We start from the raw sequence: 53366 nt of genomic DNA on the forward strand, positions 1-53366 counted from the left end.
GACAAATGACAAATGACAAATGACAAATGACAAATGACAAATGACAAATGACAAATGACAAATGACAAATGACAAATGACAAATGACAAATGACAAATGACAAATGACATTTTATTCTGCAACTAACAGCTTAAAGCGTTCATCGTCGGCAATATCATCAAAATCGAGGTCGGTTGCTGCATCTTCTTTATATCTGGGATTAAGTTCAATCGCTTGTTGTAGAGTTAACAGAGATCGGTCAACTTGTTTTTGCAGTGCGTAACAGGCTGCTTTGTTGTAATAGGCACTAGCGTAATCTGGCTTAATTTCTAAGGCTTGGTTAAAACTAGCGATCGCTTCATCATCGCGTCCTAATCTTACCAATGTATAACCACGTTTATCCCAGATTTTGGGAGAATTTGGTTGGAATTCTAGCGCTTTCTCAAAGGAGATTATTGCCTCTTCGTATTGTTCTAATGCTACTAAGGAAAGACCGCGATTTAACCAAGCAACGGCATCATCGGGTTTGATTTGTGTAGCTTGATCGAATGAGTCAAAGGCTTGCTGATGCTGTTGTAAGTTACCAAAAGCAACGCCGCGATCGCACCAAGCTTGATGATAATCTGGCTGAATCGCAATCGCTCGATCATAGGATGCGATCGCATCTTGATAGCGTTTCAATCTTCCTAGAGTTAGACCCCGTTTTAACCAACTCACAGGTTCATCAGGTTGGATTTTAACTGCTTGGTTGTAAGCTGCGATCGCATCTTCATAGCGCCTTTTAGAAAACAGATCGTCTCCTTGTTTTTCATACTCATCAGCAGTGAATTCTGGTTGTTGCGGCTGTTCCTGTATTTCTTCTTCAACTTCAGAATTTACCACCTCTAGAATGGATTCCGGCGTAATTTCAGATAGTTCTTGAAGAATCAGATCCTTTCTTTCTTCGGCATCCAATTGTAACTCAGAAAGTTGAGAGTCAAATTCAGTTTCTAATCTTTCTAACTTTTCTAAAATGAGAATCTTTTGTTGTTGAGCATTCCATTGTAATTCTGAGAATTGCGAACTAAACTCAGAACCAGATTTTTCTAAATTATCAATGAGTAGCTCTTTGGATTTTTGAGCATCGACTTGTAATTCAGATAATTGAGATTTAAATTCTGACTGCAATACTTCTAAACTTGCAATATTTTTATTTTTTTGTTCTTGAGCATCAACCTGTAATTCAGATAATTGAGATTTAAGTTCCCGCTCAAATATACCTAAACTATCAACGGCAATCTCTTTTTGCTGTTGAGCATCAACCTGTAATTCGGATAACTTTACTACAAATTCTGACTGTAATTTTGTTAAGCTTTCAAAAATTATATCTTTTTGTTGTTGAGCATCAGACTGCCATCTTGAAAATTGAGATGTGTACTCAGACTTTGATATTTCTAAATCAGCAACAGCTAGTTCTTGCTGTTGTTGCACACCTAAGTTTAACTTAGACAGTTCTTCTGCCATTACAGATGCTAATTTTCCTAAATTCTCCAGTGCTATATCTTTTTGTTGTTGAGCATCAAACTCTAACTTAGATAGTCCCGAAGCAAATTTTGACTCCAAAATTTTTATATTTTCTTGAGATTTTTTTAGTTCCGTTTCTAATCTACTTAATACCTGCGCTTTAGCTAAATCTAGATCGGATATCAGAATAGATACATTTTCTTGTTCATTTTTAATTTTTTGTTGTAAAGCAGCCGTTTCCTGTTCTAATTCATAATTTATTTTTTTCGCTTCTTGAATAATATTTTCAGCTTCTTGTTTAACGGTGGTTAACTGATTTTGTAATTGTTCCATTCCCTGGACTTGTTGCATTGCCCTATCAACAATTTCCCGAATGATCGCCCGTCGCAACAGCCATAACAAAGCAATGACTGCGACTGGAAAGAGACTTAGTATAACTAGCCAAACATCGAGTAAAATAGTTGTGCGGCTAAAAGTGCTTTTTAAATCAGATTGGACTTGCTGTAGAATTCGTTTTTCTGCTCGTAGTCGTGCTAATTCTTCCCGTTCTGAATTCGATAACACCGGAGTCGGAGTTAATGCTGGGTTGGGTGATGGTGCAGATTGTCCACTGGCGATTCCAATGGATAACAATAAGGGTAAAAATACAATAGTACTTTTTCCAATTAAAGCGAAAATAGTTTGATTTTTGCTCTGCATAACAACCATCTGAGTCTGTTGATCAATTTTTGAAGCGGCGTGCCTCTTTCCAATCTATAACAGAATTAAGTAGTTAAATGTTGTAAAAGCAGTGTAAAATTCTGAGCAATCCTTAACTAATCCGTTTCCTCGTCCTTAGTGTACGTACAACTTTAGTAGTAGAGTGCAGTTAAGTTTGTGACAATTTTTTTGAGGTACTATTATAACATTACTAAATTGTGAGTACTGCTAAAGATGGTGAAAGTCAAGCGGTAAAAATAATAATTTATCAATTAGTGGAAGAGAAAATGCGAAAGCATCGACGCTTTCTTAGACCATCAACCAAAGAAGGTTTAGACTTTGTTTTTACAGATAACAGGGCGTTTAAACTGGAAGTTATACCTGTATGGCAAGTGTCAGATGTGGTTACTTCGCACTAACATTAGATCATCTCCGGTAAGCAGATTACTTGTCCTCAAATTAACTTAACAAAGGTGGTAGAAAATGGGTCGCATAAATCCTTACACACTGCAATTGCAGATTACCCGAATGTTTGAGCAAGGGCAATCATTTTTTGCCACAACCAAAGTACAGGAATGGTTGAAAGAACATAAGCACAATCCAGAAGACTATGACATTATTTTCCATAAAAAACCTGCACCTCCTGGTTCCAAAGAAGTGATGGTTGTGGAAATTGAATTACGCCGCAAAGATGGACAACCTGTAGATCCGTGGTTGCAGGAACAAGCAAATCTCCATGCCTGATCGCAACTATAGCAGTCCTAAATTAGATGTGAAAACTTCTTTTTCTTTTCTTGGTATTTTGCAGAAAAAGTGGTTTGTTCATTTTCACAACTTAGATAGGATTGCTATGTGTAAAGGCTACGCCCAAACTAAAAACAGGCGTTGCAGAACAGAGGGATGAATTTAGGCAGGCAGGGGAGGCAGGGGGTGCTTCGGGAGCAGGGGGGAGATTTTATAACTTGCGAAATCATCCTGCAATTATGCAACGGCAAAAACATAAGCTACTGTAAATGTTGAAATAAGTTTACACAAATTTTATATATACGTGACAATTTTAAGGATTTAACAAAGATCATCTTTTATTAGTTATTTCTTAACCTATATACATTGGTGAAAAGTTTATTTAAGTGAAATTACAGAATTATTCATTTTTTAGCTTCGGAGCATTTTCTGATGAAATTAGCTAAAGACATTAGCATTGCTGCTTTTGCTGCTGCGATCGCGGTTGCTGCTGTTATTAAACCGACACAAGCTGCCTTGGTTAATTATGATTTCACCGTAAATGCCACATCTGGCGATCGCCCTGGTCAGTATTTCGGCTCTTTTCGATATGATGACTCGACCTTAAGCAGGTTAGGCGAGGAAACTCTAGGCGTTAACAATGGATTATCTATTTTGTTTAACTACTTGGGTACTCAGTATACAGAGACAAGTGATTTTGATTACCCATCATCTCCTGTAGTCAGTTTTACAAATGGCAACCTGTCAGGATTGAGCTATTTGGTTGAAGATCAATTTTTTATTGGTAACAATCCAGGTAATCCTAATACAGGGGGAACAAAATTTTATCGCATTTTGAGTGCTGACTTATTGTCTACAACAGAAGTGGGTACAGTAACTTACTCTAAGAGTACGCCCGTACCAGAACCGATGACTCTTGGTGGTATAGCGATCGCAAGTGCTATGGCGTTGGGGATGAAACCCAAGAAAAAACTATCTGGAGTAACAAATTAATAGTCCTACTTTGAAAATTAATGTAGAGACGTTATTATCTAACGTCTCTACACAGATAGTCTTAAGTAAAACTACCAGTAGGATTTTTACGTTTGATGCCAATTACAGATGGTTTGGGAACACTTCTAGGTTGACCCTTTCCACCGTCAGTAGTTGGGATGTTACTTGGCCAACTACTGCCACGAGGCACAGTGCGAGCCTGATTGAATGTAATACCATTCAAATCCAGTAATTCAATCTCACGACTCAGGATTGTGCCATCATTAATTGGGCTATCTTCGCCGGGATGCTGTACCGAAATAATCAGTGTATCTCCCACAAAAGTTGGTCCTGTCATTTCACAGCGCACTGGTCCTTGAGCAAAGGGTATTACCTCTCCCCCATGAGTCCCAGTAGTCGGAATGTAGAATAGCCAGTTATTACCGAAAACTCCTGTGAAGTTGGAGACATTACCACTGGCTGTATGGTCGATGGTAGTTACAGTACCGGCAGCACCGACATTAAAACCATTGTGAGTGGTAGTAGACATATCTGTTACCCCCCAAATATTGGCCTTATTGTCGAAGACTAGGTTATCGACGTTGGCAAAACCAGCACCAGAAATCGATCCGGCTTCTCCACCTTGGGCAAATCTCTGCCAACGGAAGGTTAAACCTGTACCATCGGCACTATCTTCAATAATCTTGTACAATCCCCCGGATTGCTGTGTTGCGTTGACGTTTGTATTCAACTTGGCAACCTGGAAAATGCGCGAATCTGGATAACCGTCGCCTCCTGGTGCACCGTCAGTATAGGCAATGAATACTTCTTTGGTGGTCGGATGCACTTCTATATCTTCTGGACGTGCTGTCGGAGTTCCGCCAGCCAAATTCGCTGCTAAAAAAGCATCACTAAGAATAGCACCTTGGGAAGTGTAGAAGTCAGATAACTTCTTACCTTGATAAGCAGGTAGTCTCTCTGCTTCGTTGGTGCGATCGACTGCGAGGGAACCGCCATCTGTAGTTTCACCTGCAATACCATTACGTTTTGGTAGCGGTAAAAGACCATTTCTTTGAGCCGAACCCAAAGCAGCAAACTCCACAGAAGATATTAACGATGGCGAAATTGGATTGGTAGGAGTGGTTAAACGTAACGGTATCCATTGACCCGTACCATTTGGATTATAACGGGCGACATACAATGTACCACTTTCCCATAAACTGCTGTTGGCTTTACTGGTTGGTGAAGAAATAATACCTGCACTGATAAATTTCCAGGTGTGTCCCCCACGTCTATCATCACCCATGTAGGCGATTAATGGTTTCCTAGCTTCGGCACGGATGGCAACGTTTTCATGACGGAAACGACCTAATGAAGTGTGCTTGCGAGGGCGGAAATTTGGATTAACAGGGTCAATTTCGACAATCCAACCGTATTTTTCACCAACTAAACCGAAGGTCTTACCAGTAGTACCATCGATGTAACCTGTTTGAGTACCATTAGGGTTGACTGGTTCTGTAACACCAACAAAACCTCCTGCACTTCCTTGAAAGTTCTCTTCACCACTTAAAATAGTTCCCCAAGGAGTTGTACCGCCAGAACAGTTATAACTAGTGCCAATAATTTTGTTACCTAATCCATCAGAGGAGAGGTTAAATACTTGGGTTGCAGCCGGGCCAGTGGCGATGAGATAGTTTTGATCGCCTTTTTGGTAGCTGCGACTTCCCCAAGAAGTGACATTTTTATATTCATCACTCCTTTGGCTATTAATTCCCAACCCAGAAAGACCATGAAGGCGACGATTTCTGGCATCACCTTTAACCACTGCATAACGGCTACTAGAATTACGTCGGGAGATGCGGACGATCGATCCGCCTAAGTTATATAGAACTTCGCCGTCAAATTCAATACCTCTGGTAGTAGGTAAAGCCCAGCCAATCACTGATTCAAAGGTGGTAGGCAATCCTTTAACATCAGCAGGAGCTTCTGGTGCTAGATCAGAAAATGGAAAACTGACGTATTCGTGATTAACCCACAAATAGCCGACATCGTTGCTTCTACCCAGAGGAATGAAACCCGTATAATCGTTGTTGTAACCGAAATATTCATCTTTGTTAGGAAAGACGCGATCGCCCCAGCTGATAATTACGTAACGTTCATATTCTGGTGGCACTACCAGATCGTCAACTACGTTGTAGCTATTTAATTTCGTATTTGCAGATGGATTGATTACCTGTCCCTGACCGATTCCCGTTGGCAAGAAACTTTTCTGCTGTTTATAAACGGGTAAGGAATGGGGTAAGCGCACTGGTGTAAAGCTCAGTGGCTTGTTGGTTGCTCCGGCAATACTGGAAACACCATCTATAATTGTGTCTCCTAAGACAGCCGCACCAGTACTGCCAGCAAAAAATACTAAAATTTGTCTGCGACTTAATTTAGACATCAAACTTTCCTCTGTTGTGACATCAAGAATTTTGTAAAAGCAAATCTTGATTACTGGTAGAAAAAGCCATCAATTATTTACGTGAAATGCCATATATTTTGAATAGTCAGTAACCTGTTACTAACAAAAGGTTGTTTGCTGTTTAGGTCAGCTAACTAGACAAAAAATTTTCAGTTTGTCATATAATCTAATGACCAAAAATTAACGCTAGGTTATATCTTGATTAATGAGGATTTATTTTGTAGTTGATTAAAGCCTTTTTTCGCTACTAAATCTCAAAGTAAGAAGTTATACCAATTAAAAAATGTCGGCGATAGATACCCCACCCGCGCTGACTGCACTCTCACCGATGCTTTAGCGAGAGGTTTTATACTTCTGTTGCATTCTTTTGCTGTTTTTCTCAACGAAAATCAGTTAAGGAACAGTGTCAGCGCCTCATCTGTCCTATCCTGGAGATGTGTAAATAGTGTTGTGGGTGAGACTGTGTTTTTCAGTGTTGTGATACCGACTTATAATCGCCAACCGATTTTAGAAAAGTGCCTCCGCGCCTTGGAGGTGCAGGAGTTGAGTCAGCCAACGGTTACTGATTACGAGATTGTCTTGGTAGATGATGGTTCTACTGATGGCACATTGGAGTGGTTAGCAGCACACAAAGAAGAGTTTCCTCATGTGCGCTGGTTTGAGCAAGATCATGCTGGCCCAGCTGCGGCTCGGAATTTGGGGGTAGAACAGGCGCAGGGAGACACAATTATCTTTATTGATAGCGATTTAGTAGTGCTGAAGAATTTCTTGCAAGCTCATGCTGAAGCACTAGTAAAGGGGAAAGAGAAATTGGGGAGCGATCGCTTTTTCACTTACGGTGCAGTTATTAATACTTGTAATTTCAACAATCCAACGGCTGAACCCTACAAAGTTACAGATTTTTCAGCAGCTTTTTTTGCTACTGGAAATGTAGCAATTCCCAAACATTGGTTAGATAAAGCCGGACTTTTTGATACTAGTTTTCAACTCTATGGCTGGGAAGATTTAGAATTAGGTGTGCGGCTAAAAAAACTAGGTTTGACACTAATTAAATGTCCAGAAGCCGTAGGATATCACTGGCATCCAGCATTTAATTTAGAACAAATTCCCCGATTAATTGACCAAGAAATTCAACGCGGACGTATGGGAGTTTTGTTTTATCAAAAGCATCCTACATGGGAAGTGCGAATGATGATTCAAATGACTTGGCTGCATCGTTTACTTTGGGGAATTTTGTCACTAAATGGTACGTTAAATGAACGAACAATGGCTCCATTATTGCAATGGCTAATTAACTTAGGTAAACCGCAATTGGCTTTAGAAATTGCCCGAATTTTCCTCAATTGGTACAACGTGAAGGGTGTTTATGAAGCCTATGCTGAAATGCAGCAAGTATCGTGATTAAAAATTGATTCCTGCTTATCGAAAATAGGATTGCGATCGTTCTACCTCTAGGCAAATCTCAGCACAGTAATCGAGTCTGGAATGATCGCGATGTGGACTGTATAAGGTATAGGGTACTCATGATAACCTAAACATTAACCACAATAACAGAAATTCGTAGCAGGATAGAGAGTCACAGATGGCTAAGGTAGCATTGTTAATTGGGGTTGGCGAATATGGAAATGGTCTTTCTTCCTTAACAGCGCCTCCCAAAGATGTGGAGGCGATACACGAAGTTTTAGAAAATCCAGCAATCGGCGGTTTTGATCAAGTGATACCGCTGATTAATCCTGAGCGACAGGCTATGGAAGAAGCAATTCATACATTGTTTATAAATCGTAAAAGAGATGATCTCCTGCTACTTTTTTTCTCTGGTCATGGAGTGAAAGATGATAGTGGCAATCTTTATTTGGCTGCTCATAATACCCGCAAAGAACAAGAAGCACTCGTTCAACCTACAGCAGTAGCAGCGAGTTATGTACAAAATATTATGAGCAATAGCTGCTCGAAGCGACAAGTAGTGATTCTGGATTGTTGCTTCAGTGGCGCTTTTGCCCAAGGAATGACTGCCAAAGATGATGGTTCTGTGCCTGTCAAGCAACAATTAGGTGGAGAAGGACGAGCTGTTCTCACATCTAGTACGTCAACTCAGTATTCTTTTGAGAGTCAGCGTTTTGACCTCTCAGTTTATACGCATTTTTTAGTTGAAGGTATTAAAACTGGAATAGCAGATAAAGATCAAGATGGAGCAGTTTCTATTGATGAGTTGCACGAATATGCTAGCGAAAAAGTACAAGAAACTGCTCCTGGCAAAATGAAGCCTGAAATCTATCCAATTAGAGAAGGCAGTAAGATACTACTGGCTAAAGTGCGAGTTGAAGATCCAAAGCTGAAATATCGCCAAGATGTTGAGGATCGCCTCAAAGACAGTAATATTCCTCCTATTGCCCGCAAATTGCTAGACCTCAAACGAGATAGTTTGCAACTAACTCCTGAAGAAGCTGCTGTTATTGAAACAGAAGTTCTCAAACCGTATCGAGAGTACGAGGCAAAATTGCAGCAATACGAGCAGGTGTTATCTGAAGCAATTCAAGCTGAAAATCCTATAAGTAAGTACACTCGCAACCAGTTAAAAGACTATCAAAAATTTTGGGGGCTTAAAGATGAGGATGTAGCATTGATTGAAGCGCGAATTACTCCAAACAGAGAATCGATTAATAGTAATGAAAATGCATTTTCAACAGAGGCATTTAGTTTTAAAGGAAATAATATTGATATCCCTAACAGCGTTATTTCTGATATTCAAGACAAACCAAAGATACAATCAACTTCTACAGAACCTCTAATTGATGACTTTAGCGCTACCTTAACAACAGACTGTAGTCAACTACAAGACTTATTAGTAGCAGGTAAGTGGAAGGAAGCAGATCAGAAAACTAGGGCTATTATGCTTAAGTTATCTGGTCGTGAACAGGAAGGCAAGCTCCAAGCAGAAGATTGTAGACAATTATCGTGTGAAAGTCTAAGTGAAATTGACCAACTTTGGGTGAAATACAGTAACGGACGTTTTGGTTTTAGTGTGCAACAGCGTATTTGGGGAAGTCTTGGAGGAAGTAAAAGTTCGGGATACGACACTTTTAAGAGTTTTGGCGATCGCGTCGGCTGGTCTATAGAAGGAAACTGGAGAAGTCAGGATAATCTAATCTTCAGCTTAAACGCTGCTGATGGACATCTCCCATATTGCAGAGAATGGTTGAACTGGGGTTATTCTAATACGGTAGTGCATCGATTTTCTGCACTCATATCAAGACTTGAGGAGTGCGGGATTAAACCTGCTATTGTTAGTACTGAACCTAATCTCAAGCTAGAAAGTCTAAATGCTACTATTATTTCTCCACAACAATTAAACTACCCTCAACTCTCTGTATCACAGCCTCAATCAAATTTTGCAAAAGTTTCTCAGCATAAAAATAAATTATATGTAGTGGGAGCATTTCTGTTATTTGGCTTCATGGGATATTCAATATATCAATCTTTAGAGAATCTAGAGAAACCATCTATATCTAAACTCAATAAACAACTATTTGCTAAGAATTGGCGTGATGCAGATCAAACCACTTCTGATCTCATACGCCAGTTTTCTGGAACACAAGCAGGCTATATTACAAGTATAAACAGCAACAATATTAAATGCGGATATTTAACAGAGATAAATAACCTTTGGGAACAGTCCAGCCGTAACTTCGGTTTTCAGAAGCAACGGAATATTTGGGAAAAAGTCAAACCTAACCAAAGTGAATTTGAAAAGAAGATCGACTGGTATCGAAAAACGAATAGTGACCTCATATTTAACGAGACAGCACCTGTGGGGCATCTACCCTCTGCTGGAAAGATGTTCAAGAGTAAAGAAGATTATACAAACAAACTTGAAGAATGTTTCAAAGCACAAAAATAGAGGATTTTTATAATTTTCACTATAAACAATTTTCTATAAAGCTTGACCTAAACGATGGATAGCATTACTACATTCCCCAATTCTATCTGGACTCCTAACTAAATTTTTAGGAAAGATAGGTGTATTTAGTCGCTGTTTATCATCAAGACAAGATAAATTAAGTCAAAATTGCTCCACCCATTAAACGCTCATATCGATACTTCAACTCTTCTTTCATTAAATACCAACGCTCTAAAGTAACATCCATTTCTATTATTTTCTCGGCTGCTTGTCGCGCTAAAAGTAAAACTTCTTCATCGTCAACCAAACTCGCTAAGGTAAAATCTGGCACTCCCGATTGACGAGTTCCCAGTACTTGCCCGGGCCCACGAAAACGCATATCCATTTCTGAGATGAAAAAGCCATCCTGAGATTGTTCCAATACCTTCAACCGTTGTTGAGCATCAGGACTTCTAGAACTGCTCATCAATAGACAATAAGACTGAGCCGCACCCCGACCAACGCGCCCCCGCAGTTGATGCAGTTGTGATAAGCCAAATCGCTCTGCATTTTCAATGAGCATTACTGTAGCATTAGGTACGTCTACACCTACCTCAACAACTGTAGTAGAAACCAAAATTTGCGTTTGGTTTTCACGGAATTTGGTTATTGCTTCATCCTTTTCGGCTGAACTCATGCGACCGTGTAGCAACCCAACTTGAAAGTCGGGAAAAACACTTTCTTGTAACTTTTGATGCTCGTCAACAGCCGATCGCAAGTCTAATTTTTCTGATTCTTCCACCAAAGGCAAAACCACATAAACTTGTCTACCTTGGACAATTTCTCGGCGGATCAGGTCGTAAGCATGGTTGCGTTGCTGACCAGATAATACTGTTGTCTGAATCTTTTGTCGTCCCGGTGGTAACTCATCAATTTGGCTGACATCTAAATCCCCGTGTATCGTCAGTGCTAAGGTTCGGGGAATCGGGGTAGCTGTCATAGTTAACACATGAGGTTGATTGCCTTTTTGCTGCAAACGTGCCCTTTGTTCTACCCCAAAGCGATGCTGTTCATCTATGACTACTAACCCTAATTGTTGGAAGTTTACAGGGTCTTGAATCAACGCATGGGTTCCTACTAACAGAGGTAATTCACCAGTTCCTAGCTGAGAATGTATTTGTCTTCGTTTCGCAGCTTTAGTAGAACCTGTCAGTAATTCCACTGGTAAATGCAGTAGATTAAACCAGCTAACTAACTTGCGATAATGTTGTTCTGCCAAAACTTCTGTAGGAGCCATCAGCGCCGCTTGGTAGCCAGATTGAATTGCTGCAAGGATAGCCAGCACGGCGACGACTGTTTTACCAGAACCGACATCACCTTGCACCAAACGATTCATTGGCACAGGTTTTTGTAAATCGTTGAGAATGTCGTTGAGAACTCGTTGCTGGGCGCCAGTGAGTTGAAAAGGCAGTATTTCGTGAAATTTCTCTACAAGTTGACCGCGTGGGACAAGAATGGCGCTGGTTTGAATCGCCCTTGCTTGCTGTTGACGTTGCAGTAACCCAAGTTGTAAGTAGAAAAATTCGTCAAAAACTAGGCGACGACGGGCAACTTGTAGGACGGCGCTATCGCTGGGAAAATGGATGTTAGCGATCGCATCTTTCAATTCCATCAAACCATATTTCTGCCGCAAACCACTTGGCAAAGGATCTTTCAGGTTAGCCGCAGCAGGCAAAGCAGCAATTACCGCCTGTCGCACTGTATTCGCCACCACGCCTTCAGTTAGTCCATAAATTGGTACTACCCGCCCAATATTTAACGACTCAATCGTATCTCCTGGACTTGCTAAAACCTCTAGTTCTGGATTATCTAATGTCAAGCCGTATTTACTTTCTTTCACCAATCCACAGGCTGCCAGAATGCTACCTACTGGATAACGGCGTTTTAAACTTTCTTGCCAAGCGCGACTGCTAAAGCGCGTACCTGCGTAAAAACGCCCAATTTTGATTTGACCGCTGTTATCTTTTACTACCAATTCTAAAATTGATAATTTCTGATTTTTAGGACTAGTAAAGCAGTTGCAACGCTTTACAGTTGCCACTATTGTCACCGTCTCACCCGCTTGTAACTCGCGGATATTCACCTGACGCGCATAATCAATATGGTCACGAGGATAGTAGAAAAGCAAGTCACGGACGGTATGTAAACCAAGCCGTGCCAAATTATCAGCTTTTTTAAAACCTATTTCTGGTAAATCACTGAGCTTTTGCTCAATTTTCGGTGCAAGTCTCCGACTCACCTCAGTCACAATTGGAGATTTTGGATTTTGAACTTTGGATTGATAAGTTTTCCCTTGCTCCCCTGCTCCCCTGCTCCCCTGCTTACCCTGTTCCCCCTGCTCCTCTTGCTGTAGTTGGGAAAGATACCTACGAGTCTCTGCTACTAAATGCTGCCTTTCTTCCAGTGCTAGATGTGGATAACTAGCAAATTGCACCGCTAGTCCTTGCCAACGACGGCGTTCAATTTGGGGTAAGCCTGTTGGGAATTTGCCCAAAGTTAAGCTGAGAAATTCACTGAAACGGTATTCTCTGCCCATCAAGTCTGTAAAGCCACGTTCAGCTTCTATTGCCAAGGCTTTGTGCAATCGTATCCAATCTGGTTTTTCATTAGTCATTGGTCATTGGTCATTAGTCATTGGTCATTGGTTATTGGTCATTAGTCATTGGTCATTGGTTATTAGTCATTATTAAAAGTACAAAGGACAATTGACAATTGACAATTGACAAATGACAAAGGACAAAGGACAAATGACTAATCCTCAAACCAACTAGCGCGCCATGCAGCTTCCGCTTCAGCGATCGCCTTTTCTTTATATCTTTTTTTATACTCTCGTCCTAGTTTGTTTAGCTGAACTAAAATACTGCGGATTCGCTTGCGATCGGAGGAAAGTGTCACATCAGCAAATTCAATTTCTCCTAGCCGCAGGTTAATAGCCATAATTTGAGTCAGTCCAGAATCTTCTGACTGTTGCTCATTTTCAATTTCAATTACTAAGTTTAATAAATTGGGTGGCCCTGGCATGACTTCAGCAGATGCTTCTGATGCTGCCGCCGCTGCTGCTAAAATCGGTTCTGGTAATTTTTTCGGTAATACTCCAGCTTTTTGTAACAAAAGATTAGCATCATGCGAAAGTTTTTTCAGTATATCTTGCGCAACCTCTTCTAATTTCTGTTGCCATTTTGCCAGTTCTATAGGATCGGAGGTGTTGGCAGTGAGATACTGAGAATTAGAAGTGTCAAGAAATAGTGAAGATGAAGAGGGTGTTACTTCCTCATCCACCTCATGTATTTCATCTCCTTCATCCATCTCATCTCCCTCATCTTCCCCTGATTCTTCAGTTGTAAGATAAATGAGCAATTGTTCAGCTGCGAGTTCACCCAACTTGCGGACGGCTTGTTGCAATTGTTGGCGCTGATTCAATGACAAATGCAAAAAGTTTTCGGGATATCCTTGGGTACAGAGGTGGTAACTTGCGAGAATCAACTGTTTGCGTACAGCTAGCCCCAAGGTGTTTAGATAACTAGCATAAGCACTTTGTAGTTCGATTGCGATCGCCCGGATCGCTTCTTGGAGTGCTGCAATATCCTGCTCAATTCGCTCGATTGCTCTTGCCATATTTTTTCGCTCTTGCCCATCTGAACCATTACATAGTACAAATGTACAAATTTATTTTAGGATAACTTTTCAGAGAATTTTAGATTTTAAATTAAATGCGATATTTCACGTCTTTTACTAAATAAAAGACAGGCCAAGCAAATAACCTGACCTGTTTTTTAAAGAGTCATTAGTCATTTGTCTTTTGTCCTTGGTAAAGACTAATGACTAATGACCAACGACTAATATTACTTAGTGCCCATTTGTGCAGCTACTTCATCAGCAAAGCTGATTTCTTGCTTTTCAATGCCTTCGCCCAGTATATAACGGACAAAGCGAGTCACTTGAATCTCTTCACCTAATTGAGCCTTGACTTGTTTTATCAAGTCTTCTACGGAAATACTCTGATCGCGAATGTAAGGCTGATCGAGCAAAGTCAATTCTTTCAGGCGTTTTTCAATCCGTCCCTGAACAATCTTTTCTTTGATGTTTTCAGGCTTGTTCGCCAAATCATCCTTGCCCATTTCAATGTCTTTTTCCTTTTGAGCAATTTCGGCGGGGATTTGGTCTACGCTCACATACTCAACATTGGGACAAGCCGCAACTTGCATTGCAGTGTTCCGTGCTAAGGTTTGGAACTCTGAATTAGCAGCCACTGACTCAGTTTGGGAACCCAGTTCTACTAATACACCAACTCGACCGCCAGTGTGAATGTAGCTGTCTACTACACCTTGTGTGCCTTCTGCTATTGCAAAATTAACAAAGCGGCGCACTTGGATGTTTTCACCAAGGGTGGCAATGGTTTGCTTGATAAATTCTTCTACTGTCGCACTTTCATTATCAATATAGGGTTGAGCCAGCAAAGACTCAACACTATCAGCTGTCGCTGCTTGCTTTGCTAGATTCTTAACTAAAGCTTTAAAAGCCTCGTTACGAGCAACAAAGTCGGTTTGGCAGTTGACTTCTATGAGTACACCCACTCGACCTTCAGGCTGAATGTAAGTGTCTACTAGACCTTCTGCCGCAATGCGATCGCTTTTTCCCCCCGCCTTAGAGATGCCCTTTTTCCGTAGCCAGTCTATGGCTTCTTCTATATTGCCATTAGTCTCTATCAGCGCTTTTTTGCAGTCCATCATGCCAGCACCAGTTTTTTGGCGTAGCTCTTGGACGAGTTTTGCAGATATTTCCGCCATGTTGCCTCAATTCCTAACTTGACCTCGAGTTGTAATCACTCACCTAATTTAGTACTGAGTACTGAGTTTTGTTAGCGTTAGCTCGGCGTTTAGCCCGTGCTGAGTTTTGAGTGTTCAGTTATCAATTTTATTCTTCATTGACAAATCACAACTTACAACTTCAAAAATCAAGACTCAGCACTATTCAATTTGCTGAGTCTTTCTATCTTACTCAGGACTTAGCACTCTTCTACTCAGCACTATTCTTCTGTTTCCTCGTCGGGAAGTACGGCATCAGTATATTCGCTTTCTTCGTAGTCATCGTCATACTCACTACCGTCGTAATCTTCGTAATCATCTTCAACATCCAGCTGACCATGACGACCTTCATAAATGGCATCTGCCAATTTTCCGACTATCAGTTTAATTGACCTAATAGCATCGTCGTTTGCTGGGATGGGGATATCTACTACATCGGGGTCACAGTTTGTATCCAACATGGACACAATGGGAATATTCAGCTTTTGGCATTCTTGAACTGCGTTATATTCCCGGCGTTGGTCTACGATTACCACGATATCGGGCACTTTCCGCATTGTTTTAATGCCGCCCAAGTATTTCTGAAGCTTCGTCATTTCCCGACGTAGCATAGATGCTTCTTTTTTCGGCAATAAATCTAGTGCGCCGGTTTCTTCACGGCGTTCTAAATCTTTTAGACGGTCAACCCGTGTTTTGATGGTTGCCCAGTTGGTTAACATTCCGCCCAACCAGCGTTGGTTAATGTAGTGGGAACCACAACGGCTAGCTTCTTGGGCAATAATTCCAGCTGCTTGACGCTTAGTACCGACAAAAAGAAATTTCTTCCCTTGTTCTGCGTGCGATCGCATGTAGTTGTAAGCATTATCCATCAACTGGGCAGTTTGCACCAAGTCGATAATATGCACGCCATTGCGGGAAGTATAAATGTAAGGAGACATTTTTGGGTTCCAACGCCGGGTCTGATGCCCAAAGTGAACCCCTGACTCCATCATTTGAGCCAATGAAACTACTGGCATATAATTTTCAACTCCGATTCGGGTTAAACCTCCATCCAAGTGTATTTCCCAATCGGGAAACACCCGAATTCTTAGATGTGCGAGATTAGTTAACCATACTAGGTTAACATATTCTGAAGAGTTGCAGTTGCTTGACCGAGCGAGGTCAAGAAAATAGCGCTGCCTACTCAACAATTGGGCAGCACTATTAATGAAAATCTTGCTGTTTTAAAGGTCTACTAGCGGTCTTCTCGATCTTCGGGTTTAGGTTTTTGTCGCCGTTGCTCGATCTGATCGTCGATGGTTTCTCTCATTTTGCGATCGGCAGCGTCCATCGCAGAATACTTAAAGCGGTTGATTATGCCACTGAACAAGTTGCCAAAAAATCTTTCAATTTCTTGCATAATTTTATACCTCACTATTTAAAGGTAAATTCTTATCGATCTTGGACTTTCTAGTGGAAGTAGGAAATAAAACGCTAACCTGTGCTTGAAGTATCTGTTAATCTCTTAGCGTCTCTGGGTGCTTAAAGGGCTGGCGGTTTATTTATCCTTTTATTCAGTTTTACTTGGAAATGACTGTATAAAACAGTCTTCTCAATAAAATCAGTATTGTTGAGACTTACTAGATTGAAACGCGCTAGAGATTCATCTATTGTATTCTGTCTCAGGTAATAAATGTGGCAAACACACAGGTAACAAATTGTCTACTTAACATTTAGCCAATATATAACCAAAAATCTGGAAAATGATCTTAAAAGGCTTGATTTTCTATTGTAAATGATGGCTGAAAAACTCAGATGTAGCAAATTGTAAACCCAGACAGGATAAAGTTTTTTAAACCGTCTTGCAGAAAACTACACATATATCGGTTTTATACATGGTCTAAAATATTACTTGTTTCTTGCTGATAACGCTTGGGAGTTATGTGTAGCATTCGTTGAAATACAGATGTCATGTGACTTTGGTTAGCAAATCCTGCTTCTACGGCTACCTGTACCAGCGATCGCTTTTGGCTTTGTAACAGTTGTTGGGCAAGTTCCAGCCGACACCGGAGAATATATTGATAAGGTGACAGTCCAGTTGTTACCTTAAATGCTCGTGCGAAATGGTAGGGACTGAATCCTACTGCAGCAGCAATTTGTTTGAGGTTAAGTTCCTGGGATAAATGCGCTCTGATGTATTCCAAGGCAGACTTTAACAAATTTGGGTCTAAAAACTCTGGTGGACGTTTGAGCCGTCCAGATAGGTTTGAACGTCGGTAAATGATTTGTGCCAACACCGCTGTTGCAACTGATTCTAAGTAAAATGCACCACCAGTTTGTCCATTATAAAAAAACTCTTGCATAGCGATCGCAGCACTCAAACCCCAATGAGTCTTAGGAATTTGCCCTGGCTGTAATTCAATTGTCTGTCCCTCTGCTTCCACTTTGACTATGCGTTCTAGAAAAGATTGGGAATATCCAAACACCACAAAACAAGAAGCATCTTCCACTGAAGTATAAGTACTGCCTTGAGGCACAATATCAAAACCTCCTGGTAGCGCTTGATAAGGTTGCAGGCGATCGGCATTGAAGGCCGCAATCCCACGAGTTTGCCCAAAACTTGTTACCACAAGGTTAAGTGGTGAGCGAATATTGACTTCTAAATGTCCTGGCGGAATGATTGCTACCATCAACTCTGGTGTTTCTAACCAGTGTCCCCACTGGGGTAGAGCTTCTAGTGGGGACTGATCGAGGGGAATTTTCCGTTCTGGGGGATTGAACAAAAACTCTTTTAGCAGATTCATGAGCAGAGGCAATCAAGTATTAACAGCAATTTAAATGCTTCAACTCTATTGTCTCAAAAAGCAGATTTGGATATTTCGCAAGAATTGAAAAGACAGTAACAATTGCAGCCAAGTATTTTCAAAGTTATACCAATTTGAAAAAAGAATGCGACAAATAGACCATTTGTAGAGACGCGATTCATCGCGTCTTCACCCAAGGATGTGTTGCAATCATTAATTGAATTGGTATTAGGATTTTGATTTGAGTGATTGTCAATGCCTGTTATGATTCCTATTTCAACCTTCTTTATCGGCTGTCATGGGCTACTTGCTTTGGGTTTATCTTATCGAGTAGCAATGGAACGCACCCGTACTCGGATTTGGCATGGTGCATCTTCATCTGAGGTTGCCTCACAGCCCAATTACTTAGATCATCCGAATGCTTGGGCAGAGTTTGTGGAAAAAATAACCCAACAGTCTAATATCACAAAAAACATCGAAGATGGGGTGTTGCAGCGTACTATCCGAGCACATGGTAACTTTACAGAATACGTACCCCTTAGCCTCATGTTCCTAATTGCCTTAGAGTGGATGCAGGCAGGGAATGAACTATTGTGGATGCTAGGTACTCTATTGACACTAGCTCGGATTGCCCATGCCTGGGGATTAATACAGACTTATGGTCCATCACTAGGCAGGGCGATCGGTTTTTTCGGAACTTGGCTAGTTTATATCGTTGGCAGTCTAGCTTGTCTTTACTACAGCGTGCAGCAATTTTTATAGTCCAGCAACGACCCCAATTCAAAAATTATAATGCTTAAAGCAATTGATACTGATCTTTGGGTTGCTGAACAAACCCTAAAATATTTTGGCTTGGAAGTAGGGACGAGGAAGGCAATGTTTCGCACGGGCGTAGCTATAATAACTTCTGGAATTACACCTTGCGGGTTACTCAATAGTATCGGGGTCTAAATTGAGCGATCGCAACCTTGCCTTTAACTGTTCTATCTGCAATTCTGCCTGTTCAGCTCGTTGGCGTTCCTGTTCAGCTCGTTGGCGTTCTTGTTCAGCTCGTTGGCGTTCTTGTTCTACTAGTTCTTCTGCTTGCTGTCTTGCTAAAACTTCCTGCCTTAAAGCTTCTACCAGTTCATCAGGTATCAGTAATTTTTCCCCTGTATCCTCTCGGTAAAACCCAATTAGCCTTCCCTCAACCACCAAACGCAGTTGTAAGGGTTCACTGCGTCCATCTTGTATAGGTTCGTAGATTTCTCCCCGCAGGCGATAGCCACGTAACTGTTGTTCTACCCACTCGCCTTTCGGGTCAAATAGCCAGTATTCCTTGACGCCTAGCTGCTCATAAAGGGTCTTTTTGAAGATTTCGTCTTGTCCTTTAGTACCAAAGGATGTCATTTCAAAAATAACTGTCGGTACTTGACCCTCTTCCCAAACTTTATAATTATCTCGACCGCCAGGTGCAACATCAAAAATCACCATCACATCTGGGGCTACCCGCAACTTGGGAAAGCCTTGTGCATAGTAAAGAAATTGATTTCCCAACACTGTTGCCTGACGATTTGCCAGATACTGTTTCAGGACTTCTAAGGTAGTTAGTAAAGCATAAAGGTGGTCGTAGGTTTCTGCCACTGGTTGACCATCAGCACTAGGGTAGAAGATTTCTGATTCGACACTAACAGGTAAAGTAGCCGTCACGTCGCTTTGCTCCGAATTCAAAATTCAAAATTCAAAATTAAGAATTTCCATAAATAAATTAACTTACTTTGTATCCTTTTATGTTTTGATCGTGGTTGTAAAATCAGTGCTACAAGATTATTTTAGAGCAAATTCTAATTCCCCTAATTTGGGATTTGGAAGCTTTGCAAAATGTAACTGGATAACTCACAAAATCCATCGCCTTCGGCAGCTGCGGTCATATAAGCAGGCTGATATTGCAATTTATCCGCATATTCCAGCACGTTAGCCACGCCTACAGAAACAGGAAAATAACGGCGATCGAATAAACTTTCATCATTGGGACTATCGCCAACAGTGACAATTTGTTCTGGTGAATACGGGGGTAAATATTCGCGCAATACTTGCAACAATCCCACAGCTTTGTCTTGCTCTTGGGGTTTAATGTGACACTGCACGTTGCTATAGGTAAATCCCCAACCCATTTGTTGGCAAAGATGATCTAAGGTTTGTAGTTCGTTTTCACGCAAACCAGCTACATCAAAAGTCCAGTCGGTGATGCGAAAGCGATTATCAGTAGATTCTTGGATTTGGGGAAATTTAGTTTGTAAATTCTCAAAAGTCATAGCTAAGTGCTGGCGATGTTGAACTAAATCGGGAATAGGTGTTAAAACTATTGGTTTCTGATTTCCAGGTGGAAAGTACAAACCGCCATTTTCTGCCATTGCACCTGCGACTGGCATCAAACTACTCAATCCACTTACCCACCCAGCCGAACGTCCGGTGACAATTAGCACTTTAATGTCAGCTGCGGCTAAGTCCTCTAAAGCTTGTAACAGTGTGGGAGTAAATTTTCCTCGTTTAGTCAAGGTGCCATCCATATCTGTGGCTATCAGACGAATATTGCTAAAGCTTGTAAATGAAACCTCAGATAGGGGAGAGAGGCTCAAATGTCTGGACATATAAGGTTTGTAACAGGCTGTAAAAAATATTAATCATACAGCAAGATGACCTTGAAGATTTGGGCATCCTAAACATCAGGAGTCAAGTTTTTCAGTTTCCCACCATGTCCACTTCAATGTTTCTTGCCCAATCCTCTGGGAAAAAGGCTACTAAAAAGGCATCCCAGGAAGTGCCAGCAAGTAATCCTCAAATACCACCATTATTGTTGGTAACTTCTGGAGGACTGGCTTTAGTGGTGATTGCTTTGATTGTGTATATTAAACTCCAGAAGGATAAGCTGGAGAAAAAACTTAAGTTTGAGCAATTCCGCGCGCGAGAATTAGAGAAAAAGTTTAAGCTGGCGCTGGAAACAATTCGCAAAATGGAAACTAATCCCGATTTGGTGAACTCACGGGACTTTAACCTCGATTATCTGCGGATGCGGATGTCAGAGGAGGTGTTTCACTTTGCAATTCTTAATCAAATAAAGATTCAAATCAAAGAAAAAATTTCTCAAGCCCTGCGTCCAAGTCAAGCCCAACAAGGATCGGTTGGAATTGCTAATAGTGCTGGACGGCAAGTAGATGAAATTTTTGATGTCGAGTATGAAACTGGTAGTCCAGGGAATTCTGCCAAACGAGTGCTGTTTCGGATTCAAATCAAGTTAATGAAGTTACCGACGCAAGCAACTTCTGCGACTATTAGTCAAATTATTGATTGTATAGAAACTTACCTTAGCCCGATAGAAGACGAAGATAGTTGGCAACCAATAATTCAAGGTCGGATTGCTACTATGCATTGGGATCAAAAGGCTAAACCTACGCCTTTACTAGTGCTAGAACAATCGAATGAAGGCGTGAATGTAACTTTTCGTACTAGTCGCCAACCAAATACTCCAACTCCACCAAAGTCACCTGGAGTTAAAAAATCAGGCTCGGCTAGACAATAAATTATGGTTGTCATTGGTCAATGACAAAGGACAAAGGACAAAGGACAAAGGACAAATGACAAAGGACAAATGACAAAGGACAAATGACTAAAATCATGACTGAATAACTGTATTGGGGGAATTACGGGTTAAAAGACCATCTTCCATTTCGACGATGCGATCGGCTATGTCTAAAATACGGTTGTCGTGTGTCACTAATAAGATAGTAGTTCCTTGATTTTTGGCTAGACTCTGCATTATTTCCACGACATCGCGTCCTGATTGTTTATCTAATGCTGCTGTTGGTTCGTCTGCTAGTACCAAGGGGGGACGATTCACCAAGGCGCGGGCGATCGCAATTCTTTGTTTTTGTCCACCAGAAAGATTATCTGGGTAGTAATCAACTCGTTCTTCTAGACCTACAGACCCCAGCATAGCTTTTGATTTAGCCATTGCTTCTGCTTGAGAAATATTATCGTTCAATTCTACCGCCATTTGCACATTTTGCTTGGCTGTCAAGAACCCTAGCAAATTGTGAGCTTGGAAAATATAACCAATGTTGCGTCGCATCTGCACTAATTTGTTTTGACTGACGCCAATAAGTTCTTCACCTAAAAATTTTAAACTTCCCTCTTGTACAGACCGTAAACCACCAATTAAGCTCAGTAATGTTGTTTTCCCTGAACCTGATGGCCCCGTCATAATCACAATCTCACCTGGATAAATGTCTAGGTTGATATTAAATAATATCTGTTTCCTCAGTGCGCCTTTGCCATAGAAGTGATTAAGATTTTTAATGGCGATTACAGGTTCTTTTTCCATCATGCTTTTGTTAGTTACAAATTATTATTTCCAAATTTTAACTGTAGTGACTGTTAAAAATTAAATTTGCTAGTTATGAGCATAAGTCAAATTTATTATTAATATCTTTTAACTAATATGATATTAATTAAAAGATATCTGCTGGATCGGCAGAGCGCAATTTTCTAACTGCGATCGCACCAGAAATAATACACATTAGCATAGTCAAAATCAATACCATTACCGCTCGTTCAAAACTCATAAAAACTGGCAAAAGTGTTGCATTTCTGGCGCTGCTATACATAAATAAGGCAAAAACTATTCCAGGAAAATAGCCTAGAACTGCTAATAATAAAGCTTCTTGAAGAATTACTGTCAATAAATAGTTTTGTGTGTAACCTATCGCCTTGAGAGTAGCGTACTCGGCTAAGTGATCTGCAACTTCTGTGTAAAGAATTTGATAAACAATCACAGTACCCACAATGAAACCCATGACAGTCCCTAATGTGAAAATAAAGCCAATAGCTGTACTATTCGCCCAGTAACTCCGCTCAAAATCAATAAATTCTTGTTTAGTTAAAACATTCACTTCATTAGGTAAATACTTTCGCAATTCTTGGGCAACAACATTAGCGTCGGCTCCCGGTTTTAATCTAATTAACCCAATATCAATTAATCCTTTTTGGCGATTGCTGAATATTCGCAGAAAGTTGAGATCGCTTGTAATTAAATTACCATCTGCACCAAATGATGCACCTAACGTAAATAGTCCTTCTACTTTAACTCGCCGCCTTCGTACTTCTGCCGTTACAGGCTTTCCTTGGTCATAATTAGCAGCGATCGGCCCATACTCTACCCTAGAAGAACGGTCAAAGAGAACTACATCAGGTAGTTTAAGTTTATCTAAATTTTCCTGAACTCCAGGTAAATTAACTAAGTTAGTTTCTGGGTTCATTCCAAAAATTAGAATACTCCGAGGACGGCCTGTTACAGGATTTTTCCAAATTGTAAAGTCTAAATAGATCGGATGTACAGATTGAACTGCGGGTAATTCTAAGGCTTTATATAATCGTCGCTGAGAAAAGCTTCTCATCGCCAATATAGCGTTAGATTGACTATTAATTAAAACAATATCGCCTTGCAAACTGTTATGAAATCGAACGTTACTATAATACAGAGCATCTCGAAAGCCAAGCTGCATAAACATTAAAATATCGGCAAAAGCAATTCCTGCTAACGCCACAGCTAGACGAGTTTTTTCCCTTGTCAGTTGTAGCCATGACAGAGGTATTTTTTGATTCATTTTATAGGCATCCAAGCACAGTTAAGATAATTTGTAATTAAGAACATTTTCAATCCAAAATATCAAATTATAAATTGGTATTGCTGCTCATGTATAACTTAATTAGTTATTAATATCCACAAGAACTTTGGCGTAAGTTAAACCAGAAACTTTTTGGCTATCTTCTGGAGATAGAGCAATTTTCACTTCTACAACTCTGGCATCTACATCTGCGGCTGGATCTGTATTCAGCACATCTTTTTTACCAATTTTTCTGCCAATTTCAGTGACAGTTCCTTTTAATTCACCGTTAAATGCGCCGTTATCACTGGTGATAGTAGCATTTTGACCAAGACGCACTTTACCAATGCTGTCTTCGGCGACTTCAGCAATTACAAACATTTGATTGGTTTGGCCAATTTCAGCAATGCCATTTGCGCCGATCGCTTCACCCGATTTGGTATAAACTTTTAAAATCTCTCCAGCGATTGGTGCTTGAACGTAGCTCAATCTCAGTTCTGCTTCGGCTTTTCTGACATTTGCGATCGCATTACTAACTTGGGCTTGCGCTACTTGCACATCGGTAGGACTAACATCTAAAATTCTGCTTAGTTTGGCCTTTTCTTCATCGATTTGTCTTTGCAAAGTTGCGACAGTTTTATCGCGGTTAACTTTGGCTTCGATTAACTGCTGTTGCAAAGTTGCTAAATTTTGTATTTGGGTAGCTCTAGCCTCAGCAAGTTGCTGTCGTAGAGTTGCCAATGTCTGTCTTAGGGTAGCTTGGCTTTCAGCTACCTGCTGATTAGCAGTTATTGCACTCAAGCGTCTTCTGTCTCGTTCTTGCTGAGAAATAGCACCTTCTTTGTATAAATAATCATAGCGTCCGGCATCGACTTGAGCATTGCGCTGTTCGGCTTGAATACGTGCAACCGTTGCTCTAAGAGCATCTCTTTGCCCACTAAGTTCAGCTTCTAGGCGATTCACGGTTGCTTGTTGGACAAGTTTATCACCGCTTAACTGAGCTGCAACCCTTGCGATCGTTGCTTGCGCTGCATTCCTTTCGCCAATTAACTGCGCTTGTAGGCGAGCAATAACTGCTCTTTGAGCTTGAATATCCCTTGGAGAACCAGCCTTGACTTGCGCTAAATTCGCACGCGCTTCTTGGACTTTCGCTTTTGCCTCTTGTAGTCCGGCTATTTGGGTATCGCGGTTGTCCAAAATTGCCACAATTTGACCTTGCCTTACCCGTTCACCCTCTCTCACCAGAAGTTGCTGAATTCGTGATGATGGTGCTAATCCTGATGATGGGGCGGATAATTTAACAACTTCGCCTCGCGGTTCCAAACGCCCTACAGCACTAATGCTATTGGTAGATGGCATTACGGGTGCGGATGTAGTTAGTTTTCTTAACTGCTCGATTTTAGCCGTACCTAGTATGCCAGCGGCGATTACTACTGGCACGGCTACAGCGATACCCCACCAAATCTTAGGTTGTTCATGATTTAGTGTCTGTTCACTTGGTTTCGGCTTTTCAGTCACCCTTGACATAGTATGTTGCCCATTTACCTGAATTGTGCTGATGGAAGTAAAAATAAAAGGGTTTTTAATCAACAGCCAGCTGTTAGGACAAACAACAGTGGTTTCAAGCTGGGTATGGCTTAAAAATCCATTGTGTGATGAACGTTCAACACTATGGCTTAACAAAATGGTGTTTTCTATAGCCGCTCATTATGTATGCAATACACTTTGACCTTTCTCCAAACGGCTTTGAGGCTTACTAAGGGGCGGGGTTAGGTCTGTATTGAAACTGAGAAACGCTATAGTAGCTGGCTATTCAATAACTCTGAGTATTATTGAGACATGAGTGCAATCGGAGTTAGCAGAATTCACAAGCAGTATGAATCTAGATATAAAGACGCGATATATCACGTCTCTACACAAAATCCTAAATTGGTATGATGCGGTACTTTACTGCTACATTCACTACAGCTATAGTTAGTCACAAAATTGAAAAGAAACATCAAAAATAGACTGTTGCCTTTGTTAGACACAATCTTGCTACAAAAGTTAGTCTTCCTTAAATGAATCAACGATTAACTAACTAAAAAATGTCTGTCAACTTGAACATTCCTAACATCAGAGTTTCCTTAACTTTCTGGTCAATGAGTTAGCTGTCTCTAGTTGTTTGCACCTACCAAGACAACAAACCATTTTGTGATATTCGCTTCAAAGACCTTGCTATTCTCCCTGTTGCTGTTTTGGAACTCCATAAAACTCTCGTTGAATGAATTCTACATTTATCCGTTAGCTGAAAACGTAACAGAACCTACAGATGGGGGAGATGAGGGTGATGGAGAAGATGATTAAGTTGGCAGGTCGAATAAAACTGTGGTCATATAATTTTCTGCCCAAGCTGGACCAAAGGCTTTTTCTAGTACGCGGCGGGTTTTATCGTTTTGCTGCTGTTTGGTGCAGTAGTTGTGTTGTCCGGCGAGATTTTGGGTGACTTGTTCAACTGAAACAGGATGTGAGGCGATCGCTTGGATGCAATGAATGTCTAAAAATTCTCGCACCCGCGAGAGAAACATTGTTTCTTCTTCAGGGGAACTGGGGCGGACAAAGATGCAGAAATCCGAAAAAATATTTCCCCATTCTGGTAATTCGCGGGGTTGGGAAAAGTTAAGCACTGTTAGCTGTGTCAGTGCCGAAGTATAAGATTCTGGTAAGGTGCGTTCTACTTGGATAGGAGAAAGGTCTGCGATCGCTGCACTAATTTGACCTCTACCCCCAACTAAATCACAACCAAACATCGGCAGGTTGTATTCTGGACGGGGAAACATGACGCAGTGCAAAATATCCAGCATATTGCCGATTTTTGCCAGTTCCAAGTGCATTTTCCGAAACTGGGGCGTTTGATAGCAACGGTTTTCAATCGTCAGTTTTTCGCCTTCTAATCTACCTTCCACATACCCCAACTCATTAGGCAAATGGTAAGGGGATAAATCTAGGTGCTGATGCCAAGCTGCCTCAATACAATCAGCTAGCTGACGAATTAGGGGATGTTGTTGCTCGCGCAGCGAGGGCATAGAAGTAAATGACATATTCTAGTTTGGGAATGCGATCTAGTGGCCAGTCTACAACCTGTCGTGCCATACCTGTTGTGGTCTGCAATATAAGCAAACACTTACACCCAGCCAACGTAAATTTATAAGACAGATACTTTTCACGAGGATTATTTATTTTGTAGTCTAGGTTACAGAAATAATTTGAGATTAGCCCATTTGTGAAGGCTAATAGAAAGCTATGAAACTAGATTCTTATAAACCGGATTTTGCTGTACATACAAGAAAGCACAATAATCTGGAAGGCTTACAGAGGTTCAAAGCTTCTACTTGGGTAAACCTTTTGCAACTTCCCAACCCTTTTAGTTTTGACGAAGCACTTTTATTGTGTCCGGTTTCAGCAGATGAGTGGTTAGCCTGGATTCCAGATCATGGAGAGGCAATACTCAATATCAGGCAATTTAGTTATTAGTCATTTGTCATTTGTCATTTGTCATTTGTCATTTGTCATTGGTTAATAACTTTAGACAAATGACTATTGTTGCCAGAAATCAGTGACATCATATCCCAATTCACTTAACATCTGCCGCAGCAGAGGTAAACTCAGTCCAATTACATTGCTGTGGCAGCCTTCAATTTTTTCTACAAAGAAACTACCAAAACCCTCAATGGCAAAAGCACCAGCACACTTGAGCGGTTCACCTGTGGCAACGTAAGCTTTAATTGCCTTCTCGCTCATTTGAGCAAAGTAAACTCTTGTAACTTGTGACTTGACTAAAGTACGGTTTTGCTGATGGTCAATTAAGGCGTGACCTGTGTACAAGTCGCCAAAGTTACCTTGCATTATCTGCCAACGAGCGATCGCTTCAGAGAAGTCTGCTGGTTTGCCGTAAATTTCACCATTGATGGACAAAACTGAATCACAACCTATAATCAAAGCTGATTGAAACTGTGGGGCTACAGTTTCCGCTTTATACTGAGCAAGAGTTTTGACCAATTCTGCTGGTTCACTTAGTTCAATTTGTGACTCATCAAAGTCACTAGGTTGAACTATTGGTTCAATACCAACAGTTTGCAGCAAGCGGCGTCGGGCTGGAGAAGCTGAAGCAAGTACAAAAGGTGGAATTTTCATGAGATTTTAGAAAAATTATTAATTGGGCATTGGGCATTGGGCATTGTAATTAAGTTTCTTTCTTATTCCCCATTCCCAATTCCCCATTGCCCCTAATCCCCAGAGGGGGCCCCGAGTTCCCCATTCCCTACTCCCTAATTAATAAACAGAAAAAGAATTAACAACCTCATCAATCATTCGTTTAACTTTTTGCCAGCGTTTTTCAGGAATTGAGGCGTTGAAGGTAAAAAGTTTACCACGGCTAACAGCAACGCTGGTGATGTTGTGTCGTTCCTGTTGATTGGGGAGTTTAACCTCATACTCTAAAAGGTAGTATGTTTTACCGTCTACTTCTCGCTGGGCGGCATTGACTAATTCAGCCGAACGACCAGAGTCAGGAGGTGCGAGAGCCGCTTTTCCTAATTTATATCCTACTTCTGTTGGGGTTCCCAATTCTGACAAAGTTTTGCCTTCAGGAACTGGGCTAATCACAACCGAAACATTTTCAGACACCTCAATCAAATCGTGGAAAACCACATCTGGTCCATCGGCAATTTTAACTGGCAGCCAGCCGTTAGGATATAAAAACTGATAGCCATCACCACTGTCTACAAAGCTTTTAAGTCCAGCCGCAGCCGCTACATCTGAATTACTCAGACTGAAGCTCAACACCAATAGCAAAATTAATACAATTCGTTTCCACATTTCTACAGATTCCTTTGGGCTGGAGATAACACAAGGCTTGCATCATTTCTCGTCTTTATTCTCCCACCAACCGGGACGCTTCGGATAATGTATTAGATGGTGAAGTATAAATGCTTATGTTCCCTAACGTCTAATTTTGAAGAAGAATTCAGTAGTCAGAATCAAGACGCTTCTCAACCAGAAGCGTCTCCAACAGGAGAAGGAGAAGGCTTTACGCTACGCTATTCGTCAGTGTAGAATTCCCAACTGAATCCTGGCTCACCTTAACTGCGCTTCGCGGATCGCCTGACTCCTGAATTCTGTTTGAAAAAAAAGGAGAGGCAGATAATTCTACCTCTCCTATACAGGGACAAACAAATGACTTGAACTATCCCATGATTAATTCCAACTAACTAGACTTAGTATCTGTTGGGTTTGTGAACAAGAAAGCTGAGAACTTGGCACTGTTTGATGTTATCAAAACCCACAACACGGATATAGCTGTTGTTAAATTGAGAACGGCATCCTTGAACTTCGCTCAATACTTCTTGAGTAGATTTAGCACCGAACAAAGGCAACTTCCACATTGTCCAATATAATTCTGTTGGCTCAGAAGTTTCGTTAAACTCGATCGCAGGAATGTAACCTTGATTCAAGATGTACTGGACTTGTTTAGAGATTTGAGCATCAGACAGAGGGGGAAGATAAGAAAGGGTTTCGTAACGACGCTCTTTTGGTAAAGTTTGCATAGCTTTTGATAATGGGTTGCGATTTTTACTAGTAGATTGACCGAACTAATTGGATAAGTTATCCAAATCCCGATCTGAAGGTGAAGGTGTTTGCTGTTCTGGTTGCAGACTGGGGTTAGATGTGTCTATTAGTGTGATGCGTTCTAAATGCTGGCGACGCTGCTCCATGTTGGCTTGCTGAATGCCAGTGCGAACCATTTCCGGTAAAAATTCTGCAATTTCTTCGGCGATGTGTTCTCTGACAGTCATGATTCGCAAAGCCAAATCTGGTTTTTCTCGCAACAGTTGCTCAATGAATGACTCACCATTTTGAATTTTGCCAGACGAAAAGTTATGCAACCAAAGTTCTAATGGCGGATTAGTTTCACCTAGCTGTGCCAATACTGTCCTTAGAGCCTGATAAGTCAGATAGCTTTGGAGAGTTTTGGCTGTGTCCTTCGCAATTTGCTTAAGATTCATGCTTGACCCCAGCCCTGAAGAGTTATGAGTTATGAGTTACGAGTTATGAATTAATGCAAATCCTAACTCTTGTACAGACGCGATGAATCGCGTCTCTACTTCTAACTCTTAACTCTTAACTGTTAACCTAGATCAGACGGTATCCATTGCTTCAAACTCGAACTTGATTTCTTTCCACAGTTCGCAAGCAGCAGCCAGTTCAGGAGACCACTTGGCAGCTTCACGGATGATATCGTTACCTTCACGAGCCAAGTTGCGGCCTTCGTTACGAGCTTGAACAACGGCTTCTAAGGCAACGCGGTTAGCAGTTGCACCAGGAGCGTTACCCCAAGGGTGTCCCAGAGTACCACCACCGAACTGTAGTACGGAGTCATCACCAAAAATTTCTACTAGCGCGGGCATGTGCCATACGTGGATACCACCAGAAGCAACTGCCATTACACCAGGTAGAGAAGCCCAGTCTTGGGTAAAGTAAATACCGCGAGACTTGTCTTGCTCAATGTAGTTTTCACGCAACAGGTCAACGAAGCCCATTGTGATGCCGCGCTCACCTTCCAATTTACCAACTACTGTACCAGTGTGGATGTGGTCGCCACCAGACAAACGTAGAGCTTTAGCTAATACACGGAAGTGAATACCGTGGTTCTTTTGACGGTCAATTACAGCGTGCATAGCACGGTGAATGTGCAGCAAGATACCGTTATCGCGGCACCAACGAGCCAATGTAGTGTTGGCGGTGAAACCTGCGGTGAGGTAGTCATGCATGATGATGGGCATTTTGAGTTCTTTAGCGTACTCAGCCCGCTTTAGCATTTCTTCACAGGTAGGAGCGGTGACGTTTAGGTAGTGACCTTTAATTTCACCGGTTTCTGCTTGAGATTTGTTGATAGCTTCAGCGACGAACAAGAAGCGATCGCGCCATCTTTGGAATGGTGCGGAGTTAATGTTTTCGTCGTCTTTGGTGAAGTCCAAACCACCGCGTAAGCACTCGTATACAGCGCGTCCGTAGTTCTTAGCGGAAAGACCCAATTTGGGCTTAATGGTACAACCCAACAAAGGACGACCGTATTTGTTTAACTTATCGCGCTCAACTTGGATACCGTGAGGAGGCCCTTGGAAGGTCTTGATGTAAGCTACTGGGAAACGGATGTCTTCTAGACGCAGTGCCCGTAGAGCTTTGAAACCAAATACGTTACCGACAATTGAGGTCAATACGTTGGTTACAGAGCCTTCTTCAAATAAGTCCAAAGGATAGGCAACGTAACAAATGTACTGGTTGTCTTCGCCCCGAACTGGTTCGATATCATAGCAACGACCTTTGTAGCGATCGAGGTCGGTGAGCAAATCTGTCCACACAGTTGTCCAAGTACCTGTGGAGGATTCAGCCGCAACAGCCGCACCTGCTTCTTCGGGAGGAACACCAGGCTGAGGTGTCATACGGAACGCAGCTAGAAGATCGGTATCTTTTGGTGTGTAATCCGGTGTGTAATAAGTTAGTCTGTAATCTTTAACCCCGGCTTGATACCCAGATTTGCTCTGAGTCTTCGTTTGAGCGTAAGACATAATTTTATCCTTCCCTGAAATCACTCTTTTTAATTATCAAATCACGTTTTGTGCAACTTCCCCTCACCCAGCTCTTGCCCCCCTTGAGCGAGGGGAAGATCGGAAAATTTTTTGTTAGGAGTTGCCTTTGGCAAAGGTTAGCAGTTTTTTTGCGGCGGACACTTTGGTAGCCGTGGTAGCCCTCCTCACCAGTGTTTTCCCCTTCTAGGGGTACACGACCTAGCGCTTCTACTATTCCCTCTTGCTAAAAATCAAAATTCTTTTTTACCTCTTCTTCGCACCCAACTAAACCTTCTCTTCTCAATTTCACCAAAACTTCCGCACTTTGCGGCTTGATTTAGATAATTCCCCCATAAATTTGGGTATTCAGGGGATTGGGCTAGCTGGCACACATTCCCGCCTTTACACTCCTTATATCTTTCCCTTTGATGGAAAAGACACCAGAAAAGAATTTACTTGACAGAGATTTAGCAGAGTGGTGAGCAAAAGATAAAAGAATTGCACACCACGTAATTTGTAACTTGTTTCACAATATATCAAGAATTCGATAAGTTATTCTTTGAAAGTTTTTAACTTATCTATTTAATTTTGTTATTACATAAAGATTTAAACTTTTTGTTACAAATACTTTACAAAATGTCATTAATGATATTTGGGGACTGGGTATTGGGTATTGGGTAATGAGAAAGTATTCCTAAATATTTATTTCCTAGTTCCCAGTCCCCAGTCCCCAGTCCCCAATCCCCAGTCCCCAATCCCCAGTCCCCAATCCCCAATGTTTAAAAAATCCCAGCAAGGGGAACACTGAAATTAACCCAAAGCCAGTTTAGGTAAATGCTATGGGTACTGTCTTTAAAGGAAATGTCACCGTGGTATTGTTTTACAAGCGTACTAGTTTATTAATTACTTCTATCTTGCTGGGGTTGATAGCTTTGCCAAATATGGGATGGGCGCAAAAAACCCCTGACATTAATTCATCTGATGTAACCCCCGCTTACCCAGCTTCCGCACCGCCACCGCGAGTAGAATCTTTGCCTGATGAGCGGGGAGTTGAAGAAAATTCGCCAAAAACTGATTATCGTGTTGGTAATTTATTGGGAGATGTTACAGGTAATCTTTGGGTAGGTTCTTGGCGGGGATTATCGCGGATCGATCCTAAAACCGGCAAGATTATTTCTCGTGTTAGCTTACCGAATGTTGCCATTGGGGCTTTAGCCCAAGACAAAGTAGGACGTTTGTGGGTAGGAAGTTATGAGGGACTAGTTCGAGTTGACCCCCGCACTAACGAAATCACCGCACAAAATTTATTTTTGCCTTCTAAACGCGTGTTGTCACTGTTACTTGACAAACGAGGTTATTTGTGGACTGGAACCGATAGCGGTTTAGCTCTCATTAGTCCCGACCAAGGCTTGATTATGACAACATTAAAAAATCTGCCTGGTGTCAGTGCTAACGCCCTGACTTTAGATGCTGAAGGTCAATTGTGGGTTGGTACTCTGGATGGGTTGGTGCGGGTAAATACTGCTAGTGCTGCGATTATGAAGCGAATAGCCGATTTACCAGGAACGACTGTACAAGCTTTAGCTATTAGTCCAGAAGGGTTAATTTGGGCGGGAATGCCGAATAATTTGCTAGTTATTAACCCAAAAACTGGTGCAGTGTTGCGGTCTGTAACTCGTCTGCGTGGGCGTGACGTGACGGCGATACGTTTTGCGAAAGATGGTAGTGTCTGGGTCGGGACAAATAATGGTTTGTTACGATTAGATCCAAATACAGGAGCTGTATTAGACCCAGAAGTTGCTGGACTTCCTTCTAGTCGGGTTCTTACCCTTGCACCTGATATCGCCAATAAATTATGGATTGGTACTAGTGAAGGTCTAGCTTGGTTAATGCCCAAAACGGACAGTGCAAAACCCCATATTGCTTTCAGTCGCGCCGTTAAATGATTAGTCATTTGTCCTTTGTCCTTTGTCATTAGTCATTTGCTAAGGACAGAAGAAGAAGACAAAGGACAAAAAATCCAAAATCTAAAATCTAAAATCTAAAATTGGCAATGGCAATCACTACCCAGCAATTAATTCAATGGAAACAACAGGGACGTTCAATTGTGGCGTTGACTGCCTGGGATTATGCGATCGCTCAACTCCTCGACGCAGCTGGTGTAGACTTAATCCTTGTGGGTGATTCTATGGCAGTAGTTCTTGGGTATGAAACAACACTGCCGATAACTTTGGATGAGATTATATATCACGCTAAAGCTGTGCGTCGTGGGGTTAAACGGGCATTAGTAGTTGTAGATTTACCTTTTTTGACGTATCAAGAAAGTCTGCAACAAGCGATGCACTCAGCTGGGCGAGTACTAAAGGAAACGGGCGCTCAAGCGGTAAAGTTAGAAGGTGGCTATCCAGCAATGGCCGAAACTGTGGCTCGTTTAGTAGAAGCTGGAATCCCAGTTATGGGTCATGTGGGTTTGACACCGCAATCGATACATCAACTGGGTTTGCGACAACAAGGAAAAACGCAAGAAGCCAGTGAGAGGATTTTACTTGAAGCGATCGCTCTCGAACAAGCAGGTGTATTTTCTTTAGTGTTAGAGCATATCCCCGCAGATTTGGCAATGCAGATTTCACAAAAATTAAGTATTCCCACAATTGGTATCGGTGCGGGAATTCACTGTGATGGACAAGTTTTAGTTACTTCAGATGTCCTTGGACTGGCAGAAAAGCATCCACCATTCGCCAAAGTTTACACGAATTTGCGCGAGACGATTACCAAAGCTGTGCAAGATTATGCTGTGGAAGTGCGAGAGCGGAAGTTTCCTTGATTTCATGATTAACTATGGCTGAAACTGAAGCAACAAATTTTTTAAGGGTTCTACTTCAACAAGATGCAGAGCATATACAAACTTGGTTGAGAATGGTTTGGGCAGAGCAACAGCAAGTACCAGAAAAATTTAACTGGCTTGGTTTGGCTGAAGTCTCTACTTTCAGAGCGCAAGAACTAGCCAATGAAGAATCTAATGAATCTCATTCAGAGAGCCTTGCTTGGGCAGAGATAGCAACTTCAGTTTACGAATTTTTAGCTGAAAATAATCCTAGCTTTTCTGAACGATATCTAAATTCTTTAATGGGATTACGAGCTTACATGATTGTAAAATTTGGTGCCCTTCCAGAAAATCCAGTTCTCGATATACATCTGATTATTAATTGGTTTTTCGATAATTTACACATTTCCTATGAAGAAGCATTAATTAAAGCAACAGATTGGAGAAAAGCTTTAGCAGCCAATAATCCAGAAGAAACTCAAAAAAAGTTTGATAGTGAACTGGAAGATTTCAGAAAATTAAGGTTGATTAAGAGTCGTTTAAGAATCATTAAATATTTATCTAAGAGTAAACATTTTCTTCCAAACGAGGAACTGAATACTTGGATTTCATTTTGGGAAAAATTGCCCTAAGCTATGTTAATTCAGTCTTTCGGAAATCCTTTAAGCAGTACTGCAACCTAAATCAACAGTAATACCATTTCACTTTAATAATGATACAAATACGCTGGTAAGGGTATGGCATTGCCCATTGGTGTCTACTTAACGCCAAACTGCTTGTCCGCCGGGAATTGAAATTCCCGTCTCATAGCTAAAGTCATCTGAAGATGACTAAATGTCGCCAGATGACTAAATATCGCCAAAAATCTCCAGTCTACTGAAGTAGACTTTAGCTATTAGCCCGAAAATTTATTTCCGGGCGGGTATGGTAATGCCCCTACGATAAATCTATATGCATCAGGATTTTCGTGAATTGGTATAACTACTAAAGAAATGTTAAATAAGCAGCTAATGAAGAAAATAAAAAACCCCGACTTGATAGCCGAGGTAAATGGGAGAAGTCCAAATGTCGATGGGATATTGCAAAACCGAAGTCTGTTTTTCTTAGTTAACACCCAATGCAACCAAAACTATATAGGTAATAGACAAGGTGCAATTATAGCTATGCAGCTTACTCTAGGGCTTTACTAAGCTATGTAAATAAATATAACAATAATATTACAAATGGTCAACTAGACTTGACAAACAAAGGCTGATATATTTTATAAGGAATACTTATCAAAACAGTACGATCGGCAAATAAAACGGGTTACTGGGTGGATAGTGCAATAAAAACGAGAACCGATGTTTTGGGGAGTAGAAAAACTAAGGGATTAGTTGCACAATTCAGGGTAGGTGGAATTAAGCCAGAGATTTGAGAAGCTAGCTACTAGATCGCGAAAGTCTTTACAATTCCTTTGTTGACTCAAAAAGTATTTCTCGACTTATGACGAATCAAGCTCCTATACCGGTTATTGTCAACGGTGCTGCCGGCAAAATGGGCCGCGAAGTGGTTAAGGCGGTAGCACAAGCGCCTGACTTAAACCTAGTGGGTGCAATTGACTACAGTTTAGAACATCAAGATAAAGATGCCGGGGAGTTGGCGGGTTTAAGCGAACCTTTGGAAGTGCCGATTACCAATCAATTAGAACCGATGTTGGGGTATGTGGCTGGCGACAGACAGTCTCCTCCAGGAGTGATTGTAGACTTTACCCATCCCGATTCAGTTTATGACAATATTCGTAGTGCGATCGCTTACGGTATTCGTCCTGTAGTCGGCACTACTGGGTTAAGTCCAGAACAAATTCAAGATTTGGCAGATTTTGCCGACAAAGCTAGCACTGGTTGCCTAATTATTCCTAATTTTTCCATTGGCATGATACTGTTGCAACAAGCCGCGATCGCAGCCTCAAAATATTTTGACCATGTGGAAATTATCGAACTCCATCACAATCAAAAAGCTGATGCTCCCAGCGGTACTGCGATTCAAACAGCGCAGTTATTAGGAGAATTGGGTAAAACTTTTAACCCTGCTCTTGTAGAAGAAACGGAAAAATTAGCAGGAGCTAGAGGCAGTGTAGCAGATGAAGGAATTAGAATTCATAGCGTCCGCTTGCCGGGATTGATTGCCCACCAGGAAGTGATTTTTGGCGCAGCAGGACAGATTTATACTTTACGACATGATACGAGCGATCGCGCTTGTTATATGCCAGGAGTGCTACTAGCGATTCGCAAAGTCTTAGCGCTAAAGTCGTTAGTATATGGATTAGAAAAGATACTTTAAACTTACTATTGAGCATTCATTACTTAGCACTCATGTTAGTACCACTGACTCGCCAGAAATTTGAACAAGTTGTCCCCCTAATTGCCACTGGTTTGCAGTACAAGTACTACTGGGGGAAGTTCTCAAATTTTTTGCAACGGCTGTTAATTTCTGTAGTTGCGGTAGTTGTTATTTTGCTTATAACAGTTATTTTCAAGCTTGAGTTTGCTTCAATAGTATTTGTGTTCGGGATAATTAGCGCTTTTTTTTGGCTGTGGTATCCAGTGTTTCAAGCAAGTATGCGGAATTTACAATGCCGCCGTTATAAATACGGCGGCTTTTTCCGTGGTCGAGTCCTAGATTGGTGGATTACAGACCAGTTAATAGGTAAAACCGAAACAGTCAACAACAAAGGCGAATTGGTGATTGTGGAAAACCGAGAAAAACAGATAAATTTAGAGATAGGTGATGATACAGGATTTAGCATTGAATTTGTAGCACCATTGCGTCCTGCCCACAAAGTTATTACTCGCGGTCAAATTGCAGAAATGGTAGTGATGTCCAATCGCCCAGATTTGAGCAGTATTGATGAATTCAGCGATATATACTTTCCCAATCGTGACCTGTGGGTTAGCGATTATCCTTTTCTGCGGCGAGATTTCTTTAACGAAGTCGGTCGTCGCTTGCGTGAAGACCAACAACAAAAGCCGCGTCGGCGGCGTCGTAGAGTAGAGGATTGAAGAGGTAATCCCAATACTACTCGGTTAAGCATTTTGAACCCAAAGTTTGGTTTTGGGAAAGAGTTAAAGGGTAAGGGTTAAAGGTTTTTTATTTCCTTTTCCCCCTGCCCCTTATCCCCAGAGGGGACCCCACCTTCCCCTTTCCCCTTTCCCCCTTAACCGACAAGTGATTGCTAACGAGAGCATCCCACTTTGATGAGTTTTCCTTGCAAGCGATAAGTCACCGTTCCACAGGCAAAACCTGCCGACTTAGATTCTACATAAGGCTGTGTCGGCGGATTTTGTTTATCTAACCGCGATTTCCAATTGCCAGATATTTTTTTTAGAGTGGGATACTTGCTTAAAAATTGTGAGCCTGCAACAATATCATGAGGCCCTTTAACATTTATTTTAGAGCTATTCATGTAGATATTATAATCATAAATAACGTTTTTATTTTTAGTCTTATTATTAATATTTTTTCCAGGAAAAGCATAAAGAATGTTCCTGAGAATTCTGACATCAGATGATGTATAAGCAAATATTTGCCCGCCATTAAGTTCTGGACTTTGATTATTTAAAACAGCTGTGTTATTTACAATATCAACATGCTCGCTTAAAAATGCATGAATACCCGACCCACCATTATTAAATGCAAGATTATTTTGAACTAAAGTGTATCCTTTATACGCATCCAATTTGGAGTTATTTTGATCGTTTCTAGAACTATCGATAATAATACCATTACCGTCTGTGATCTTTCCGACTGCAATCCAAGGGATATACATACGATTGTTGTAGGTTTTGTTGTTAGTAACAAACATCTTGTATCCCCGCTTATTGTCAGAGTTCCAACTATTCAAAATTGAAATGCCACTGGTACCATAAACGCTATACCAGGCATTATCGAACACTTCGTTATTATTTATTGTCACATAATCCGATTGAATAGCGGAAATGCCTGCTCCTCCACACTTATGTACCTTGTTGTTGACAATACGTATATGGTGACTATGACCATTTGTTCGTCCATCCACACTGATGCAGTTTCCATTTGTTAGCGGGTTTTGTTTGTTAGTCTTCTGACTCATCGCATAATCAAGGGTTATATTGGCATTATTTCCTATCACCTCCAGGCCATTTATCTCTATATATGAAGCTCCATTTGAAATCGAGATACCGTTCCATGTATTGTGCTGAATTTTTGGGAAATGACCAGGATATGCTTTATACTTAATCCATGCATTTGCAGTTCCAGAACGTCTAATACTTACTGCACTACCAGCTTTTATTAAATTTGTGTACACTCCGTTCATAATCAATACTGTATCGCCAGGGTTAGTCAGATTTGCTGCCTTTTGAATTGTTCTAAAGGCGGATGAAATAGAGAGTCCGCTATTTGTGTCATTTCCAACACCACTAACATAGTATGTTTTTGGAGTTGCGCTAGTGCTAATTAGCTGACGGTTGGATAGGATAATTTCTTTGTTAGTAGATACCTGACGAACGTTTTTAACTAAAGATACTTTTATTCCTTCTCCATCAGCTAAAAGACTTAATACCACAGGAATTGTAAGATATGCACTTAAATTGAAACCTTGAATTACCACAAGAAAAGGCTCCTTTAACGGCACGACTTCAGAAAAATATCAGCATATTCAATGATTGATGAATACTCTTTTGGATACAAAATATAATAATAGAGTCGACTTTCCTAGCTCCCCCGATTTCTATCTTGTCCATAGGCTTGCCAAGCTAAGTCTACCAACCCATCAACGATCGCAGCTGCTACAACTGCATTACCTTTGCGGCCGTCAATTATAATGTGAGGCACTAGAGAGTCTTGTAAACGCTCCTTAGCTTCATCAACATTTACAAATCCCACTGGAGTTGCGATCGTTAAAGCAGGTCTAATTTCCTCAAGTTCAATTAAATCCAGCAGTGCAGTCAGGGCCGTTTGCGCTTGACCCACCACAAAAATTCCCTCTGGATAACGCTTTGCTAAGGTTTCTATTCCCCATGCTGCGCGAGTCTTTTCTTTTTGAGGGCGTGTGAGAGCTTCCATGCTGCAATACACTGGATTCGCAAAGGTATTTTGAATATCGTAGGCAATACCTACTTGTACCATCGGGACATCTACCACAATCGTGGTACGTGCGGCTAGCGCTGCTGCTCCAGCTTGCAAGGCACGCTCAGAAAAGCGAATCAAAGACTTATACTCAAAGTCAGCCGTGGCGTAGATTACCCGACGCACAATCTCATACTCTGCGGGTGAAAAGACATGATCGCCAATTTCACTATCAATGATTGCTAAACTTTGAGCATCAGTTACGTGCCATTCCATTTTTGTTGAGCTTCTCAAATATTAGCTTTCAGCTTATCAGCTTCAGAGAGTTAAGAGTTAGGAGTTAGGAGTTAGGAGTTATAAGTTAATTAAACTATTCACTCCTAACTACTCACTCATAACTCATTGCTAGAAGAAGACCGATTGAAAATAGGAGATAGGTAGGCAACCAAGACGCCAATGAGAAACCCAGAGATATTGCGAACTAAAGGCAACCAGTCGCTTGTACGTGTCACAACTGGCCCAATGCCGAAGGCAATAAACAAAATTCCCCACAAAGGTGAGAAAATTAAAGCCCATTGCCAAGCAAAAACTTGTCCTTTTTGGCGGGGTTGAGCTGCAAATCCACAAATCACCCCACCAATAATTGAGGTAATCAAGGTGAGAATCCACTGCTCTCGTGGTAGTCCGGGGACAACATTACAACCCCCTTTGAGCAAACAGCCTTTAACGGATTCTAAGGCTTGTAGAATGGCTTGGTCTTCGCCTTGCTCGCGGACAAAATACAAATTACCGAAGCGAGTTTGCAGTTCTATCCAAAAAGTCCGAGGTAAAAGTTTATAAACAGCATCGCCGACGCTAAAACTGAGGATGTTACCGCCGCGAGAATCGGCAACGAGTAGAATACTTTTGTCATCCAAACCCCAATATTTGATCACCGCGCGACCTGGGGTGCGGTCATATTGGGTTAAGACTCGCAATTTCCAGCCCGTGTCGGCTTCAAACTGCTCTAAATCTTTGACAAGCTTTTCTTCTTGCAGTACAGGCAGAGATTTAGCTAAATCTACAACTGGGGTAAAGGTGTCAGGAAGTAACTCAGGATTGTCATAAGCCAATGCTGGGGGAGAATGCATCATCCAAATTGACCCAGCCAGAAAAAATACTGCAATAGATACTAGAATTCGTCGCCAAAAACAAGATTGCATGGACGTTTTTATACAAATATTAACGGTAAAAGCGAACAAGTTGTTTTAAAAGAGTACTAGAAAAATGATAGTCCTTTACACTTGTTTACTTTACTCTAATCTAGGGGATCAAAGCAAAAGGTTTTTGGGGAGTGGAGAGTAGCCTTCAGGATGTATAAAGGTAAGGTGCATTTTGTCATTTTTGCGAATTCAACAGGTGAGAACCTTTTCGCTGTCATCTTGGGTTTGATTTTTAGCATAGAGCTATAGCTGATCTTGATACCCGCAACAAGGAAGATAAGCAATACCCAATGCCCTTTTTCTACTCAATCTTCGTCATCAAAATTGTTTTCCCAGCTAGTGGCATCGTTATAACCGTCATTAGCGCGGTACACTTCTGCTTTGATTCGGCGATTTTCTTGCCTTAACACTTCTCGTTCTCGCAACGTTAGTGGTGGTTTTTCATTGGTTGGTAAGCGATCGCTTGTTCGCCTTGTGGGTTTTTGGCGCGTGAAGTTTCTCCAAGCAGCTTTCGCGCCCACAAAGATGCTGCGTGTACTTACTTGCAGATTTTGAGCCTGAATTCTTGCACTATCAAAGCTTTGATCGACTTGTTTCACAACCTGACTAGCACTTTTTACGCCCTCGCTGACATCACCAGTTAAGTCAGTGATTTCCAAACCAGTTACGCGGATAGCTTCTAGAGTGGGTGGTAACTCCCGCGAGAGAGTATCAAATAGCTTTTCTGCACTGCGAGCCGCGCGTGCTAACTCCTGCAAAGCCGGTATCGCCGCCACTAAAACCGCAGTCAAGCTTGTGGCGACTAAAAGTAAGGAAAGTCCCAACCAAAACAGGGGTTCAATCACGGTTATGTCATTTATGAGCGTTCTAATTGCTGGGGAAGCGAATCTGAGTCTTTAACAGATGTTTGTCGCTTCAAGACTTGGCTTTCTCGCTGGCTGGCATCTACGCCTGCTGCGATCGCTTCCCGTAATCGATCTAAAGTCTCATCCCAGTTTCGTAGTGCGCTAGCAGAGAGACGATCTGCCTGAATTTGCACACTCACTGATAAATCTTCTGCCAATTCTGGGATAGCATTAGCAGATTTTTTCAAAATTTTACGCGTTTCGCGCCCTGTGCGTGGAGCCACGAGTAAACCAGTCAAAGCACCGATTGTAGCTCCCAGCATCAAACCGCCAAAAAATACTCCAGAACGGTTATTAGACATGTTATTGTTTCTCTCCTTACACCCATTTTAGGTGGGTTTTCTCCCCTTGTAAGACTCAACCGATTTTATTCAGTTAATCTATGGTGACAAAATATCAGCCAGAAATGTTGCTTTTATTCATTAATACTAAAAACATTAATTACTTGTAATTCAAAACTCCCCGTATTTCCCAAAGTTTTGATACCTCTGGTGGGCATCTTTTTGTGTTATGTCTTGGGTAGTTCCGTACCCTTCTACTGAAGGGACGCTCTTAATAACAAGCTTTGAGGGTATGGAAAGGGGAAGCGATGCCTGCGGTGGTCACTGAGCTTTGTCGAAGTGCGGGCTATGCCTACGCTAGAAGCCAATGCACCCTATGGGATCTTACTAGGGATCTTTCTCTTGTGTTCCCCGTCAGCCTTAATCATAAATGTTCATGTGAACCTGACATCACTCATTTTGCAACTGTTCTTTTCCGAGATATTAACTCTAGCTTCAGAAAATAACGCTGCCAGATTTGCCGCCCTAGCAAAAGTAAACTGATAATTTGCCGCACTTGTTGAATTTGCATTTGTAGCGCTTGATTTCTCTGCCGTAAGTTATAAATATTCTGTTGGCTGAGATAAATATTTTCGGGTGCTTTATTCAAGGCTGCATTGGTACAACTTTCATAGGCGGTTAACCTATCTGCTATGTATGCTAGCTGGTGCTTAAGTTGCCACACCCGCCAAGCCACATAAATTAGTATCAGTGAAATCAGGGTGTTAATTATGACAACTAAAATTACCATTATTTATCATGACCAATATTAGCTTTGAGGAATTGTTCTATATACTTGATTTGGCTCTTATTTAATGATGAAGAAACTAAAAGATAAAATTTATGGCACCAAGTACATCCTGAATTCTGGCAATAAAAAGTAGTTAGATAATGCTCTAAGCGATATTGAAAGGCTTTACTAGGTCAAAATTAGTGTAAAAAAGGCTGATGGCTAAAAAATCGCCAATTTGCCAATTTTGTAACAATGATATGTCCACACCTCGCAAAACCACAGCTACAATTGCCTTAGATTCACGACTCGGTTTGCGAAATCAACCCGTATGCTCCATAAGCCCCATCATTACTACCTCCCATTCCTTAACCTAATAATCCTAGTCAATTTGCGAGCTTTGTGGGATGTAAGCACAATGGTATAGACCCTTCAACAGATGGTGAGAGAACTACACTACACTCCTTGGAGACTCCCCAGCATTGCCTTTATTATTGTGCTCCTACCTTTACCAGTTTTCCAGTCTGTCGTGTGCAGTTAACTAATATTTTGCCTGTAAAAACCTCACTAGTGGATCGCCAACCAAAAATTGCTGGGTGTGGACTTGGGAAACAGATAAGTGATAGAGGAGAAAGTCTCTTAATTCCTCTTCTCTTAACGTTTACCCCTTTCTTTGCCGAAGGCTTCCCCCTCAGCCCTTAATCTCTTCCCCGCTGAAGACTTTCCCTTGGTATTTTACTAATACTTTACCAATAATGATTATCTTTTTTTACACATCCAGTAGGAGTTGAGGATGTCAAAAAAATCACCACTGAATAATTTCTTCCCAGTTATTCTTGCTGCCTTGACAATTGGATTTGTTGGATGTCGAAATCAAGCTGTAAGCACTACATTCACTCAGACTAACACCCAGGTAAATGAGAATCTTCCCCAAGTTGTAGCGACTACAAGCGTACTGTGTGACTTAACCAGGCAGATTGCTGGAAATACAGTTAACCTCACCTGCTTAATTTCCCCTACTGCCGACCCCCAATTTTATAAACCAAAACCGGAAGATCGTAAAGCCATTGAACAAGCTAATCTTATTCTTTATAATGGTTACAATTTTGAACCAAATCTGATCGAGTTAATTAAAGCGACTAAAAACCCTACACTAAAAATAGCCGTCGCTCAACTGGCAGTACCCAAGCCACAAAAATTTCAGGCAGATGGTAAGAATGTAACCGATCCTCATGTTTGGCACAATACCAAAAATGCTATCAGAATGGTAGAGGTAATTAATAGTAAGTTGAGAAAATTACAATCTAGTGATGCAGAGGCTTATAGCAGTAATACTAAAAAAATTACCAATGAACTCACTCAACTAGATAGCTGGATTAAGTCAAGAATTGCCAGTATTCCTATCAAAGAACGTAAGTTGGTTACAACCTCTGATGCACTGAGTTATTACGCCAAAGCATACCGGATTTCATTGACCGGAGGATTGCAAAGTATTAGTACTAAAGAAAACTTGACAACCGAACGAGTCAATAATTTGGCTACCAACATTAAACAAGCTAAGGTATCAACAATTTTTGCTGAAGAGGAAATTAATCCTAATTTGATTCAATCTGTAGCCAGAAAAGCTGAAGTGGACATTTCTGACAGAAAGCTGTATTCTGAGGGACTTGGTGAACCAGGAAGCGACGCGGACACTTATCAGAAAATGATGATTGCCAATACACGCACAATTGTGGAAGGATTAGGAGGCACGTATTTGATGTTTGAAAGAAAACCTGCTAGGTAGCCATAACCTCAATCCAGTAATCCCAAAAACAGGATTTTTTCAGATTTCATAAAACTTGGTTTATTTAGTAGTAGTAGCACAGCAAGCTTAATTTATTGGGTTGAGTAATTCTGTTAATTATTAAATTTTGGTTTTCGTAAGTTTTTGAAACCCAACATTTTAAGCATATCGCGCTACTACGTTGACCAAAAAAAAAAGGATACAAGCCCCTGAATTTATTTATGGAAAAGAAAAAATGCAAAGCAACAACATTAATTCAAGCCCTTAGATTTATCCGTGAGGTCTTCAATTTTGAATTTTGAATTTTGAATTTTGAATTCCCCGCAGGGTTTGACTCACCATCCCCAAGTACCAGGAGCGCCTTTAAATGGCCCAACAATATCACTGGTTATCCAACCGCCGTAGAAGTTACCTGGTTGTGGTTGCACCTCTTCGCCATTAACGTAGCATTTATCCATTAAATGAGCATAAAAAGCTACATAGTCCTTGATAGATTCAAAGGCTGGTGTGGGTTTGGGGTAGAACCAAGCAGCATTATGGACTTGTTTATCGCCAACTCGGATTGTGTAGTAACCAGCACTTCCCTTCCACTCACAAAAGCTAGATTGCGGAGTCATCTGTAGATATTCCATTTTGATATCTGCTGGGGGAATGTAGTAAGAAGGAGGATGACTGGTTTCTAAAACACGTTTGGCGCTGTGAGTATCTACAATTACTACTCCATTAAAGATTATTTGGATATGTTTGGTTGTGTCCTCCAAAAGAGGAGGACGGGGGTAATCCCAAACTGATTCTTGTCCGGGAGCAGGTTCGATGCGTTGAAAATTAACCATTATGAAGAGTGCTGCTTGCTAAGTGCTAAGAGAGAAAAAGTACTCAGTACAAATCTACTTGGTGAAGGAGCAACTTCCCTTGTAGAGCCACTGCAATCTTTTAACTCAACTTTCTTCATCGTACCTGTTTAAGAGCATCAACTTGCTTGGTAAACATTTCAGTGAATAAACTAAGCACAGTCCGTTCTTCGCGCACTTTTATATTGGCACTGATGGACATACCTGATTGCAAGTTAACTTTTTTGTCCTTAATCACTAGGGATTGTCTATCTAATGAGACTTTTGCCGGAAACCTGTAAAACTGATGGGTTTGGTCTGGCGGTAATGCGTCTGAACCTATCTCAGTTACTTTTCCCTTAATATCCCCAAACTCGCTGTAAGGAAAGGAGTCAATTCTGACATCTACTTTCATACCTTTTCGCACAAACCCAATATCTTTGTTAGTGATGAAAACTTCAGCGATATAGTTTTCCTTGGGGACAATTTGCAACAGTTTTGTAGTTGGAGTTGCGACAAATCCGGGATTTTTTGCTTGCAAATCGAAAACTGTTCCAGCTACAGGTGCGCGGAGTTCTTGATATTTAACGTTTAACTGTGATTGAGATATTTTACTATTGACATCTGCCAAACGCTGCTCATTTTCCAGCACAACTTTCATGAATTGGCTATCGATTGTAGCAATCTGTTGTTTGTTCTGAGCTATCTTATCCAAAATGTTTTTATCAGAAACAGCCACCGTATTGCTTAACTCTTGTTGTCCTTTTTCGATATCAAACTGGAGACGTTTCAGTTCTTCACCTAGTTGGGCTACTTCTGCGGTGCGGTTTTGAACTTCTTGTTGCTGATTGAGATACTGAAGTTGAGAAATTCCACCTTCTTCTGCTAATATCTTCAGCTTATTTAAAATTCCCTCTTGAATGGCTAAACTTGATTTACTATCTTCTAGCTTAATTTGATTTTGAAGCAGTTGTTTTTTGGTCTTTTCTACTTCTAATCGCGCTGCGGAAGACCGAGAGTCTAATTCTTGTTTGGCAACTCGTAGAAGTTGTTGTTCATCAATTCCTACTCCAGAATCTTGACCAGAATTTTTTAATTGAGTGCGAAATAATTCATTTTCTGCTACTAATGCTGCCCGACTTTTTAGTAGAAAAGCAGTTTCTTGTGGCAAATTACCGCGCAAATAGAACAGTTCCGAGCCAGTAGCCGTGCTTGCATTCATCAATCGCCGATAAATCTGGTTTTCTTTCATTAATGCAAGGCGAATTTTATTCAAAGAATTTAATTCGGCAACAGAGGCTATGGAATCAAAAGTTAGCAGTAAATCACTTGGCTTCACTTCTTGTCCATCTTTTACATTAACTGTTTTCACTACTCCACTTACAGGAGCTTGAACTTCTTTGACTGTTCCTTGAGGTTTTAATTGCCCGGTTGCTGGCACTACTTGCTCAATTTTTGCAAAATAAGTCCAACCAATACCAAAGCAGGCTAGCCCCACTAGTGTAATCATGATTGTACGCGACCAAATTGGAGATTGGCGCAAGACAATAGATTGCTCAAATTCCAGATTGTTTAAGTGAGTTAAAGACTCTTGAGCAGCTTTTTGTTGTTTTGTGAGTACGTGTGAATCGTGCTTCACTCCATTTTTGTGATTGCCGTTTTTGTGATTGCCGTTGAGGTGATTCCCATTAAGTTGAGTCATAACGATTTTGGGTTTTGGACTTGTCGTGAGCGTTCAGTCGAACGATTTTGAATTTTTTGTGGGTTGGGCAATGTTTCCCGATGCCAAAAACCTTTGCCCTCAAGAATGACTAATTACAAGTTTACATCTTGTTGCTGATACAGGTAATAATAATGACCCTTGGTAGCCATTAATTCTTGATGGCTACCTTGTTCTATAACCCTGCTGTTATCCATCACAACAATCATATCTGCATTACTGACAGTATTCAGTCGGTGGGTAATAAAAAATACTGTATCGCCCTTAAATGCTTTGGCTAAATTGAGACATATTTGCCGTTCTGTGGGATAGTCTAATGCGCTAGTTGCTTCGTCTAAAACTAATAATTTTGGTCGTTGTAAAACAGAACGAGCGATCGCAATTCTTTGTCGTTGTCCACCTGAAAGTGCAGAACCCCGTTCTCCCACCCGCGTATTATAACCGTTTGGTAAGTTCATGATAAACTCGTGGGCGCAAGCAACCTGAGCCGCTTCGATAATTTCTTCGGTTGTGGCATCGGGATTGGTTAGGGCAATATTTTCTTGAACGCTGCCGTCAAACAATAATGTCTCTTGGGGAACTACGCCAATTTGTCGTCGCAACGAATAAAGTTCCACTTTGGCGATGTCATAACCATCAATCAAAATTCTGCCAGACTCAGTTTCGTAAAGTCTCAGCAGTAATTTCATCATCGTACTTTTTCCAGATCCACTTTGCCCGACAATGCCGATAAATTTACCTGGCGCAAATTCCAGGTTGACATTAGAAAGTTGTAGAGGGCCACTTGTGCCAAACCGGAAGGAAACATTTTCGTATTTTACAGCTCCCTTAATCGTGGGTAAGGGTATATTGTAGCGGTCTGTTTCTCCTTCTTGTGGCGTATCGACAATATCGCTTAAACGCTCCAGAGATAAGGCAGTTTCTTGGAAGCTTTGCCAAAGTTGAGCTAAACGTAATATTGGGCTGGTGACATAACCCGATATAATCCTAAAGGCAATTAATTCGCCTAAAGTTAATTCTTGTTGCAGTACTAAATAAGCTCCTACCCACAAAACTAGTAAGCTGCTGAGTTTGTTGAGAAAGTTACTAGTAGAGTTAGCCAGGGTAGAAGTCACAACTGTTTTAAAACCAGCGGCGACAAATCGGGCGTAACGCTCTTGCCAGGAAAAGCGCGATCGCAATTCAATATTTTGCGCTTTTACAGTTTGAATTCCTGACATCACCTCCACTAAATAAGATTGAGTTTCGGCGTTGCGTTCGGCTTTGGCACGTAACTGTCTACTAATCGTGGGAGAAGCAACTAAGGTGATAATCACAAATATTGGAATTGTGCTTAAGCCGACTAACGTGAGTTGCCAACTATAAATCAGCATCACACCGATATAGACCAGCGAAAACAAAGCATCTAATCCGACTGTTAAAGCAGTACCAGTCAAGAATTGGCGGATATTTTCTAATTCGTTGATGCGAGTGGAAAGTTCACCCACCGGTCGGCGTTCAAAATAGCGCAGTGGTAGGCGTAGTAAGTGGTCAATTATTTGCGACCCTAAACCCATATCGATCCGGTTTGTGGTATCGACAAATAAGTAGGTTCTTAAGGTAGTTAGTACTGCTTCAAATAGTCCAACGACTAAGAGCAAAACACCCAAAATATGTAGTGTGCCAATACTATTTTGAGTGATAACTTTGTCGATAATTAACTGAACAACTAGCGGATTTGCTAACGCTGCCAACTGCACGAAAAAGGAAGCGATAAAGACCTCGATTAGGACTCGACGGTGCTTTGATAAATAAGGCAGAAACCACCGTAAACTAAAGCGTTCTTGGGGTGTTTGATTGGTCGCAGTCAGCAGTAATACCCGAACTTTGGGCGGAAAATCAGTTGGATCGACATCTAATTGTTCAACCAATTGAGCTACTTTGCAGCGCACAATTCCTTTGGATGGCACACCCACAACCGCGGTATTGGCATCCACTGCATATAAAACGGCAAAATTATCGCCGTAGCGAATTAGCGCAGGTGTCGGAATGCGCGTGACTGAAGCGACTGGTAACTCTATCAACTGCGCCTTCAGTCCAATTAATTCTGCCAAGTAAGCAGTAACTTGAAACGATATAGTCCCCTGACGCTTGATTTGCTCAGTTAAGATACGGCGAACCACCTCGCGACGAAACGGCATTTCTAGGTGTTTCGCGATCATTTGGAAGCAGGCGAAGGTTGAATTTAATTCTCCTTTACCGCCAAAAAATGGGTATTTTTGTTTTGACGAATTATTTGAGTTTTGGGGGGCTGGTTGTGGAACTATTTCGTCTGATGCGTAGGGAATAATATCTAAGTCGTCAGCGCTATCTCTATCTACTCTAGTTTCAGTTATTGCAAGTTCTATCTCATGACTATCTTCTAAGATCAAATCTGACGGATGTATACCAAGCAACCGTCCGGGGTTTTGACCGATGACCTGAATTTTGTCTCTGTCATCGTCTGGTTCTAGGCGATCGCCAGGTGAGAAATTCGTGACTGTACCACCGCCACTCACAAACCAAACGCTTTTGCTATCCAGTTGGTGGAAGGGAGTTTTTCCGGAAGGGAGATAATGTATTTTCGCCTGGGGTAAGGCTTTTTCTGTCAGTTCTCTAAGATTTAAAGTGGCGATCGCTTGCTTTTGCCAATAGGAAGCGAGAATATCGAAAACTTCTACCAAATAACTGCGGTTCTTCCGAGCTTCGGCAAAAGCTGGGTATGAAGCCAGAAAGCTAAAATATGCTGATGCACTCAAGGTTAAACATACTACTTCGGTGGAAGCGATCGCTGTTTCACAGGCGACATCGCGTAACAAACTGATTTCGCCGATAATTTCCCCAGGTTGTAGTAATTTTAGGGTAATTGGCAATTGCGTCTGAGGGTCGTATCCTAACAAGCGCACTTGTCCCTCATAAATGATCGTGATGCGTTCCGGGAGACTTTCTTTACCGATGATTTTCTGGCCTATGCGATAGCGCCAGGCTTGCAGTTGTTCTGATAGATTAGCGATCGCTCCATCTGGCAACTGCTCAAACCCCTCTAGGGCGGTGAGAAATTCGGGAAAAGTGTTCTTAATATAAGTCATATAAAACAAGTTAAAGTGAGGAATTAAGTGGAAAATATTAGGGAGTATCTCTTTTACTAACAGTGGCAGTGTTTGGTTTTATGCCAGCAGTAACAATACTTCTGGGGGATTTAGGTGTTTAAATGTGTAAAAGCACAGAGAGCAAGTTCGTTTAATTGCAGACCTGTATTTATATCACAGGGTGACGATTGTTATGCATTTTTCCAAATTAAGCATACTGTAAATAGATCGAGGACAAGTTATCACTTGGTTAACGCTAAGTAGGCGTAAATATTTGTCATTGGGATAAGGCAGGAGGCAGGTGGTCACTGAGCCTAGTCGTTGGCGCAGCCTCTTTGACAGGAGAAGTGAGGCAGAAGGCAGGAGGGAAGAGGATTTTAGCCTCGTTCATTTTTGTTAATATAGTTTGGTTTTATTCTGCCGACCTACTTGTATAATTTATACAAAATTAAAATTAATATTTTAGTATTGCAACTATACAAGATGGATACTCATTATCAAACCAAAACACATAAAAGTAGTTGTTAAATTTAGGTTGCCTATTTTGCTTTATGATAGTCAACATGAAAATATCACAGATGCTTTCCTAAGTAAATATCCTAGTTAAAATTATGTAATAAAAAAAACTTTAAATTTCTAAATTATTTTTGACAAATTCTTGAATACAGGGATTGACAATATTACTAATGGCGAAAGACAAAAGCTTTCCTCGTTAAAAACCACCTATACCCTAATTATGAAATAGTTCTCCATCACTTTTTTGCTAGCTTAATTTAATAAAAATTAACTAAAAAAGGAAAGAGGAAGACTCTTTGTCACTCTAGAGGAATCAACTATTAAATTTATGAAGGAAAGACAACAAGTGCCTTCAGTAAATTTACTACTTTAATTAATAGCGAGTCGATCTAATTGCTATGCACAAAACAACCTCACCCCGCAACCGGGATGAAGTTGTTCGATTTTACTAAGTAATTACTAGTATTTGATACTAGGCAAGATTGGCACTCAAATTGACCTGCACAATCACATCGTTGTAATCTTTGTCACCACCATTTGGTAAATCCTCAAAACCAAAGGTGTTATTTCCCAATAGTCGAATGTGATCTACCTTATCTGAATTAGCACCTAAAAATGTGAAGTAAACATTCTTATTGCCATTGCCACTGAGAATCGCATCGGGTCTGCCATCCACAATAATAAATGGTGCAAACAAAGAATTCGGATCAAAAGTGCCAGTGTAATTTGCGCTGCCTTGGTTGCCTACCGTCAAGTCAATGCCTGCAACACGGCCACGCACAGCAGCTTCGGCGTAGCCAGCCTGGCCAACGAGAATATCTGCCGTGCCATCACCGTTGGTGTCGATACCACCATTTTCATCAGCCACCTGATAAAAGCCGACAAAGTTATTGTAAGATGCCTCTCTGTTGACTTGAAACTCAGCTGTTACCGATTGTGTCACACTCCGTAGATCAATCAGTTCGCCTTGATATTCGCCTTGCAGACCAGTACCTAAAGATACCTCTTGATTGGTTGGCTGAATATCCACTACCAAATTCTGAAAATTAAGAGAAAACCCTTGAGCTTCTATGTTGTTATTTGTACCTGAGGAAAAAAGCACACTTGAGAAGGGGGTTTTTCCAGACACTACAGCTTGAGTAGTGCTGTTGGATACTAGATAAAATCTGAATTTAGTATCAGAGTTGAATTCTAATATGTTTTTCAGGTCGGCGGGATTAAAACCATTAGGCAAATTGGCAAGAGTGGAGAAAACCACCTTTGAACGCAAAAGAGCCGCTTGTGTATAGCCTTCTGCACCAGGGGCTATGCCGTTAATCCTACCTTCTTCATTGTCAACAGTAAATACATTTAGTTCATTCACCTCTTTAGAGGTGTTGTTTTTAATCTTGACTGAGAGTTTTGCTTTATCATCTTTAATGTTCAGCTTAGTCTTGACACTAAAGATATCGCCTGTAATTGTCACTAGAGGAGTATTGTCAGCAACCGTAAGTTGAAACACATCACTGGCTTTCTCTCCAGCAATATCCTTAGCTGTGACTTTGATATTCAAACTACCTACGTCCTCATTCTCAGGAGTACCACTGAAGGTAAAGGTAGTAGGATTGAAGTTCAACCAAGTGGGTAGTAGCTCATCATTTTCCAGGGTTGCAGTGTAGGTGAGGATGTCTCCAATATCCACATCGCTAAAGGTGTCAGCTGGGACAGTGAAGTTGAAAAGTGTGTCTTCGGTAACTTGTTGGTCTGCAATTTCTTTTACTAAGACTGGAGGATCGTTGACATTATTAATCGTGATTTTAAACACATCACTGGCTTGCTCTCCTGCAAAATCTTGAGCGGTAACTTTGATGTTTATACTACCTACGTCTTGATTTTCAGGAGTGCCACTGAAAGTCCTAGTAGCAGCATCGAACTTCAACCCTGTCGGCAAAGGCGTATCGTCGGGCAGAGTTGCAGTGTAGGTAAGGGTATCTCCGCCATCTGGGTCAGTGAAAGTGTCATCTGGTACAGTGAAGGTGAAGAGAATACCTTGAGTGCCTTGTTGGTCTGCGATCGCTTTGGACAAGACTGGAGGAGTATCAACAGTGAGTTTAAACACATCACTGGCTGTTTCTCCACCAACATCCTTAGCGGTAACTTTGATGTTTAGACTACCTACGTCCTGATTCCCAGGAGTACCACTGAAAGTCTTGGTAGCAGCATCGAACTTCAGCCCATTCGGCAAAGGCGTATCGTTGTCCAGAGTTGCAGTATAGGTAAGGCTATCTCCGACATCTGGATCGGCGAAAGTGTCATCTGGTACAGCGAAGCTGAAGAGAATACCTGGGGTGGCTTTTTGGTCTGCAATTTCTTTTCCCAAGACTGGAGCAGTTAGTACTGAAGCGTAAACTGCCATTACTTCTGGCTGAAACGCCAGAGTAGGAACAATTGCCCTCGTAGAAACCTCCAGTTCCCAGTCACCACCTAATGCAGTACTCCCCGTTAAGTTATCAGACGCCGCTACTACTGCACCTGTCAATTCACTCAGACGCTGTACAAATGCTTTACCTTGCTCTGTTTGCCCAACTTCGCAACCATACAATAGTAGTTGTGCATCTGCACTCAAAACATTTGCCCAGTCCATGAGTTGCCAAGCATAATGGTTGAGGGTTTCGTAGCTGAGTTGACTGTTCCCCAGGTAGACTTGTCCTGGTGCGCCGTGAGAAACAATATGTAGAGTATTGATTTCCCGATGAGTTGCCAGCACTTGGCTAATTTGTTCAATGCCATTCTGGTCGGGATCTAAGACTACAACAGAAGTATTCGGCAATACACCTGCTACTAGACATTGGTAGTTCTCAACCTGTGGGTCTATGAAAACTAGGTGAGTAGCAGGTATTTGCTCATACAAGTCTTGAGTTGATTGGGTAGCGATCGCGATCCGGATGGTGTCTGACATAATTACTCTTAATTAATTAATAGTTTTTTCGTTGCAGCCGTTGCGTGCTATATCCTGGAAATCACGTAGAAGCAGGATTTTCTTGGCATAGCCAAGGAGTCAATTATTAAACTGATATAAGAATCATATTTGATATCTGAACAATATTTTAGATAAAATCCCGATAAAATCGGCTTTTCAGTCTCAGGATGTTTTCAAAAATTAAATCGGAATCCTAGGGCGTGTCATCAATTGAGCCAAATGACAGAAGCAGCCAGATAAATTG

The 53366-nt window shown here is 41.2% G+C and carries 43 protein-coding genes; 14 read left to right on the forward strand and 29 right to left on the reverse strand.

The window, feature by feature from the left end:
* Positions 1–111: 111 nt before the first annotated feature.
* The gene (locus tag RM368_RS24720; protein ID WP_322696487.1) at positions 112–2181 is read right to left on the reverse strand and encodes a tetratricopeptide repeat protein; all 2070 of its coding nucleotides are present in this window, start codon (positions 2179–2181) and stop codon (positions 112–114) included.
* A gap of 218 nt (positions 2182–2399) precedes the next feature.
* Here RM368_RS24720 and RM368_RS24725 point away from each other — a divergent pair, with 218 nt between their 5' ends.
* The 3 genes from RM368_RS24725 (at position 2400) to RM368_RS24735 (ending at position 3918) form a co-directional block, all read left to right on the forward strand.
* Positions 2400–2600 carry a hypothetical protein gene (locus RM368_RS24725; protein WP_322696488.1) on the forward strand — a complete coding sequence of 67 codons (201 nt, stop codon included), beginning with the start codon at positions 2400–2402 and terminating at the stop codon, positions 2598–2600.
* Between the two features lie 64 nt (positions 2601–2664).
* Positions 2665–2925 (forward strand): hypothetical protein, encoded by a 261-nt coding sequence (locus tag RM368_RS24730; RefSeq protein WP_179068682.1) that lies wholly within the window; start codon positions 2665–2667, stop codon positions 2923–2925.
* 432 nt (positions 2926–3357) lie between these two features.
* Positions 3358–3918 carry a PEP-CTERM sorting domain-containing protein gene (locus RM368_RS24735; protein WP_322696489.1) on the forward strand — a complete coding sequence of 187 codons (561 nt, stop codon included), beginning with the start codon at positions 3358–3360 and terminating at the stop codon, positions 3916–3918.
* A 61-nt stretch (positions 3919–3979) separates the two neighbouring features.
* Here the strand turns inward: RM368_RS24735 and RM368_RS24740 are convergent, their stop codons facing one another.
* The gene (locus RM368_RS24740) at positions 3980–6340 is read right to left on the reverse strand and encodes a PhoX family phosphatase (protein ID WP_322696490.1); all 2361 of its coding nucleotides are present in this window, start codon (positions 6338–6340) and stop codon (positions 3980–3982) included.
* Positions 6341–6811: 471 nt separating this feature from the next.
* Here RM368_RS24740 and RM368_RS24745 point away from each other — a divergent pair, with 471 nt between their 5' ends.
* Both RM368_RS24745 and RM368_RS24750 read left to right on the forward strand, forming a co-directional pair.
* Positions 6812–7762: a glycosyltransferase family 2 protein gene (locus tag RM368_RS24745; RefSeq protein ID WP_322696491.1), complete on the forward strand. Its 951-nt coding sequence runs from the start codon at positions 6812–6814 to the stop codon at positions 7760–7762.
* A gap of 181 nt (positions 7763–7943) precedes the next feature.
* Positions 7944–10259, forward strand: coding sequence for a caspase, EACC1-associated type (locus RM368_RS24750; RefSeq protein ID WP_322696492.1), 2316 nt, complete (start codon positions 7944–7946; stop codon positions 10257–10259).
* Positions 10260–10416: 157 nt separating this feature from the next.
* On the opposite strand, the gene recG is transcribed toward RM368_RS24750, so the two are convergent.
* The 6 genes from recG to RM368_RS24780 all read right to left on the reverse strand — a co-directional run bounded on the left by recG (position 10417) and on the right by RM368_RS24780 (position 17886).
* On the reverse strand, positions 10417–12912 hold the full coding sequence (gene recG / locus RM368_RS24755; protein WP_322696493.1) for an ATP-dependent DNA helicase RecG: 2496 nt from the start codon (positions 12910–12912) through the stop codon (positions 10417–10419).
* Positions 12913–13049: 137 nt separating this feature from the next.
* Positions 13050–13913, reverse strand: a complete 864-nt coding sequence (locus RM368_RS24760; RefSeq protein ID WP_322696494.1) for a hypothetical protein — start codon at positions 13911–13913, stop codon at positions 13050–13052.
* A gap of 227 nt (positions 13914–14140) precedes the next feature.
* Positions 14141–15085 carry a translation elongation factor Ts gene (gene tsf, locus RM368_RS24765; protein WP_322696495.1) on the reverse strand — a complete coding sequence of 315 codons (945 nt, stop codon included), beginning with the start codon at positions 15083–15085 and terminating at the stop codon, positions 14141–14143.
* A gap of 239 nt (positions 15086–15324) precedes the next feature.
* Positions 15325–16119 carry a 30S ribosomal protein S2 gene (gene rpsB, locus RM368_RS24770; RefSeq protein ID WP_322667495.1) on the reverse strand — a complete coding sequence of 265 codons (795 nt, stop codon included), beginning with the start codon at positions 16117–16119 and terminating at the stop codon, positions 15325–15327.
* Between the two features lie 218 nt (positions 16120–16337).
* A complete protein-coding gene (locus RM368_RS24775; RefSeq protein ID WP_194042887.1) occupies positions 16338–16502 on the reverse strand; it encodes a hypothetical protein in 165 nt (54 codons plus the stop codon).
* Between the two features lie 469 nt (positions 16503–16971).
* Positions 16972–17886, reverse strand: coding sequence for an AraC family transcriptional regulator (locus RM368_RS24780; protein WP_322696496.1), 915 nt, complete (start codon positions 17884–17886; stop codon positions 16972–16974).
* Positions 17887–18150: 264 nt separating this feature from the next.
* Here RM368_RS24780 and RM368_RS24785 point away from each other — a divergent pair, with 264 nt between their 5' ends.
* Positions 18151–18648, forward strand: coding sequence for an MAPEG family protein (locus RM368_RS24785; protein ID WP_322696497.1), 498 nt, complete (start codon positions 18151–18153; stop codon positions 18646–18648).
* A gap of 165 nt (positions 18649–18813) precedes the next feature.
* On the opposite strand, the gene RM368_RS24790 is transcribed toward RM368_RS24785, so the two are convergent.
* Together RM368_RS24790 and RM368_RS24795 are read right to left on the reverse strand one after the other, a co-directional pair.
* Positions 18814–19575, reverse strand: coding sequence for a Uma2 family endonuclease (locus RM368_RS24790; protein ID WP_322696498.1), 762 nt, complete (start codon positions 19573–19575; stop codon positions 18814–18816).
* Positions 19576–19718: 143 nt separating this feature from the next.
* Entirely contained in the window at positions 19719–20516 is a 798-nt protein-coding gene (locus RM368_RS24795) for an HAD family hydrolase (RefSeq protein ID WP_322696499.1), read from the reverse strand.
* Positions 20517–20620: 104 nt separating this feature from the next.
* Between RM368_RS24795 and RM368_RS24800 the strand changes: the two genes are divergently transcribed.
* Positions 20621–21445 (forward strand): hypothetical protein, encoded by an 825-nt coding sequence (locus RM368_RS24800; RefSeq protein WP_322696500.1) that lies wholly within the window; start codon positions 20621–20623, stop codon positions 21443–21445.
* Positions 21446–21538: 93 nt separating this feature from the next.
* Here RM368_RS24800 and RM368_RS24805 read toward each other — a convergent pair whose 3' ends face one another.
* From RM368_RS24805 to RM368_RS24820, 4 genes are all read right to left on the reverse strand, one after another.
* Positions 21539–22246 (reverse strand): DevA family ABC transporter ATP-binding protein, encoded by a 708-nt coding sequence (locus RM368_RS24805; RefSeq protein ID WP_322696523.1) that lies wholly within the window; start codon positions 22244–22246, stop codon positions 21539–21541.
* A 127-nt stretch (positions 22247–22373) separates the two neighbouring features.
* Positions 22374–23528: an ABC transporter permease DevC gene (devC, locus tag RM368_RS24810; RefSeq protein WP_322696501.1), complete on the reverse strand. Its 1155-nt coding sequence runs from the start codon at positions 23526–23528 to the stop codon at positions 22374–22376.
* 102 nt (positions 23529–23630) lie between these two features.
* Positions 23631–25055 (reverse strand): HlyD family efflux transporter periplasmic adaptor subunit, encoded by a 1425-nt coding sequence (locus RM368_RS24815; protein ID WP_322696524.1) that lies wholly within the window; start codon positions 25053–25055, stop codon positions 23631–23633.
* A gap of 815 nt (positions 25056–25870) precedes the next feature.
* Positions 25871–26608: a phycocyanobilin:ferredoxin oxidoreductase gene (locus RM368_RS24820; RefSeq protein ID WP_104905050.1), complete on the reverse strand. Its 738-nt coding sequence runs from the start codon at positions 26606–26608 to the stop codon at positions 25871–25873.
* Positions 26609–26810: 202 nt separating this feature from the next.
* Between RM368_RS24820 and RM368_RS24825 the strand changes: the two genes are divergently transcribed.
* The gene (locus tag RM368_RS24825) at positions 26811–27041 is read left to right on the forward strand and encodes a hypothetical protein (protein ID WP_322696502.1); all 231 of its coding nucleotides are present in this window, start codon (positions 26811–26813) and stop codon (positions 27039–27041) included.
* Between the two features lie 63 nt (positions 27042–27104).
* Here the strand turns inward: RM368_RS24825 and RM368_RS24830 are convergent, their stop codons facing one another.
* The 5 genes from RM368_RS24830 to RM368_RS24850 form a co-directional block, all read right to left on the reverse strand.
* On the reverse strand, positions 27105–27701 hold the full coding sequence (locus RM368_RS24830) for a nucleoside triphosphate pyrophosphatase (RefSeq protein WP_322696503.1): 597 nt from the start codon (positions 27699–27701) through the stop codon (positions 27105–27107).
* 138 nt (positions 27702–27839) lie between these two features.
* Positions 27840–28385 carry a photosystem II reaction center PsbP gene (gene psbP, locus RM368_RS24835; RefSeq protein WP_322696504.1) on the reverse strand — a complete coding sequence of 182 codons (546 nt, stop codon included), beginning with the start codon at positions 28383–28385 and terminating at the stop codon, positions 27840–27842.
* 398 nt (positions 28386–28783) lie between these two features.
* The gene (locus RM368_RS24840) at positions 28784–29113 is read right to left on the reverse strand and encodes a ribulose bisphosphate carboxylase small subunit (RefSeq protein ID WP_322696505.1); all 330 of its coding nucleotides are present in this window, start codon (positions 29111–29113) and stop codon (positions 28784–28786) included.
* Between the two features lie 45 nt (positions 29114–29158).
* On the reverse strand, positions 29159–29572 hold the full coding sequence (rcbX, locus tag RM368_RS24845) for a RuBisCO chaperone RbcX (RefSeq protein WP_322696506.1): 414 nt from the start codon (positions 29570–29572) through the stop codon (positions 29159–29161).
* A 132-nt stretch (positions 29573–29704) separates the two neighbouring features.
* Positions 29705–31135, reverse strand: coding sequence for a form I ribulose bisphosphate carboxylase large subunit (locus RM368_RS24850; protein WP_322673515.1), 1431 nt, complete (start codon positions 31133–31135; stop codon positions 29705–29707).
* 839 nt (positions 31136–31974) lie between these two features.
* Here RM368_RS24850 and RM368_RS24855 point away from each other — a divergent pair.
* The 5 genes from RM368_RS24855 (at position 31975) to RM368_RS24875 (ending at position 37000) form a co-directional block, all read left to right on the forward strand.
* Positions 31975–33081 carry a ligand-binding sensor domain-containing protein gene (locus RM368_RS24855; RefSeq protein WP_322696507.1) on the forward strand — a complete coding sequence of 369 codons (1107 nt, stop codon included), beginning with the start codon at positions 31975–31977 and terminating at the stop codon, positions 33079–33081.
* Between the two features lie 107 nt (positions 33082–33188).
* Complete coding sequence (gene panB, locus RM368_RS24860) at positions 33189–33959, forward strand: 3-methyl-2-oxobutanoate hydroxymethyltransferase (RefSeq protein WP_322696508.1); 771 nt, start codon at positions 33189–33191, stop codon at positions 33957–33959.
* A 14-nt stretch (positions 33960–33973) separates the two neighbouring features.
* Positions 33974–34591 carry a hypothetical protein gene (locus tag RM368_RS24865; protein WP_322696509.1) on the forward strand — a complete coding sequence of 206 codons (618 nt, stop codon included), beginning with the start codon at positions 33974–33976 and terminating at the stop codon, positions 34589–34591.
* Between the two features lie 853 nt (positions 34592–35444).
* Positions 35445–36281: a 4-hydroxy-tetrahydrodipicolinate reductase gene (gene dapB, locus RM368_RS24870; RefSeq protein ID WP_322696510.1), complete on the forward strand. Its 837-nt coding sequence runs from the start codon at positions 35445–35447 to the stop codon at positions 36279–36281.
* A gap of 32 nt (positions 36282–36313) precedes the next feature.
* Entirely contained in the window at positions 36314–37000 is a 687-nt protein-coding gene (locus RM368_RS24875) for a phosphate ABC transporter permease (protein WP_322696511.1), read from the forward strand.
* Positions 37001–37173: 173 nt separating this feature from the next.
* Here RM368_RS24875 and RM368_RS24880 read toward each other — a convergent pair whose 3' ends face one another.
* From RM368_RS24880 to RM368_RS24905, 6 genes are all read right to left on the reverse strand, one after another.
* Complete coding sequence (locus RM368_RS24880) at positions 37174–38589, reverse strand: right-handed parallel beta-helix repeat-containing protein (protein ID WP_322696512.1); 1416 nt, start codon at positions 38587–38589, stop codon at positions 37174–37176.
* Positions 38590–38693: 104 nt separating this feature from the next.
* The gene (locus tag RM368_RS24885; protein WP_322696513.1) at positions 38694–39323 is read right to left on the reverse strand and encodes a precorrin-8X methylmutase; all 630 of its coding nucleotides are present in this window, start codon (positions 39321–39323) and stop codon (positions 38694–38696) included.
* Between the two features lie 116 nt (positions 39324–39439).
* Positions 39440–40249, reverse strand: a complete 810-nt coding sequence (locus RM368_RS24890) for a TPM domain-containing protein (protein ID WP_322696514.1) — start codon at positions 40247–40249, stop codon at positions 39440–39442.
* Positions 40250–40554: 305 nt separating this feature from the next.
* Positions 40555–41094: a DUF948 domain-containing protein gene (locus RM368_RS24895; RefSeq protein ID WP_322696515.1), complete on the reverse strand. Its 540-nt coding sequence runs from the start codon at positions 41092–41094 to the stop codon at positions 40555–40557.
* Positions 41095–41105: 11 nt separating this feature from the next.
* On the reverse strand, positions 41106–41456 hold the full coding sequence (locus tag RM368_RS24900) for a YtxH domain-containing protein (RefSeq protein WP_322696516.1): 351 nt from the start codon (positions 41454–41456) through the stop codon (positions 41106–41108).
* Positions 41457–41889: 433 nt separating this feature from the next.
* Positions 41890–42225: a hypothetical protein gene (locus RM368_RS24905; protein WP_322696517.1), complete on the reverse strand. Its 336-nt coding sequence runs from the start codon at positions 42223–42225 to the stop codon at positions 41890–41892.
* A 772-nt stretch (positions 42226–42997) separates the two neighbouring features.
* On the opposite strand from RM368_RS24905, the gene RM368_RS24910 reads away from it, so the two are divergent.
* On the forward strand, positions 42998–43990 hold the full coding sequence (locus RM368_RS24910) for a metal ABC transporter solute-binding protein, Zn/Mn family (protein ID WP_322696518.1): 993 nt from the start codon (positions 42998–43000) through the stop codon (positions 43988–43990).
* A 335-nt stretch (positions 43991–44325) separates the two neighbouring features.
* On the opposite strand, the gene RM368_RS24915 is transcribed toward RM368_RS24910, so the two are convergent.
* From RM368_RS24915 to RM368_RS24930, 4 genes are all read right to left on the reverse strand, one after another.
* Complete coding sequence (locus tag RM368_RS24915; RefSeq protein WP_322696519.1) at positions 44326–44823, reverse strand: DUF427 domain-containing protein; 498 nt, start codon at positions 44821–44823, stop codon at positions 44326–44328.
* Positions 44824–44938: 115 nt separating this feature from the next.
* On the reverse strand, positions 44939–46522 hold the full coding sequence (locus tag RM368_RS24920; protein WP_322696520.1) for an HlyD family efflux transporter periplasmic adaptor subunit: 1584 nt from the start codon (positions 46520–46522) through the stop codon (positions 44939–44941).
* A 113-nt stretch (positions 46523–46635) separates the two neighbouring features.
* Positions 46636–49647 carry a peptidase domain-containing ABC transporter gene (locus RM368_RS24925; RefSeq protein ID WP_322696521.1) on the reverse strand — a complete coding sequence of 1004 codons (3012 nt, stop codon included), beginning with the start codon at positions 49645–49647 and terminating at the stop codon, positions 46636–46638.
* Between the two features lie 988 nt (positions 49648–50635).
* Positions 50636–53101 carry a putative Ig domain-containing protein gene (locus tag RM368_RS24930; RefSeq protein ID WP_322696522.1) on the reverse strand — a complete coding sequence of 822 codons (2466 nt, stop codon included), beginning with the start codon at positions 53099–53101 and terminating at the stop codon, positions 50636–50638.
* Positions 53102–53366: the final 265 nt, after the last annotated feature.

The organism is Nostoc sp. DedSLP03 (assembly GCF_034530815.1).
Lineage (GTDB): Bacteria > Cyanobacteriota > Cyanobacteriia > Cyanobacteriales > Nostocaceae > Nostoc.

Bases quoted from the DNA above. Each gene is read 5' to 3' on its own strand.
- RM368_RS24875 (WP_322696511.1), top strand. From the start codon at position 36,314: ATGTTAGTACCACTGACTCGCCAGAAATTTGAACAAGTTGTCCCCCTA.
- psbP (WP_322696504.1), bottom strand. From the start codon at position 28,385: ATGTGGAAACGAATTGTATTAATTTTGCTATTGGTGTTGAGCTTCAGT.
- RM368_RS24735 (WP_322696489.1), top strand. From the start codon at position 3,358: ATGAAATTAGCTAAAGACATTAGCATTGCTGCTTTTGCTGCTGCGATC.
- RM368_RS24820 (WP_104905050.1), bottom strand. From the start codon at position 26,608: ATGTCATTTACTTCTATGCCCTCGCTGCGCGAGCAACAACATCCCCTA.
- RM368_RS24795 (WP_322696499.1), bottom strand. From the start codon at position 20,516: ATGTCCAGACATTTGAGCCTCTCTCCCCTATCTGAGGTTTCATTTACA.
- RM368_RS24900 (WP_322696516.1), bottom strand. From the start codon at position 41,456: ATGTCTAATAACCGTTCTGGAGTATTTTTTGGCGGTTTGATGCTGGGA.
- RM368_RS24760 (WP_322696494.1), bottom strand. From the start codon at position 13,913: ATGGCAAGAGCAATCGAGCGAATTGAGCAGGATATTGCAGCACTCCAA.
- dapB (WP_322696510.1), top strand. From the start codon at position 35,445: ATGACGAATCAAGCTCCTATACCGGTTATTGTCAACGGTGCTGCCGGC.
- RM368_RS24720 (WP_322696487.1), bottom strand. From the start codon at position 2,181: ATGCAGAGCAAAAATCAAACTATTTTCGCTTTAATTGGAAAAAGTACT.
- RM368_RS24910 (WP_322696518.1), top strand. From the start codon at position 42,998: ATGTCAAAAAAATCACCACTGAATAATTTCTTCCCAGTTATTCTTGCT.
- rcbX (WP_322696506.1), bottom strand. From the start codon at position 29,572: ATGAATCTTAAGCAAATTGCGAAGGACACAGCCAAAACTCTCCAAAGC.
- RM368_RS24855 (WP_322696507.1), top strand. From the start codon at position 31,975: ATGGGTACTGTCTTTAAAGGAAATGTCACCGTGGTATTGTTTTACAAG.
- RM368_RS24885 (WP_322696513.1), bottom strand. From the start codon at position 39,323: ATGGAATGGCACGTAACTGATGCTCAAAGTTTAGCAATCATTGATAGT.
- RM368_RS24830 (WP_322696503.1), bottom strand. From the start codon at position 27,701: ATGAAAATTCCACCTTTTGTACTTGCTTCAGCTTCTCCAGCCCGACGC.
- recG (WP_322696493.1), bottom strand. From the start codon at position 12,912: ATGACTAATGAAAAACCAGATTGGATACGATTGCACAAAGCCTTGGCA.
- RM368_RS24850 (WP_322673515.1), bottom strand. From the start codon at position 31,135: ATGTCTTACGCTCAAACGAAGACTCAGAGCAAATCTGGGTATCAAGCC.
- RM368_RS24730 (WP_179068682.1), top strand. From the start codon at position 2,665: ATGGGTCGCATAAATCCTTACACACTGCAATTGCAGATTACCCGAATG.
- rpsB (WP_322667495.1), bottom strand. From the start codon at position 16,119: ATGCCAGTAGTTTCATTGGCTCAAATGATGGAGTCAGGGGTTCACTTT.
- RM368_RS24780 (WP_322696496.1), bottom strand. From the start codon at position 17,886: ATGAATCTGCTAAAAGAGTTTTTGTTCAATCCCCCAGAACGGAAAATT.
- tsf (WP_322696495.1), bottom strand. From the start codon at position 15,085: ATGGCGGAAATATCTGCAAAACTCGTCCAAGAGCTACGCCAAAAAACT.
- RM368_RS24805 (WP_322696523.1), bottom strand. From the start codon at position 22,246: ATGGAAAAAGAACCTGTAATCGCCATTAAAAATCTTAATCACTTCTAT.
- RM368_RS24865 (WP_322696509.1), top strand. From the start codon at position 33,974: ATGGCTGAAACTGAAGCAACAAATTTTTTAAGGGTTCTACTTCAACAA.
- RM368_RS24905 (WP_322696517.1), bottom strand. From the start codon at position 42,225: ATGGTAATTTTAGTTGTCATAATTAACACCCTGATTTCACTGATACTA.
- RM368_RS24785 (WP_322696497.1), top strand. From the start codon at position 18,151: ATGATTCCTATTTCAACCTTCTTTATCGGCTGTCATGGGCTACTTGCT.
- RM368_RS24920 (WP_322696520.1), bottom strand. From the start codon at position 46,522: ATGACTCAACTTAATGGGAATCACCTCAACGGCAATCACAAAAACGGC.
- RM368_RS24890 (WP_322696514.1), bottom strand. From the start codon at position 40,249: ATGCAATCTTGTTTTTGGCGACGAATTCTAGTATCTATTGCAGTATTT.
- RM368_RS24750 (WP_322696492.1), top strand. From the start codon at position 7,944: ATGGCTAAGGTAGCATTGTTAATTGGGGTTGGCGAATATGGAAATGGT.
- devC (WP_322696501.1), bottom strand. From the start codon at position 23,528: ATGAATCAAAAAATACCTCTGTCATGGCTACAACTGACAAGGGAAAAA.
- RM368_RS24740 (WP_322696490.1), bottom strand. From the start codon at position 6,340: ATGTCTAAATTAAGTCGCAGACAAATTTTAGTATTTTTTGCTGGCAGT.
- RM368_RS24815 (WP_322696524.1), bottom strand. From the start codon at position 25,055: ATGTCAAGGGTGACTGAAAAGCCGAAACCAAGTGAACAGACACTAAAT.
- RM368_RS24840 (WP_322696505.1), bottom strand. From the start codon at position 29,113: ATGCAAACTTTACCAAAAGAGCGTCGTTACGAAACCCTTTCTTATCTT.
- RM368_RS24930 (WP_322696522.1), bottom strand. From the start codon at position 53,101: ATGTCAGACACCATCCGGATCGCGATCGCTACCCAATCAACTCAAGAC.
- RM368_RS24800 (WP_322696500.1), top strand. From the start codon at position 20,621: ATGTCCACTTCAATGTTTCTTGCCCAATCCTCTGGGAAAAAGGCTACT.
- panB (WP_322696508.1), top strand. From the start codon at position 33,189: ATGGCAATCACTACCCAGCAATTAATTCAATGGAAACAACAGGGACGT.
- RM368_RS24825 (WP_322696502.1), top strand. From the start codon at position 26,811: ATGAAACTAGATTCTTATAAACCGGATTTTGCTGTACATACAAGAAAG.
- RM368_RS24915 (WP_322696519.1), bottom strand. From the start codon at position 44,823: ATGGTTAATTTTCAACGCATCGAACCTGCTCCCGGACAAGAATCAGTT.
- RM368_RS24775 (WP_194042887.1), bottom strand. From the start codon at position 16,502: ATGCAAGAAATTGAAAGATTTTTTGGCAACTTGTTCAGTGGCATAATC.
- RM368_RS24925 (WP_322696521.1), bottom strand. From the start codon at position 49,647: ATGACTTATATTAAGAACACTTTTCCCGAATTTCTCACCGCCCTAGAG.